The sequence below is a fragment of the Cypionkella sp. genome (assembly GCF_034376685.1).
Lineage (GTDB): Bacteria > Pseudomonadota > Alphaproteobacteria > Rhodobacterales > Rhodobacteraceae > Cypionkella.
On sequence record NZ_JAXMJJ010000016.1, the window covers coordinates 1 to 53813 of the forward strand.

Consider the following 53813-nt stretch of genomic DNA (forward strand, 5'->3'; position numbering starts at 1 on the left):
CTGACCGTGAAATTCATCCGCACCCCCGGTCTGGGCGACAGCCCGTATCCGGACGTGATGGAACCGAACCTGGACGCCGAATACAACGCGAAAAACTAAGCTCTGCCCCACGGCAGATTGGGGCCCGCCTTTATTGCGGGCCTTTTTATTTTCCACGGAGGTTCCGAAGCCCGAAAAACCCACGCTTGAATCGAAATTTGAACAGGGCCTGTTCGCCAGCCGCTGGCTGATGGCACCAATGTATCTGGGCTTGGTGATCAGCCTTGCCATGATGGTGGTGATCTTCGTCAAAGAGCTCGCCTATTATGCGCCGCAGGTTCTGACGATGACCGCCGATCAAGGCATCCTCTCGGTATTGACCCTGATCGACCTCAGCCTTGCCGCAAATCTGCTGCTGATCGTGCTGTTTTCCGGCTATGAGAACTTCGTCTCCAAGCTGGATATCACCAGCGACGACCGCCCCGACTGGATGGGCAAGGTCGATTTTTCGGGCCTGAAGATGAAGCTGATCGCTTCCATCGTGGCAATCTCGGGTATCCATTTGCTGAAAGTTTTCATGGCCTTGGGCAAAGGCGATCCGGCCTATGCGGTCAGCGAAAGCACCCTGCGCTGGATGGTGATCATCCATCTGACCTTCGTGACCTCGGGCGTCCTGCTCGCCCTGATGGATTGGCTTTCCGCCAAGACCGACAAGCATTGAGAGTATCATGACCTACCAAATCCACGCCCGCATCGACGGCCCCTTGGTGATGATCGGCTTTGGCTCGATCGGGCGCGGCACCCTGCCGCTGATCCTGCGCCACATTGATTTCGACCGCGATCAGTTCACCGTGATCGAGCCTTCGGCAGACTTCGCGCCGATGCTGGCCGAACATGGCATCAAACACCTGCAACTGGCGCTGACCGAAGCCAACTTCGCCGAAGTGCTGCGCGGCCTGTTCCCGAACGGCAAAGGCTTCATCGTCAACCTGTCGGTCGACGTGGATTCCATCGAACTTATGAAGCTCTGCCAAGAGCTTGGCGTGCAATACATCGACACCGTGGTAGAGCCTTGGCCGGGTTTCTACTTCAACTCACCCCTGCCCAACGCCGACCGCACCAACTACCCCCTGCGCGAAAAGGTTCGCGCTTTGGGCAAAACCTATCCCGGCGGCCCCACAGCGGTATCCTGCTGCGGTGCCAATCCGGGCATGGTCAGCTGGCTGCTGAAAGAAGCGCTGCTGCGCCTCGCCAAAGATACCGGCGTCAAAGCCGACCCCAAAACCCAACAAGACTGGGCCCTGCTGGCGATGACCCTTGGCGTCAACGGCGTTCACATTGCCGAGCGTGACACCCAAGTCTCTGCCCGCCCGAAGGCGCAGGGCACCTTTGTGAACTCTTGGTCCGTCGATGGCCTGTTGTCCGAAGGCTACCAACCCGCCGAACTCGGCTGGGGCACCCATGAGAAGAAACTGCCGCCCAACGGCCACAAATTCACATCCGGCCCCGGCTATGCGATCTGGATCGACCGCCCCGGTGCCGATACCCGCGTGCGAAGCTGGTGCCCCGATGTCGGCCCGCAGTTCGGCCTTGTCGTCACCCACAATGAATCCCTGTCGATCCCCGACTACTACACCGTCTGGGATGGCCCTCGCGCGCTCTATCGCCCAACCTGTCACTACGCCTACCACCCATGCCCTGATGCGATCCTGTCGCTGCATGAGACCAACGGCGCAGGCCAGTTGCCTGAAAACAAACACATCCTGACCGCAGATGAGATCACCGGCGGCGGCGATGATCTGGGCGTTTTCCTCTACGGTCACGCCAAGGGCGCGATGTGGTATGGCTCGCGCCTCTCCATCGAAGAGGCCCGCGCGCTTGCCCCCTACCAGAACGCCACCGGGATGCAGGTGACATCCGCCGTGCTGGCCGCGATGGTCTGGACAGCCGAAAACCCCCGCATGGGCTTTGTCGAAGCCGATGAGATGGACCACGCCCGCTGCCTCGACGTGCAGCGCCCCTATCTGGGCCGCATCGAGTGCCACTACACCGACTGGACCCCGCTGCAAAACCGCATCAACAGCTTTGCCGAGGATCGTGACGAAGACGACCCGTGGCAGTTCACCAACTTCCTCGCGGTCTAGCGCGTGTCAAGTTTTCAGGAAAACTCTTTCATCGAAAATCGCGTTCGAGCGTAAGCGAGAGGCAGCGATTTTCGATTCACCTAAACCTGACACCTCTAGCACTGGTTCAATCTGAGGCATTTGCGCAAGGGATAGCCCCTTGCGCACCGCCATCGGCCAAATGTTGCTGGCATTGCACCCCTCGGCTCGCTAAAACCCGCGCAACACTTGGGGAATCCGATGAACGACGCAATCCGCCCGCAGCCCGGCATCTTGGACATTGCACTTTATGAGGGTGGCAAAGCTGCCGTCTCTGGCGTGACCAATGTGCTGAAACTGTCGTCGAACGAGAATCCGTTCGGCCCGTCCGACCGCGCCAAAGACGCCTTCGCGCGTTCCGTCCACAACCTGCACCGCTACCCCAACACCGACCACGCGAGCCTGCGCCAAGCCATCGCCGAAGTGCATGGCCTTGACGCTGCCCGCGTGATTTGTGGCGTTGGTTCCGATGAGATCATCACCTTCCTGTGCCAGGCCTATGCTGGCCCGAAGGATGAAGTGGTGTTCACCGAACACGGCTTTCTGATGTATCGCATCTCTGCCCTTGCAGCGGGGGCCACCCCCGTCGAAGTGGCCGAGCGTGACCGCACCACCGATGTCGATGCCATCCTGCGCGCCTGTAACCGTCGGACAAAGCTGGTTTTTATCGCCAACCCAAACAACCCCACCGGCACGATGATTTCTGCCGCCGAGATTGAACGCCTTGCCGCTGGCCTGCCGCCGCAAGCCATTCTGGTGCTCGACGGTGCCTATGCTGAATTCGTCGAAGGCTTCGATGCAGGCCTCGCCCTGATCGAATCCCGCAGCAATGTGGTGATGACCCGCACCTTCTCGAAAATCTACGGGCTGGGCGGTCTGCGCATCGGTTGGGGCTATGGCCCGAAGCAGATCATCGACGTGCTGAACCGCGTCCGTGGCCCGTTCAACCTGTCAAACACCCAGCTTGATACCGCCGAAGCCGCCGTGCGCGACCAAGATTTCGTCAACCGCTGCCGCACAGACAACGCCCGGATGCGGACATGGCTTGCGCAGGCTTTGGCCGAGCTGGGCATCCCGTCCGATACCTCGCTTGCCAATTTCATCCTCGCCCGCTTTGCCAGCCCGGAAGAAGCCGAAGCCTGCGATCTGTTCCTGCAAAAGCAGGGTCTGATCGTGCGCCGGGTGGTCAGCTACAAACTGCCGCAATGTCTGCGCATCACCGTGGGAGATGAGGCCTCGTGTCGCCGCGTCGTTCACGCGATTGCGCAGTTCAAGGGTGTGAAATGACGCAGATCTACAAGCGGGTTGCGCTGATAGGTCTTGGCCTGATCGCCTCGTCGATGGCGCATGCGATGCGCGCGAATGGTCTAGCGGGGCAGATCGTTGGCCATGCCAAATCGGCTGAAACTCGTGCGACTGCGCTGGAACTTGGCCTCTGCGATCACGTCTACGCCACCGCAGCCGAAGCCGTGCAGGGCGCTGATCTGGTGGTGCTTGCCGTGCCAGTTGGTGCTATGGCCGCGATTGCCGAAGAGATCGGCCCGCATCTGATGCCTGGTTGCACCGTCACCGATGTAGGCTCGGTCAAGCAGGCCGTGATTGCCGCCGTTGCCCCCTATATCCCTGAAAGCGTTCAGTTTATTCCCGGTCACCCGATGGCGGGCACCGAATATTCCGGCCCGCGTTCGGGCTTTGCCACGCTGTTTCAAAACCGTTGGTGGCTGCTGACCCCGGCACCCCAGGTCGACCCCGAGGCCCTCGCGCGTTTGCAATCGCTGCTGGTCGGCATGGGGGCCAAAGTCAACCTGATGGACCCACCGCACCACGATCAGGTCTTGGCCGTGGTCAGCCACACCCCGCACCTGATCGCCTATACGATGGTCGGCGTGGCGGACCATCTCGCACAGGTGTCCAACTCGGAAGTCATCGAATATTCCGCCTCGGGGTTTCGCGATTTCACCCGCATCGCGGCCTCGGACCCGACGATGTGGCGCGACGTTTTCCTGACCAACAAAGACGCCGTGCTGGACATCTTGGGCCGCTTTGCCGAGGAATTGTTCGTGCTGCAACGCGCTATCCGCATGGGTGATGGCGATCATCTGCACGACTATTTCACCCGCACCCGCGCCATTCGTCGCGGCATTATCGAGGCCGGGCAAGACACCTCCGCCCCCGATTTCGGTCGCGCCCCTGCTGCGGCAAAGCCTGTGGGCGAGGCGTAACATGCGGGCCACTGGCCCCATCACGCTGCTTTGCGTTTTGTTGGCCGGGGTGGCACTGGCCGAAGCACCCATGTCCTCACCGCATCCTGCCCCGCGCCCGGCTGCGTCCCAAACCGAGATCCCGCCGCAGATCGCCCAAGCCCCCACCGCGACGCCACTCATCCGTCCGCGCCAACGGCCTGCGGGATTTGTGACAGAGGCCGTGCAGATTGCCGCTGTACCTGCGCCCGATATGGCGGTGCTGCCGGCCAGCAGCCCACGCCCGCTGCCTCGCCCCAAAGGGCTTGGCGCGCAAATCGAACAGGTGGCAGCAGCCCAGCCCGATCCAGACCCCGCGCCGACGCGAAAATCCAAAAAGAAAAAGGAAAGCCGCAAAGGCTCCGTCTGCGGCGATCCATCGATCCGTGGCCAAGAACTGCCCCCGGTCACCTCAAAAACCAAAGGCTGCGGCATTGCCGAACCCGTCCGGGTCACCGCCATTGACGGCATCCCGTTCAGCCAGCCCGCCACCATCGACTGCGACACCGCACTCGCGCTGAAACGCTGGATGCACGAAGGCATGCGCCCGGCTTTCGGCAACCGCGAGGTGGTGCAACTGCACATCTTCGGCAGCTACATGTGCCGCAGCCGCAACAATGTCCGTGGCGCGAAAGTCTCGGAACACGGTCGCGGTAAAGCCGTTGATATTGCAGGGTTTGTGTTCTCAGACGGCAAAGAATGGACCATTGCGCGCGACTACAACAAGCAAATCCGCCGCGCCCAGAAAGCCGCCTGTGGCATCTTTGGCACCACACTCGGCCCCGGCTCGGACGGGTATCACGAAGACCATCTGCATTTTGATACCGCCGAGCGGCGCGGCTCTGCCTACTGCCGCTAACTCACGCGCCGCCCATATCCCGCATCCGCGGCGCAGGCCCCAAAGGCAGCGGCCCCAGCACCATCCGGCCATCTTTACAGATCAACTTGATCTGCAAAACCTCCAGATCGCCGCCCTGCTGCGCCACGATCCCCAGCATCCGCTCCACCGTCGGCGCGACATCCGGCTTCACCAGCCCAAGCGCCACCAGTATCGGCGGCAAGCGTTTCCAGCCCTCGACCCGCAGGGCAATCTCACCCTCGGCCAGCCCATCCGACCCCGCCACAAGCGTGCCCTTCGCCGAAAACTTCAGCGCGCCCCAACTCACCCGCGTCTGCGAAATCTCCAAAGCGGCAAGTTGCGGCTTGGATGTCGCCGCATTCCGGTCCAACGCCGCAGTCAAAACCGCATCGGCGTCGAGAAACACCTCCTCCACCAGATCGGGCAAGTCCGTGGCCGCCAGCGCCTGCATAAAGCCCGGATCCGGCGCGATTTGCGCCACTTTCAGCCCCAACCGATAGGAATGCGCCCGCGTCGCATCCTCCAACGCCGAGGCGATCGCGCTTTCAACCCCCAGGGTCCAGCCCGCATCCGAGGTCAGCTTCACCCCATGCGCCTCACCCACCAGCTCATACAGCGCAAGCGTGGTAGAGGGATGCACCTGCACGCTGGCACGGATACTCTCTGACGCCACGGTAACCTTTTGATCCGGCAACGTAATCACCTGCCCCGATGGCAGCGCCGCAATCACATGCCACGGCTTCCACGCCATCGCGTAGACCTGCACGAACGGGCTGGAGATTTCGACACCTTGCGCCGGATTGCCGACCACAACATCTGAAACCGTCAGGTCAAACCGGTTCGGGATGCCCTGCACGTTGACGGCCGAGGCGCGCACCACACCCGGCGGCTGCTGCGCGATCCACGCCTTGACCCCACTTTCAATCTGCGACGCCCCCAGCCACCAGTAGCCCGTCCAAACCGCTGTCGCTGCCAGCACAATCCACAAAAGCGCGCGCATCCTCGCCCCTTTTCTTTGCTTTGCCCAATGCTTACACCTAAGCTGAACGAAGGGATAGCCAATGCCAGACCGCCAAGAAACAACAGAACCGCTCTGGGTCTTCGGCTATGGATCGCTGATATGGAACCCCGATTTCCCTGTCGCCGAGCGCCAGATCGCCCGCGCCACCGACTGGCACCGCAGTTTCTGCATGCGCTCGATCCACCATCGCGGCACTGAAACCGCCCCCGGCCTTGTCTTAGCACTTGATCATGCGCCGGGGGCAATCTGCGACGGCGTCGCCTTTCGCGTCATGCCGGGGGCCGAGGCGGAAACCCTGCAGGCCCTGCGCGATCGTGAGTTGATCTCATCGGCCTATCTGGAAACCTCTCTGCCGCTCACCCTCACAGATGGCCGCAGGGTCAACGCCTTGGCCTATGTAATCGACCCCGATCACGACCAATATTGCGGCAACCTTCCGCTTGTGGAACAGGCCCGGATCATCGCCCATGCCACAGGCGGGCGCGGTCCCAATCGCGAATACCTGTTCGCCACCGCCGATCACCTGGCCGAGCTTGGCATTGCCGACCCCGATCTGGCATGGCTTTCCACACAAGTTCGCCAACTCTAAGGGTTTTACTTGGCAGCCGCCCCCCGCCTGCTATGCTTTGGCCGAGCAGAACATCGGGGCGGAACCGTCTAAATGGAAATTTCCAAGGCCGAGCAGTCGACCTTCTTCAGCCAACCCATTCGCCAGATCGTCACCATGCTTCTGGCCGTGGCGCTGGTCTGCGCCGGCGCTTGGCTGATCCACGACACCGTGATTGGCATCATCGCCACCAACCCGTTGCTGAACGGTTTCATCGTGCTGGTGTTCGCCTTCGGCGTGGTCGCCTGTTTCTGGCAAGTCATCACCCTGATGCAGTCGGTCTCTTGGATCGAACGCTTTGCGCGTCATGAAACCGGATCAGAAGACGCCGCCCCGCCGCGCCTGTTGGCACCGCTGGCGCAACTGCTCCGCACCCGCGGCGCGCGGATGCAAATTTCTTCCTCGGCCTCGCGTTCAATCCTTGAATCGGTCGAAACCCGTATAGATGAGGCGCGCGACATCACGCGCTATCTGACCAACCTATTGGTTTTCCTCGGTCTTCTTGGCACCTTCTATGGCCTTGCCACCACCGTTCCCGCCATTGTCGAAACCATCCGCTCGTTGGCACCCCAGCAGGGCGAATCCGGGATGGAGGTGTTCAGCAAGCTGATGAAGGGGCTGGAAAGCCAACTCGGCGGCATGGGCACCGCGTTTTCGTCGTCGCTCTTGGGCCTCGCCGGATCGCTGGTCGTTGGCCTCTTGGAACTCTTCGCCAGCCACGGCCAAAACCGCTTCGCGCGCGAGCTGGAAGAATGGCTGTCCTCGATCACCCGCGTCGGTTTCTCCACTGGTGAAGCCGAGGGGGGCGAAGCCGGTGTCACATCCGCCGTGCTTGACCATCTGGCCGAGCAGATTGAGGTGATGCAAAGCCTGTTCGCCCAAGTCGAGGCCAACCGTTCCGGCGTGGAACACGGCCTTGAAGGGCTTGAGGCCGGGCTTGGGGATCTTCGCCAAGGCTTGGGCGATCTGACTGCCGCTGTCGCGCAGCTTGGCCAGAAGGCCGATGCAGAAACTGGCCAAACCGCAGCGCTGAACCGCATCGCCGAAGGCCAAGAGCGCCTGATCGCTGCCCTGACCGGGGCCGAAGGTGGCGCGCATTCCGATGCCGAAAGCCGGATGCGGCTGCGCTCGATCGACGTGCAACTGCTGCGCATCCTTGAAGAAATTTCGGCTGGTCGGCAAGAAAGCCTCGCCGATCTGCGCGGCGACATCTCGGCGCTGACCGCCTCCGTCCGCCAACTGGCGCGCGGCATTCCCGCGCGGGGCTAACCGATGGCGCTGCGCCGCAAACGCGATTCCGCGATGATTTGGCCCGGCTTTGTCGATGCGGTCACCACGTTGCTGATGGTGCTGATGTTCGTGTTGACCATCTTCACCGTGATGCAATCGGTGCTGCGCGACACCATCACCACGCAAACCTCAGAGTTGGACAGCCTCACCGCGCAAATCTCTGGCCTTGCCGATGCTTTAGGGCTGGAACGGCAGAAGGTCAGCGATTTGCAGGGCCAAGTCGGGAATTTGTCCAGCGAATTGACCGAGGCGCAGGCGAAGGGCGAACAGCAGTCCGCTCTGATCGCCACGCTTACCGGGCAAATCGCGATCAAAGACGGTGAAATCGCCGCCGCCCAGACCCGCATCACTAGCTTTGAGGCGCAAGTCGCCTCACTTTTGTCCGAACGCGACGCCGCGCGGGGGCAGGCCACCGCTTTGACCGCTCAAGTCAGCGATCTGCAAGCCGAAGGCGCCAAGCTTCTGACCGAGAAGCAAGCGCTGGATCTCGCCCTCGCCAAAGCCCGCAGCGAGATAGATGCCAGCGCCGAAGCAGCCCGTCTCGCCGCCGCCCGCCGTGAAGCCTTGGAAACCTTGGTGGCCGATCTGAAAGCAAAGGGCGAGGCCAGCGCCGCTGATCTCAAAGCCGCCCAGACCAAAATCACCGAGGCCGAGGCCACGCGTCTCGTCGATGCCGCTGCCCTTGCAGCCCTGCGTGACAAGCTGAAAAACGCGGATGCCGAGCTGACCGCGATGACCTTGGCGCTGGAAGATCAACGCAAAAAGGCCGAGGATACCCTGACCCTGCTCGCCGCCGCGAACACAAAGGCCGCACAATCAGCGACCAGCGGCGACAGGCAGGCAGCACTTCTGGCGACCGCCCAGCAAGCCCTGACGGCCGAGCAGGCCAAATCTCTGGATGCCGCTCGCAAAACCGAGGTGCTCAACCAGCAAATCGCCGCTTTGCGCGTTCAGCTTGGCGAGTTGCAGGGCCTGCTTGACAGCTCGGCAGCGCTGGATTCCACCAACAAGGTACAGATTGAGGCTTTGGGCAGCCAGTTGAACGCGGCTCTGGCGCAGGTGGCGTCCGAGCAGAAAAAGCGCGCGGAACTGGAAGCCGCCGAGCGGGTGCGGTTGGAGGCCGAGAACGCCGATCTTGCGAAATTCCGCAGCGAGTTCTTCGGCCAACTCTCGCAACTTCTGGCGGGACGGGAAGGCGTGCGCGTGGTGGGGGATCGGTTTGTGTTCTCGTCCGAGGTTCTGTTTAACCCCGGCTCGGCGGATCTGGCCCCCGAGGGGCAGGCGCAGATTGCCGAGGTGGTGAAGATTCTGGATGAGGTGGCCGGGAAGATCCCGCCGGGGATTGACTGGATCATCCGGGTCGATGGCCACACCGACAACGTGCCTTTGTCGGGGACGGGGGAGTTTAAGGATAACTGGCAGCTTTCTCAGGCGCGGGCTTTGTCGGTGGTGCAGTTCATGCAGGACAATCTGGGCTTTCCGCCGCAACGCCTCGCCGCGACCGGGTTTGGCGAGTATCAGCCCGTGGCTTCCGGGAACACGGCGCAGGCAAGGGCGCAGAACCGGCGGATCGAGTTGAAGCTGACCGAAAGGTAGTGTCCACGCGTGGACAAGGGCAGGATTCATAAGAAATCAAAGGGTTAGGCTGTGGCCGTTCACGGTTTCTTAACTACTGGCCCACCGTAATCTCAATCTGCTCACGCCCCAGTTCCACGCCACCCCGCTGCAAAACAGCCTCACCCTGATAGCGGCCCACAGGCCATTCCGGCGTTTTCAACTTCCGCCCCACGGCGCGAAATGCCTGCGCTTGGGTTTTCTCGAGCACAGAACGGTCGGTCAGAACGTCGCCTTCTGGCCCGGTCAGTCGAAACAAAATCGCATCGCCCGGCTGCGCGCCAAACAGAAAGGTCCAGACCACCAGGGCGGGCGCATCTTTCGGCAGATCGGGGCTGGCGAGGCCCGCTTTGACCGCAGGATAGTCGGGAATGGCGGCGCTGATGCCAATGCTGAGCAAGCCGCCGGGCTGATAGGCCAAGGGTTGATCCCACAGGCCGGGGCCGGGTGGGCCGCAACTGGTCAGACTGTCGGGCGCGAAAGGGTCAAGCTCGCCCCCGTTATGACGCACCGACAGATGCAGATGCGGAAATTCGGCCATGCCGGATTGGCCGATCTGGCCCAGCACCGTGCCCGGCGCCACTTCATCGCCAACCTTCACCCGGACAGAGCCTTGTTTCATATGGCAATATTGGGTTTCCCAGCCGCCACCATGATCGACCAGCACACCATTGCCGCATTCACGATCCGCCACCACGGGTGCAAAATCGGCAATGCCATCGCGCCCGCCCTTCACCGTGCCAGCTGCGGCGGCCAGCACATTGACGCCCGCAAACATCGCACTACGCGAGGGTAAAGCGATGTCGGTGCCGTCATGGCCTTCGTAAGACAGCGACCCACAGGTGAAATCCTGCGCTGCGGGGCCGGGATCGTGATCGACATATTGTTGGATGTAGCAGGTATCGCCCAAACTACAGTCAACCGGGAAGGATAATTCAAAGGCCCCCGCCGGGAAGGCGAGGGCCAAAGACAGTAGGGCTAGGCCCCTAATCATTCCGCCGTAAGCAGCGGTGGTTTTTGCCCGGTCAGGCGGGCTTTTTGCGGCTCTTCAAAGGTCAGAGCCAACTCGCCATCCTTGACGCCGACATGCACCGTGCCGCCTTTGGTCAGTTTGCCGAACAACAGCTCTTCGGCCAACGGCTTCTTGATGTATTCTTGGATCACCCGGCCCAGAGGCCGCGCGCCCATCTTGTCATCGTAGCCCTTGTCGCCCAGCCAAGCAGCGGCCTCTGGCGTCAGATCAATATGGACGTTGCGGTCCATCAGTTGCGCTTCAAGTTGCAGCACGAACTTGGTCACCACTTCCATGATCACCTCTTTGCCCAAGCGCGCGAAGCTGATCACCGCATCTAGACGGTTGCGGAATTCTGGCGTGAACATCCGCTCGATCGCGGCGGTATCTTCGCCGGTGCGGGCGGCACGGCCAAAGCCGATCGCCTCTTTCGACTGCTCCATAGCACCCGCGTTCGAGGTCATGATCAGGATCACGTTGCGGAAATCCACCGTCCGACCGTTGTGGTCGGTCAGCTTGCCGTGGTCCATCACCTGCAACAGGATGTTGTAGACATCCGGGTGGGCCTTTTCCATTTCGTCCAAAAGCAGCACGCAATGCGGGTCTTGATCGACACCATCGGTCAACATGCCGCCCTGATCAAAACCGACATAGCCCGGAGGCGCGCCGATCAGGCGGCTCACCGCATGTTTCTCCATGTATTCTGACATGTCGAACCGCAGCAGCTTGACGCCGAGCGACGATGCCAACTGCTTGGCGACCTCGGTTTTACCCACGCCCGTCGGCCCTGCGAACAGGTAGTTGCCGATGGGTTTTTCCGGCTCGCGCAGGCCAGCCCGCGCCAGTTTGATTGCCGAGCACAGCGCTTCAACCGCTTTGTCCTGACCGAACACCACCCGCTTCAGGGTCTTTTCCAGATCGCGCAGAGTTTCCGCATCGTCTTTCGACACCGTCTTGGCTGGAATGCGGGCGATTTTGGCGACAACCGCCTCAATTTCCTTCACGCCCAGCGATTTGCGCTTTTTCGAATCTGCCAGCAGATGCTGCGCCGCCCCGGCCTCGTCGATCACGTCAATCGCCGAATCCGGCAGTTTGCGGTCGTGGATGTAGCGCGCCGCCAGTTCCACCGCCGATTTGATCGCATCATTGGTGTAGCGCAGGTCGTGATGCTCTTCAAAATGCGGCTTCAGACCCATCAGGATCTTGATCGCATCCGGCACCGAAGGCTCGTTCACGTCGATCTTCTGGAAACGCCGGGCGAGTGCGCGGTCTTTCTCAAAATGCTGACGGAATTCCTTGTAGGTGGTCGAGCCCATGCAGCGCAGCTTGCCACCCTGCAACGCGGGTTTCAGAAGGTTCGAGGCATCCATCGCGCCGCCAGAAGTGGCCCCCGCGCCGATCACGGTATGGATTTCGTCGATGAACAGGATCGCGTCGGGGTGATCTTCCATTTCCTTGACGACCGCTTTCAGGCGTTCCTCAAAGTCACCACGATAGCGGGTGCCAGCCAGCAATGCGCCCATATCAAGGCTGTAGATCGTGGCATGGGCCAAAATCTCGGGCGTTTGTTTGTCGACGATTTTCTTGGCCAGTCCTTCGGCAATCGCAGTTTTACCGACGCCCGGATCACCCACCAGCAGCGGGTTATTTTTACGACGGCGGCAGAGCACCTGGATCGCGCGCTCTACCTCATCTTCCCGCCCGATCAAGGGATCGACATCGCCCTTCATCGCCTTGACGTTCAGATCGACGCAATATTTCGACAGCGCAGATTCCTTGGCCTCACCGGCTTCGGCTTTCGGCGTCTCATGGTGGTGTTCTTCGGCGCCCGTGACCGGACGTGCCTCGCCATAAGACGGGTCTTTGGCGACACCATGCGCGATGAAATTCACCGCATCGTAGCGGGTCATATCCTGTTCTTGCAGGAAATAGGCGGCGTTGGATTCGCGCTCGGCAAAGATCGCGACCAGCACATTGGCACCGGTGACTTCGGTGCGGCCCGAGGATTGCACATGGATCGCCGCGCGCTGAATGACGCGCTGGAAGGCGGCGGTGGGCACGGCTTCAGACCCTTCGACATCCGTCACCAGGGTGGACAGATCATCGTCGATGAAGTCGTTGAGGGTCTTGCGCAAATCATCAAGGTTGACCGAGCAAGCCTTCATGACGCGGGCAGCGTCAGGCTCGTCGATCAATGAGAGCAGCAGATGCTCCAAGGTTGCAAGTTCATGGCGGCGGGCATTGGCAAGCGCCAAAGCGCCGTGGATGGCTTGTTCCAGCGTGGTCGAAAATGATGGCACTTGGTCGTGCTCCTGTCCTGCGGGTCGGACGGGCGGGTGGCCCTAATCCAACCATGGCCTCATAAGGTAAAGGATCGGTTTTATTCAGCGATCTTCAAGCCCTAATTCGGTAAGATTTCGGTTTTTGTGGGCGCTGATGCAATTTGTGATGGGCGCGGTGCAGTTTGGACTCAGAATTTGTCCTTTTGCGCGCGGATTGCGGTGAAGACTTGAGCATCGGTTGCATCAGCCATGCCCAGACGCTGCCTGATATAGGGATCTTGTGCACGCAGAAAAGGGTTGGTCGCCAATTCTTCTGACAGGGTGACCGGAACCGTGGGCTTGCCGCCGCTGCGCGCGCGGGTGACGGCGCGGATGCGGGCCTGCAAGGCCGAGTTGTCGGGATCAATCGTGGCGGCAAAGGCCAGGTTGGCGGCGGTATATTCGTGGCCCGAACAGATTAGCGTGGTGGGCGGCAGTTGTTGGAGCTTGGCAAGGCTTTCGAACATCTGATCCGGGGTGCCTTCAAACAAGCGGCCACAGCCAGCCGCCATCAGGCTGTCGGCGGTGAAGCACAGGCCCGATACCGGAAAGTAAAACGCGATATGGCCAACGGTGTGGCCGGGCACATCAATGACATAGCCGATCTCGTCACCGACTTTCACCTGATCGGCCTCCACCAGCTCGCGGGTCAAGGGCGGCAGGCGGTGGGCGTCGGCGGCAGCGCCAAGGATGGTCGCCGAGGTGGCTTCGACAATCGGGCCGACGCCGTCGATATGGTCCCAGTGGTGATGCGTCAGCAGGATCTGATCCAGATGCCAGCCGCGCGCCTTCAGGGCAGCCAGAATCGGGCCTGCCTCGGGCGCGTCGATCAGCGTGGTCTCGCCGCTGGCCTGATCATGCAGCAGATAGGCGTAATTGTCTTTCAGGCAGGGGATGGTGACAAGTTCAAGCGTCATGCGCGGGCCTTCCAAGGTTTGGCCCAGAGTGCTGCATTCCAGCAGCGGGCTGCAATTTCTTTTGCCATAAGTGGTGGCATTTTTCCGCAACCGCAAGGGTGGGCGCGCGAAAGCATCAGCGGTGCGATCCGTCATGGCGTTGCGGCGCTATCTGGGTATGATCACCGCAGTTTTGTTTTGGGAACCGCTGGCCTTATGCATCTGGATGTCCTTGATCTGCGCAATTTCTACTACCGCACCCAGTTGGGCCGGGTGGCGCAACGGGCAATCCGCGATCAGGTGGTCAGCCTGTGGCCGCCGCTTGCCGGGCAGACCGTGGCGGGTTTTGGCTTTGCGGTGCCCTTGCTGCGGCCCTATCTGGCCGACGCGCGCCGGGTGATCGGGCTGATGCCCGGCCCGCAAGGGGTGATGCCTTGGCCTGCGGGAATGGAGAATGTCTCGGTTCTGTGTGAGGAAACCTTGTGGCCGCTGCCCACGGGGCATGTCGATCGGCTGGTGCTGATGCACGGGCTGGAAACCTCGGACAACCCGACAGCGGTGCTGGAGGAGGCCCACCGCGTGCTCGGCCCCGGTGGCCGCGCCTTGTTCGTGGTGCCAAATCGCGCGGGCCTGTGGGCGCGCCGCGATGGCACGCCGTTCGGCTTTGGCCGCCCCTATTCCGGCGGCCAGCTTGAGGCGCAACTGAAAGCCCACGGCTTCACGCCGGAACGCAGCATGACCTCGCTGTTCGCCCCGCCGTCCGAAAGCCGGTTCTGGCTTGGCACCTCGAACTTCTGGGAAGGTTTTGGCCGCCGCCTGCCGTGGCTGGCGGGCGGCGTGCTGATGGTGGAAGCCTCAAAGCAAGTCTACGCCCCGACCCGCGGCGGGCTTGGCGCTGCGGTGCGCAAACCGCTCAGGGTGCTGGAAGGCGTGGGGGCGGCGGTGCCGACCCTTAGGCAGCCCGACAACTCAAAGATGGCCGTATGAGGTTCCCGCCGCAACCGCAGCTTCATTTTCGAAAAGCTGAATTTGTGACAAATCAACATCCGTAACGCCCTGAAAGCGTAGGGTTTGCGTCACAAGGCTGCCGACATGGTTGATCGTCAGATCTGTGTAGGCTCCGCCCGGATCTTGCGTGACCGTGACCGCAATGCTGGACTGATCTGCGGCGGCAACCACGATGCCCAACGCATCGCCTTCCGCCGCGTTGAAATCGACAACCTGCGCAGTATCGGTGAAATCCTCAGACACTGGTCCATCGACATTTACTGTCATCAGATCTGCGCCAGCACCCAGCGTGATCATCGCCGCACTTGCGTATTCAGCAATCGCTATGCTGGTCAAATCGAGTATGACCGTATCGTCGCCGCTGCCTGCGTCCAGAGTGTTGCCGTTGGCCATCGACATAAAGTCATCCCCTGCGCCGCCGAAGATTTCGCCGCCGCCGTCACTCGCGTGCTGTGCTATAATGGTGTCGTTGCCATCACCGCCGTAGGCCCCGGTCAGATCGTCGCGCTCACCGCCGAAACGCTCCAAATGCAGCACATCATCACCTGTACCGCCATAAAGCGGGTTGTAGCCTGTCAGCGTGTCATTGCCCGCGTCGCCATGAAGTTCAGTAAAGCTACCGATCATCACATCATCACCATTGCCGCCATACGCGCCAACAACGTCGGTTCCGGTGGTAATGGTGTCGTTGCCATCAAGGCCGTGAATCTCGCCAAATTTCCAAGAGTCACGGCCAGATTCGTCTATGACATCAGCCCCGTTTGTGCCGACGACGTCGATCGGGAAGTAATAGCTGTCCGGCACGGCAAAGTCGCGCAGATCATCAAGTGGCACCGTCGCCCACTCGGCGCTGCCCAAAGTCTGCCGGTCGAATTCGGGATATTGCCCCGGTTCAAGCCCATTGGTGGTAAAAACCGTCAGATTCGTGGCAAGATTACTGTCGTCGCTGAACTTGTGCAGCGTGAAAGACCCGTCTTCGCCCTGCACCCAATTCAGGCCATCCAGATCAGCCGCCGTGTTTTCGCCAAACACCAGCCTGTCGTCCGGGCCAAAACCATGCACGACCACCGGGTTGTTGGCGCCGGCATCGCCGCCGCTGAATACCGCAAGCGGGTCGAGCAGAAGGGTGTCGTTGCCGGCCCCGGTATCAACCGTGATGCCATCGGGGTTGGCATCAATGCCGTGGGTGATCACGAGCAGATCATTGCCGGAGCCGCCGTTCAGCAGGTCACCTGCTGTGCTGCCCAAAAGCGTATCGTCGCCGCCATCGCCGTGCAGGGCAGGGCTGCCGTCTGCTGTGTGCGACACCAGCACATCATCGCCCCCGCCGCCATACAGCGTGCTGAAACCGTCGGCTGTCAGCTCATCCTCGCCCGCACCGCCATAGGCCGTGCTGGTGTCTTCGGCGGTCAGCGTGTCATTGCCCTGATTGCCGTGACCCTCTGCGGTGCCGCTCAGGTGCAGCGTATCATCACCGCCCAAGCCGTAGAGGATACCGTCATCGCCGCTGAGCATGTCATCGCCAGCGGTGCCCTGCTGCGGGTCTGGCGGTGTGTCGTCATCCTTGTCATCATCGCCATCAAACACCCCAGCCAAGGACAGCAAGCCGCCCGTCAGCAATACCGAGCCGAGAATCAACAGTTCCATTGGTTACCCCTCACCACTACCCGATGCAGCCTAGGTGCGGTGTGATTGCACGGTCAACGCCTGCCGCGAAAATACGGCGAAATTGCAGGCGGTTGCACGACAGTCGGGGTCTGTGCCGCCTGTTGTATCGCCTTGATCAACAAGGCAATGCCGCAAAGGTGAATGTTTTGTGAACTCCGCCATCTTGACGGCCTGACCTGCGGCAAAAAATCCTCTGCCATTATGCCGCACGCGCGCACGCGTATATTGAGTGTCCTTCCCCGTTGCGGGGTGGCCAATCGTCTGCTAGAGACGCGCCAAATCGAAGAGACGCATGCCCCAAGTATGCGCCGCAAATGGGTTGTAACCCGGATGCGGTCAACGGGAGGGGCCTATACAGCGGAAGGGTTGACGTGTCCGAACCAGCTTCAATCTCCTTGAGCATCGCCTCGCGCTACGCGCAGGCCCTGTTCGAGATTGCGAAAGAAGAAAACGGTCTCAAAGCGCTTGAGGCTGATACCGATGCGCTGGGGGCCGCCTTGGCTGCCAGCCCAGAGCTTGCCAGCATGATCGCCTCGCCGGTTGTGGCGCGCGAAGATCAAGCCAGCGCGATGGCGGCGATTGCTGCCAAGATGGGGCTTTCGACCATGATGTCGAACACCATCGCCCTGATGGCGTCCAACCGTCGCTTGTTCGTGCTGCCGCAGCTGGTCTCTGACCTGACCGCGCGCATCGCCGCCGAAAAAGGCGAAGTCACCGCAGAAGTCACGTCGGCTTCGGCACTGTCGGCGGCTCAGGCATCGGCGCTTGCCGCCAGCCTGAAAGCCAAGACCGGCAAAGATGTCAAACTGCAAACCACCGTTGATGAAAGCCTCATCGGCGGACTTATCGTCAAGCTCGGCTCGTCCATGATCGACACCTCGGTCAAGGCGAAGCTCGCGGCTCTTCAGAATGCAATGAAAGAGGTTGGGTGATGGGAATTCAGGCTGCTGAGATTTCTGCGATCCTTAAGGATCAGATCAAGAACTTTGGCAAAGACGCTGAAGTGGCCGAAGTGGGCCGCGTTCTGAGCGTTGGTGACGGCATTGCCCGTGTGCATGGGCTGGACAATGTCCAAGCCGGTGAGATGGTGGAATTCCCCGGCGGCATCCGCGGCATGGCGTTGAACCTTGAAGTCGACAACGTCGGTATCGTTATCTTCGGGTCCGACCAGGACATCAAAGAAGGCGACACGGTCAAGCGCACCAAATCCATCGTGGACGTGCCGGTTGGCAATGGCCTGCTCGGCCGCGTTGTGGATGGCCTTGGCAACCCGATCGACGGCAAAGGCCCGATCGAGTCGTCCGAGCGTCGCATCGCTGACCAAAAAGCTCCTGGCATTATCCCGCGCAAATCGGTGCATGAGCCGATGGCAACCGGCCTGAAAGCTGTGGACGCAATGATCCCGGTTGGCCGTGGCCAGCGCGAACTGATCATCGGTGACCGTCAGACCGGCAAAACTGCCGTGGCTTTGGACACCATTCTGAACCAGAAGTCCTATAACGAGGCTGCTGGCGACGACGAATACAAAAAACTGTACTGCATCTACGTGGCTATCGGTCAAAAGCGTTCGACCGTGGCACAGTTGGTGAAGAAACTGGAAGAAACCGGCGCGATCAAATACACCATCGTGGTGGCTGCGACCGCATCCGACCCGGCTCCGCTGCAGTTCCTGGCGCCCTATGCCGCGACCGCAATGGCAGAATTCTTCCGCGACAACGGCCGTCACGCTTTGATCATCTATGATGACTTGTCCAAGCAGGCCGTGGCGTATCGTCAGATGTCGCTCTTGCTGCGCCGTCCGCCGGGCCGTGAAGCCTATCCGGGCGACGTGTTCTACCTGCACAGCCGTTTGCTGGAACGCTCCTCGAAGCTGAACGAAGATTTCGGTTCGGGCTCGCTCACCGCGCTGCCGATCATTGAAACCCAAGGCGGCGACGTTTCGGCGTTCATTCCGACCAACGTGATCTCGATCACCGATGGCCAGATCTTCCTTGAGACCGAATTGTTTTATCAGGGCATCCGCCCTGCTGTGAACACCGGTCTGTCGGTTTCGCGCGTGGGCTCGTCTGCCCAAACCAACGCGATGAAATCGGTGGCTGGCAAGGTCAAACTGGAACTGGCGCAGTATCGTGAGATGGCTGCTTTCGCGCAGTTCGGTTCCGACCTTGACGCCTCGACCCAAGCCCTGCTGAACCGGGGCGCGCGTCTGACCGAGCTGATGAAACAGCCGCAATACGCTCCGCTGACCAACGCTGAGATCGTCTGCATCATCTACGCGGGCACCTCGGGCGCTTTGGACAAAGTGGCAGTCAAGGATGTGGGCCGTTTCGAAGCTGGTCTGCTGAAGCATCTGCGCACCACCGGCAAAGCCTTGTTGGCCGATATCACCACGAACGACCGCAAAGTGGCGGGCGATCTGGAGAAAGCCATCAAAGCCGAGATCGCAGCTTTCTCGAAAGACTTCGCCTGAGGGCGGGGCAGGGGAGATAACGCATGCCCAGCCTTAAGACGCTAAAAAACAAGATCGCGAGTATCAAGAATACCCGCAAGATCACCAAGGCGATGCAGATGGTTTCTGCGGCAAAACTGCGCCGCGCCCAAGAAGCCGCTGAAGCTGCCCGGCCCTATGCCGAGCGGATGAATGCGGTGATGGGCGGGCTTGCAGCCTCGGTCGGTCAATCCTCCAGCGCGCCCCGGCTGCTTGCCGGGACGGGCAGCGATCAGGTGCATCTGTTGGTCGTGATGACCTCAGAGCGCGGGCTTTGCGGCGGCTTTAACTCGACCATCGTGCGGCTTGCCCGCGCGAAGGCCAACGCGTTGCTGGCAGCTGGCAAAACCGTGCAAATCCTGACCGTTGGCAAAAAAGGCCGCGAACAGCTGCGGCGCGACTTTGCCGCCAATATGGTTGGCCATGTTGATCTGTCGGATGTGAAACGCATTGGCTATGCCAACGCGCAAAACATCGCGCGCGACGTGTTGGCACGCTTTGCAGCGGGCGAATGCGATGTAGTGACGCTGTTCTACAACCGCTTCCAGTCGGTGATCAGCCAGATCCCGACCGCACAGCAGGTCATCCCTGCGCAGTATGAAGCGGGTGCAGTGTCTGCCTTGTACGACTACGAGCCCAGCGAAGAAGCCATTCTGGCTGACCTGCTGCCGCGCGGCGTCGCCACGCAGATCTTCACGGCATTGCTGGAAAATGGCGCGTCTGAACAAGGTGCGCGTATGAGTGCGATGGACAACGCGACCCGCAACGCAGGCGAGATGATCACCAAGTACACCACGATCTACAACCGCTCGCGTCAGGCTGCGATCACCAAAGAGCTTATCGAAATCATTTCGGGCGCGGAAGCGCTGTAAGGAACCGGAGAAACAACATGGCAAAAGCACCGAAAGCAGCTGCCACGGCAGGCAAGGTCACTCAGGTGATCGGCGCCGTGGTTGACGTGCAGTTCACGGGCGAACTTCCCGCAATTCTGAACGCACTGATCACTGACAACAACGGCAAGAAACTGGTTCTCGAAGTGGCCCAGCATCTTGGCGAAAACACCGTCCGCGCCGTGGCGATGGATGCAACCGAAGGTCTGGTGCGCGGCGCTCCGGTGTCTGACACCGGCGCTCCGATTCAGGTTCCGGTTGGCAAGGCCACGCTGGGCCGCATCATGAACGTGATCGGCGAGCCGGTGGACGAACGTGGTCCGGTCAACGCGACCGAAACCCGCTCTATCCACCAGAAAGCTCCGGGCTTTGCAGAACAAGCCACCGAAAGCCAGATCCTTGTGACCGGCATCAAGGTGATCGACCTGCTGGCCCCCTACACCAAGGGCGGCAAGATCGGCCTGTTCGGCGGCGCTGGCGTGGGCAAGACCGTTTTGATCATGGAATTGATCAACAACATCGCAAAAGTGCACTCGGGCGTGTCGGTGTTTGCTGGCGTGGGCGAGCGGACGCGTGAAGGCAACGACCTTTACCACGAGATGATCGAATCCGGCGTTATCGACCTCGAAGACCTGTCGAAGTCGAAAATCGCGCTGGTGTACGGCCAGATGAACGAACCGCCGGGCGCGCGGATGCGGATCGCTCTGTCGGGTCTGACCATGGCAGAACAGTTCCGCGATGAGACCGGCACCGACGTGTTGTTCTTCGTCGACAACATCTTCCGCTTTACCCAAGCTGGTTCGGAAGTGTCGGCTCTGCTGGGTCGTATCCCGTCCGCAGTGGGCTATCAGCCGACGCTGGCGACCGACATGGGCATGATGCAGGAACGCATCACCTCGACCAAGAACGGCTCGATCACTTCGGTGCAAGCCGTCTACGTTCCTGCCGATGACTTGACCGACCCTGCACCGGCAACCTCGTTTGCGCACTTGGACGCAACCACGGTTCTGGATCGCTCGATCTCGGAAAAAGGCATCTATCCGGCTGTGGACCCGCTCGGTTCGACCTCGCGCCTGCTCGACCCGCTGATCATCGGCGAAGACCACTACAAGGTTGCAACTGACGTGCAGAAGGTGCTGCAGCGCTACAAGTCGCTGCAAGACATCATCGCGATCTTGGGCATGGACGAATTGTCGGAAGAAGACAAAACCGCCGTTGCCCGTGCGCGTAAGCTGGAGCGTTTCCTGTCGCAGCCGTTCGACGTGGCAAAAGTCTTCACCGGCTCGGATGGCGTGCAGGTTCCGCTGGATGTCACCATTGCGTCGTTCAAAGCCGTTGTGGCGGGCGAGTACGACCATTTGCCGGAAGCAGCCTTCTACATGGTTGGCGGCATCGAGGACGTGAAAGCCAAAGCACAGCGTCTTGCCGCTGCTGCGGCCTAAGGGGGCATCATGGCTGAAACGCTGCAATTTGACCTCGTCTCGCCCGAACGCCGTCTGGCGTCCGTGGCCGCGACCGAGGTGCAAATCCCCGGCGCTGAGGGCGATCTGACGGCGATGGCGGGGCATGCCCCCACCATCACCACCCTGCGCCCCGGCGTGCTGAAAGTCGTGGGACCCGAGGGTGCCAAATCCTTCGTCGTCACCGGTGGTTTTGCTGACATCAGCGCGACCCATGTTTCGGTTTTGGCCGAGCGTGCGGTTCCGGTGGAAGAGCTGACACCCGCGCTGATGGATCAACTGATCGCTGACGCATCCGAGGCCACCGCGGTTGCGGTTGACAAGGACGCTGCCGACAAGGCGATGGCCGATCTGATCGCGATGCGCACCGCCGCTGGCTTCTAGGCTGGCTGCGACAGAATGGATCAGGCCCCGCTTTGTCGGGGCCTTTTCATTTGGGCGGGTTTGCGGTTTAACTGTTGGAAGTTTCAACAAAAATCTGGCAATGGCGCTGGCCTTAACCCGGAATTAACCTAGTTTCGCCGAAATTCATTGCTACGTTGCAGTCATTGAACCCCGAGTCCGCATGAAACGCATCACCTCCAATACCATCGGCATTCAACAGGGCAGCCGCGTCCTGTTCTCAGACTTTGCCGATGGCGGGGTGATGTGGACAGGGCAGGGCGCGCGCGAAAGCCGCCATGTGGTGACGTTCAAAGAAGCCTTTACCGAGGCCCCCAGCGTGATGGCCTCGATCTCGATGTGGGACATCGACCACAAACACACCTCGCGCGCCGATATTACGGCGGAGAACATCACCGAGACCGGCTTCCATCTGGTGTTCCGCACTTGGGGCGATACGCGGGTGGCTAGGGTGCGGGCGGATTGGATCGCGATGGGCTCAGCGGCAAGCGAGGATGACTGGCAGTTGTATTGAGGGTGCCTTGCAGGATTTGTTCGAAAACAAATCGGGCCGCGCCTGCCTGCCCTCGGCAGGCGCGTTTCCGCACCAGCCCAGTCAGGCGCGCCCCGATTTCTCCTATCTCGGCTTGCTGCCCAACGCCCCTTGCTCAACGGCTTGCAGCCTTTTGAGCAACGAACCGAAAAACTCTGCCCCGCAGAGTTTTCTCTCGGTTCGGGGTCTCAGAGACAAACGTTAACAATCCCTTAATTCCATTACCCCAACCCATTGATCCAAAACAAATAAAAAAGGTCCCGAGTTGGGACCTTTCCTTTATCCGCTTTGGCTGAGATCAGCCCCGCTGATACATGCCTTCATAAATCGGCACCAAAGTATCGGTCTCAAACAGCGACGAAACGCTCGTCCCGTTCCAGATATTCAAGATCGCCTGCGCAAAAATCGGCGCGGTCGGCACGATCCGAATGTTAGGGCAGTTCTTCACCGCCTCGGTCGGTTCAATCGAATCCGTGATCACCAAGGATTTCATCACCGAATTCGTCACTCGCTCCACCGCAGGCCCCGACAGAACCCCGTGGGTGATATAGGAGTGCACCTCGGTCGCGCCATTCTCCATCAACACCTCAGCCGCCTTGCACAGCGTTCCAGCGGTGTCGCAGATATCGTCCACAATGATGCACTTCTTGCCCTCGACATTCCCGATCACGATCATCTCGGCAATCTCACCGGCTTTCTCACGCCGCTTGTCCACGATGGCCAGCGGCGCATTGATCCGCTTCGCCAATTCCCGCGCCCGCGCCACACCGCCGACGTCGGGCGAGACCACCATCAGATCCTGCATCTGATCCTTGAAGTGATGCTCGATATCCAAAGCGAACACCGGCGAGGCATAAAGGTTGTCCACCGGAATATCGAAAAACCCCTGAATCTGCGCCGCATGCAGATCCAGCGTCAACACCCGGTCCACCCCGGCCTCGGCGATCATATTGGCCACCAGCTTGGCAGTGATCGGCGTGCGGGCCTTGGCACGGCGATCTTGCCGGGCATAGCCGAAATACGGGATCACGGCGGTGATCCGATCTGCCGAAGACCGCCGCAGCGCGTCGGTCATGATCAACAGTTCCATCAGATTGTCGTTGGCCGGGTTCGAGGTCGGCTGGATGATGTACATATCCTCGCCGCGCACATTCTCGAACACCTCAACGAAAATCTCGGCATCGTTGAAACGTTCAATCCTTGCATCGACCAGATTGACCGACATGCCGCGATGCATCGACATACGGCGGGCGATGGATTTCGCGAGGGATAGATTTGCGTTGCCGGAAATCAGTTTCGGCTCAGTCATAGCGGGCATGGGGATCTCCGGGGGCCAGATTCGGATTGTTGACACCGCTTATCACCCGGCTAGGGTCTTGCAAACCTTGAAGCCTTGGGGGCGGATGAAATGCCACAGATCGACTACTACTTAGCGCCAATCTCGCCCTATTGTTACCTGGCGGGCAACAGGCTGGAGCAAATCGCAGCGCGGCACGGCGCCAGCATCCGCTATGTTCCGCTGAACGCCCCCGCGCTGTTCCCACGCATGGGCGGCCAAGTGCTGGCGGACCGCCACGACTCCCGCAAAACCTACCGCCTGCAAGAGCTGCGGCGCTGGTCGGCGCGGCTGGGGTTGAAGCTGGATTTGCAACCCGTCCATTTCCCGGTCAACCCCGCGCCTGCGTCCTATGCGATCATCGCTGCGGCCAAAGCGGGCGGCGGCGATCTTGGCGGTCTGGTGCAGGCCTTCCCCCGTGCCGTTTGGGCCGAGGGGCGCAATATTGCCGAGGATGAGGTGGTGCAAGACATCCTTGCCACCTACGGCTTTGATCCGAAAATCGCCGACAAATACATGCTGATGGCGGCGGAAACCTATACGGATAACCTTGAGGAAGCCGTCGCGCGCGGTGTATTCGGCGTGCCGTTCTATATCGTCGGCGATCAGCGGTTCTGGGGGCAGGACCGCCTTGAAGACCTTGATCTGCACCTGTCTGGAAAGCTCTGAATGCCCGAAGATCTGCACCATATCGCCCTGCCACCGCATCGCACATGGCATCGTGGCGGCGACCGCCCGGTTCTGGCGCTGCATTGCTCTCTGGCCCATGCCGGGGCGTGGTCGGGGCTGGCCGCAGGGCTTGAGGGTGTCAGCATCACTGCCACCGACGCGCCGGGGCATGGTCGGGCAGAGGATTGGCAACCCGGCACCGACATGCACAGCCTTGCCACCGCGCAGTCGATTGCGATGGCAGAAAATCTGGGGCAGGGGGCCGCGATTGACCTGATGGGCCACAGCTTTGGCGGCACAGTTGCGCTGCGCATCGCGGTGGAGCGCCCCGATCTGGTGCGCAGCCTGACGCTGGTGGAGCCGGTAATTTTCGCCGCTGGCCGTGCCGTCGATGCTGCCGCGTATGAGCGTTTCCGCACTGATCACCTTGGCTTTGCCGAACTGGTTGCGGTCGGGGATCGCGAAGCCGCAGCCGCCTTGTTCCACAGCCATTGGGGTTCGGGCGAGCGTTTGTCCGATCTGCCAGAGCGCACCCGCGCCTATATGGTGGATCGTATCCATCTGATCGTGGCGCAGAATCCGGCATTGCTTGACGATGCTGCGGGCATCTTACGCCCCGGTGGGCTGGAAGCGGTCGATGTGCCCGTTCTGCTGATCGAGGGCGCTGACAGCCCCGAGATCATGGACGCGGTACATCGCGCCCTGGCGCTACGCCTGCCGCAAGCCTCGCGGTTGGTGGTGCCAAAGGCGGGGCATATGGTGGCGATCACCCATGCCGCCAGCATTGCTGCAAGCGTTCAGGCGCATCTGGACGCCGCTTAGCCCCGCAGAACGGCCAGAAACTGATCGACTTCCGCCTCGGTGGTGTTCCATGAGGTGACCAGCCGCGCGGCCTCCATCCCCGGCTGCGCGGGCATCTGGTAATAGGCAGCACCCGCAGCCTCCAACCGCTGATGCGTGCCGATCGCCCATTCCGGGAACATCATATTGGCCTGCGCCGGGTGCTGATGCCGCGCGCCAGCCCCGGCCACGCCCTGCGCCAACCGTGCCCCCATCGCATTGGCATGGGTGGCCAGCCGCAGCCACAGATCATCCGTCAAATAGGCCTCCATCTGCGCCGAGAGGTATCGGTGCTTTGAGACCAGATGTCCCGCCCGCTTGCGGCGCAACTCAAACTCCCATGCCTTTTCGGGATCGAACATCACCACGGCTTCCACCCCGAGACAGCCGTTTTTGGTGCCGCCGAAGGAGACCACATCAATGCCCGCCTGCCATGTCATCTCTGCCGCACTCGCCCCGGTGGCGACCAGAGAATTGGCAAAGCGCGCGCCGTCAAGATGGCAGGGCAGGCCCCATTGCTTGGCCACAGCCGTCAAGGCGGCGACCTCGGAGGGGGTGTAAACCGTGCCTGCCTCGGTGACATTGGTGATCGAGACCATGCCGCGCTGCACGCCGTGCACGCCGACTTCACCAATCCGGCCAATGGTTTGCGCAAGGCTATCCGGCGTCATCTTGCCATGATCACCGGGCACGCCGATCAGCTTGGCGCCATCGGTGTAGAATTCGGGCGCACCGCATTCGTCGGTGGCGATATGGGCGTCTGAATGAGCAAACACCGCCGACCAAGGCTTGCTATAGATCGCCAAAGACAACGCATTGGCGACGGTTCCGGTGGCCACAAGGTAGACCGCAGCCTCGGGATGCTGGAACACTTCACGTACCTGCGCCGTCACCCGATCCATGATCGCATCGGCACCATAGCTGCGGGCAAAGCCGTCATTGGCGCGGGCGAGGGCGGCCAAAATCTCGGGATGCGCGCCCGAGGCGTTGTCAGAAGTGAAATACATCAGAGATCTTCCTGAATGATATAATCGTCCCAATCATCTTCCGACACCGCGGCTTCGGAAACGGTCTGGCCGCGCATCGACTGGCCGGAGGTGTGGGTCGAATCCGGGTCGCCGGTGCGCAAAGGATGCCAGTCGGGCAAAGGTTTGCCTTGCTGCAACAGCTTGTAGGCGCAGGTGGCGGGCAGCCAATAGCTGATCTTTTTCAACGTCTTGGGATTGAGGCGAATACATTCTGGCACAAACTCAAACCTGCGGGCATAGTTGCTGCAACGGCAGGTTTCATTGTCCAGCAAGCGACAGGCGACGCGGGTGTATTCGACCTCACCGGTGTCTTCATACTCGATCTTGTTCAGGCAGCATTTGCCGCAGCCATCGCAAAGCGCCTCCCATTCCGGGGTGGTCATTTTCGACAGGGGAACGGTTTCCCAGAATTTCGGGCGCAGGTTTGTCATGGCTGCAAAATGACGTGCGGGCGCGGAAAAGGGAAGGGCTAGAGTGTGGTGAGGATTTCGCGCGCGCGGGTCACATCGGCGGCCATTTGGTCCATCAGGCCGGGCAGGCCATCGAATTTCATCTCGGGGCGCAGGTAGTCAACAAGGCCGATTGAGACGTGCTGGCCGTAGAGATCACCTTTGAAATCAAAGATATATGTCTCAAGGTTCGGGGTGTTTTCGCCGAACATCGGTCGCACGCCAAGCGAGGCCGCGCCGTGATAGCTGCCAAGTTGCGGGCCCGTCAGAACATCGACCTTTACAGCATAAACGCCAAGTTTCGGCAGATGCAGGCCCTGCACCGACATATTCGCGGTCGGATAGCCCAACTCGCGCCCGCGTTTTTCGCCGTGGATCACCTCGCCATCAATGCGGTGCCAATGACCGAGCATCGACGCGGCATCGCGGGGGCGACCATCGGTCAGCGCTTGGCGGATCGCGGTGGAGGAAATCTCGCGGCCATCGGTTTTCACCAGATCGGCGATGGTGACGCCGAATCCGTATGTCTGCCCAAGCGCTTGCAGATCAGCCGCCTTGCCGCTGCGGCCTTTGCCAAAGCAGAAATCAGCCCCCACCACGACATGCGCCACACCAAGACCTTCCGCCAGCACCAGACGGGCGAAATCATCGGGCGTAAAGCTGGCCATTTCCGCATTAAAGGGCAGTTGGAACAGGTGCTTAACGTCCAGCTTGGCAAGGCGATTGCTGCGGGCCTCGGCGTTCATCAACCGGAACGGCGGGGCGGCGGGGGCGAAATATTCGCGCGGGTGGGGCTCAAAGGTGACGATGCCCAAGGGGCCATGCGGGCGGGCGAGGTCGATCACCGATTGATGGCCCAGATGCACGCCATCAAAGTTGCCCATCGCCACCGAGGCGCCGCGTGTGTCAGGGTCAAGCCCTTGCCAATGCTGGTTTATTTGCATGCTACCCCGGTGTGGGGCGGCGGACGCCCCTAGTCGAACTTGCGGCTTGGCGCCAGAACCAGCGCTTCACCTTTCAGAACCACGGTATTGCCCACCGCGCAATGGGTTTCAAGGGTCACGCGGCGACGGGAATGGTCGATACTAAGCACTTTCACCACCGCTTCAACGCAATCACCGGGGCGGACGGGGGCGAGGAATTTTAGGGATTGTCCAAGATAAACAGTGCCATGACCGGGAAGCTGTTCGCCAATCACCGCTGAAATCAGCCCGGCGGTCAGCATGCCGTGGGCGATGCGGCCCTGGAAAAATGTCTCTTGCGCATAAGCTTCATCCAGATGGACGGGGTTACGGTCGGTCGAAACCTCGGCAAAAAGTTCGATATCGCGGTCGGTTATGGTTTTTTGCAACGTGCGCACCATGCCGATTTCAAGGTCTTCGATGCAGATGGTGCCGCGCGGGTGGTTATCAAGCATGGGTCGAATCCCTTGGTTGTGCTGGTGCAGCGTAGCAGATGCTGCGCTGCGGCGCAAATCCAAAGCGAAGTATTTGTGCGCAGATGCGACCTATGTGGTAATTTTATTGCGAGGACGTCAGCGCAAATGGCCAATGCTGTAGCTGGGCGACAGCATGGCCTGCTCTAGCCAATCTTCCAGCAAGTCCTTGTCTGGATTGTTGGAATCCGCGCCAAAGCTGTCATGCGCGATGCCGCCGGTGACGAAAAGCGCATCAAGGCTTTCCCCAATCGCGCCCTGCACATCAGTATGGATACCATCGCCGATGCAGAGGATCCGGGCATCCTCTGCGCCGCCCAGGGCCTGCAAACGCCGCCGCGCCAGATCATAAATCGGCGGATGCGGTTTGCCGAAATAGAGTGCCGTGCCGCCCATGCTTTCGTATTCTTTCGCCAGCGCACCCGCGCAATACAGCAGCTTGTCACCCCAATGCACGATGATGTCAGGGTTGGCGCAAAGCATGGGCAAGCCAAGGTTTTTCGCCAGCAGCAGGGTGGCGCGGTAATCCTCGGGCGTTTCGGTCAGATCATCCACCAGACCCGTCACCACAAGACCCTCGGCGTCTTTGGTGGCCACGCGGGTGATCGGCGGATTGGCGGCGGCGATGGCTTGCAGATCTTCGGCGAAATCGGTGAAGAACACCTCGTCTTTCGGTGCACCAATGAAATGCACCTTATGCCCGACCGCCCCGGTCAGCATGGCATATTGCGCGGCATCGCCCGAGGTGACGACATCATCCCACGCATCGCGCGGCACCGTCATAGCATCCAACTGTTTGACAATGCTGGATTTCGGGCGCGGCGCATTGGTGAGAAGGATTACCTTTCCGCCTTTGGCGCGGAAGGCTTGCAAGGCGGTAACCGCTGCCGGAAAAGGGGCCACACCATTGTGCAGGCAACCCCAAAGGTCGCAGAACAACGCGTCATAGCGGGCCGAGATTTGCGACAGATTTGCGATGATCTGGGTCATGTGGCGGCCTTTTGGCAGGGACTACGGTGTCACTTATATACAAACACCAAGGGGCCGGATCGGCTCCGGCCCCTTGGGCAATGCGTTCGGCTTAAAGCTTCAGCGCCGGAATGATCTGCTTTTTGCGGCTCATCAGGCCGGGGATCACCACGGTATCGCCCGAGACGATCACGCCGAACGAGGCCTCGGCCATCTGACGCACCAGATCGTTCGGCACCAGCAGGGTGGCTTCTTCGTTCAGAATGTCGATGACAAACAGCAGCACTTGCTCTGCGCCATCCTCGGCGGCGACGCCGGGCATCGCGGCCATCAGGGCATCTTTGCGACTGAGCACCGTCGCCGGAGAGGTGGTTTCCAGCACCGAAATGCGCAACTCTTTCCCCGCAACGTTGTATTCCTTGCTGTCCATCCGCAGCAAAGCGGTTTCCGAGAACGCCGACACGTCGGATTTCGCGGCAAACATCTCGGCAGCGAATTCCGGGATCGAGACGCGCAGATCGGCGGCCAAAGCCTCGGCCACAGCGCGGTCGTGCGGGGTGGTGGTGGGGCTGCGGAATTCCATCGTATCGGACAGGATACAGGTCAACATCGCACCTTTGATCTCACGCGGGGCGCGGGCTAGATCGCTGCCTATCAGATCGTGCATGATGGTGGCGGTGCAGGCCAAGGGGCGGATGGTGATGTCGATTGGCGTGTTGGTTTTGAGGCCCCCGACCAGCATGTGATGGTCGATGATGGCTTGGATCTTTGCGGAGTTGATCGAGGGCGGCAGTTCTGCCGGGTTGTTGGTATCGACGATCACCACTTTGTCGTCGGCGGCCACATCGCTGATGATTTCGGGTTGCTCAAAACCCCAATGCTTCAGCATGAAGGCGGCTTCGGTGTTCGGCGTGCCCAGCAGAACGGCTTTTGCCGGAGTGTTGCGCACTTCGGACAGATACCATGCCCAGATCAGCGGCGATCCGGTGGAATCGGTGTCGGGGGATTTGTGGCCGAAAACGAGAGTGGTCATGGGGCAAACCTTCACGAGTGGAATTTGCCCGGCTTATAGGGGCGGGGTGGCGGATTGTCACGGGGTCGCAAGGTCGCGGCCCCGTGCAAAAGCCGGGGTGGTTACTGCCATTTCCCCGGTTGGGTGTCCGATTGGCAGCCATAGGGCGGCAGGGTTTTGTCGCCGAAATTCTCTTTCAGCTTGCCGCAGCCCCAGTCTTGCACAAAGCCGGGCATCATCTGATGCAGGTCGATGCCCACCTCATCAAACGGGTCCGGCTCGCCTGCGGTATTGTTGACCCAAGCGTAATAGCGGTAGCCACCGGCACCCAGAACGGCGAGGGCGATGACGACGACGAATGTAAGCAATCGTTTCATAACAGACCTTTACGGCGTTAGGGACAGACGGGTTATGCTATAGCCCTCATCCTGCAACAGCTTCAACACCCCTTGCTCGCCCGACAGATGCAGTGCGCCGAAAGCTGCCAGCACCGGGCCTTTCGCGGCTGCCGCTTCGATCACCGGAATCCAGGCTTGGTTGCGGTCGTTCATCATCGCCTTTTCCATCACGGCAAATTCACGCTCGACCCGTTCGGGGGTGAAACCGGGCATTTGCAGCGATTGCTGCTTGGAAAACTCCCAGATCAGGCGGCCTTCTTCGGCGAAATAGGCATCGGCAAGGGTGACGGCCATATCGGCGGATTTTTCTTCCAGCGCGAGGGCAGAGGTGATCATGTCGATCTGCTCGGACTGTGACATCCCCCCGAAGATCGAAAACAGCGTGTCATAGGCTTCCAGCGCCTCGACGGGCAGATCGCGCGCGTCGGCAGCCGCGATCAGTTGCGCATCAAGCCCCTCGGGCATGGTGGCGATATCCATGCTGCAGGGTGGCATCGCCAGCAGGACCGAAACATACCACGGGCGGAATTTCGCAATCATGAAACTGGGCACCCCACGGGCCGCGGCCGCATCGCGCAGATGTTGCCAATCGGTGGGCGACAGCAGTTCGGCAAGGGTCGGGCCATCGGTGTTGACGATCAGTGCAGGATCGTCGGCCATGCGGGCTTTCAGCGATTCCTGCTCTTTCGGCCCGGCCTCGACCAGCAGGATTTTGGCACTGTCCAGTGCGGGGGTCAGGGCTGCGAGTGTGGCAGCATGGCGCGGATCGTCGAAATGATAGGTGCCGATCAGGGTGATTTCTTCCGTGCCCTTGGTCGCCAGCCAATAATTGCCGATGGCGTAAGGCTGTTTTGCAGCCTCGATGCGCAGCGTGGTCTGGGCTTCGGGCGACAGGGCGTTGATCAGGTTTTGCCCCTGACATTCGGCCAGCGCGGGTTGCGTAAAGGCCAACAGGGCCGCAAAGAAAGCTGAAATTGGGCGCATGGGATCCTGCTTTTGCTAAGTGCCAAGGGTTACATGCCTTGCGCGCAAGGCCAAGCCCGAACGCCCGGTTTCCGGCGGAACTTGGCCGCCGATCTGATCCCTTGTCGCAAAAAATTTGCGCAAGTTGGTGTTGACTGTGAAGGGCAGAGGGCCTAACTCAAGCGTCGTTAGCACTCAGGGAATATGAGTGCTAATCTTATTCAAACCTGGAAACTCAAGGGAGTGTAACCAGATGGCATTCACACCGCTGCATGACCGCGTATTGGTCCGTCGTATCGAAGGCGAAGACAAAACCAAGGGCGGGCTGATCATCCCCGATAGCGCCAAAGAAAAACCGGCTGAGGGCGAAATCGTCTCGGCAGGTCCGGGCGCACGCAAGGACAGTGGCGAGCTGATCGCTCCGTCGGTTAAAGCTGGCGACAAGATCCTGTTCGGCAAATGGTCGGGCACCGAAGTGAAACTTGACGGCGAAGATCTGCTGATCATGAAAGAAAGCGATATCCTCGGGATCATTTCCTGAGGGGGAGGGCTCGGCTGCTGAAATGATTTGGCGCCTGAGCCCGCTTTCCAATCCAACCGATTAGAGGAGTTTGCACCATGGCTGCAAAAGACGTACGTTTTGAGTCCGATGCCCGCGACCGCATGCTGCGCGGCGTGAACATCTTGGCTGACGCTGTCAAAGTAACGCTCGGCCCGAAAGGCCGTAACGTTGTGATCGACAAATCCTTCGGCGCACCGCGCATCACCAAAGACGGTGTGACGGTTGCCAAAGAAATCGAACTGTCCGACAAGTTCGAGAACATGGGCGCGCAAATGGTGAAGGAAGTCGCTTCCCGCACCAATGATGAGGCTGGCGACGGCACCACCACCGCGACCGTTCTGGCACAAGCGATCATCAAAGAGGGCATGAAAGCTGTTGCAGCTGGCATGAACCCGATGGATCTGAAGCGCGGTATCGACATGGCGACCACCAAGGTTGTCGCTGCGATCAAAGCGGCTGCACGTCCGGTGAAAGACACCGCAGAAGTTGCGCAGGTTGGCACCATTTCCGCCAACGGCGAAGCTGAAATCGGTCGTCAAATCGCTGACGCGATGCAGAAAGTCGGCAACGAAGGCGTGATCACTGTTGAAGAAAACAAGGGTCTGGAAACCGAAACCACCGTTGTCGAAGGCATGCAGTTCGACCGTGGCTATCTGTCGCCCTACTTCGTCACCAATGCTGACAAGATGATTGTCGATCTGGAAGACGTGCTGATCCTGCTGCACGAGAAAAAACTCTCGTCGCTGCAGCCGATGGTGCCGTTGCTGGAAGCCGTGATCCAATCGCAGCGCCCGCTGCTGATCATCTCGGAAGATGTTGAAGGCGAAGCGCTTGCGACCCTCGTGGTCAACAAGCTGCGCGGCGGTCTGAAAATCGCAGCTGTGAAAGCTCCGGGCTTCGGCGATCGTCGCAAAGCCATGCTGCAAGACATCGCAGTTCTGACCGGCGGTCAGGTGATCTCGGAAGATCTGGGTATGAAGCTGGAGTCGGTCACGATCGACATGCTCGGCAAAGCCAAGAAAGTCTCGATCACCAAAGACAACACCACCATCATTGATGGCGCTGGCGTCAAGGCCGAGATCGAAGCCCGTGTTTCGCAGATCCGCACTCAGATCGAAGAAACCACTTCGGACTACGACCGCGAAAAACTGCAAGAGCGTGTGGCGAAACTGGCTGGCGGCGTTGCTGTCATCAAAGTTGGCGGCATGACCGAAATCGAAGTCAAAGAGCGCAAAGACCGCGTTGACGACGCTTTGAACGCGACCCGTGCGGCCGTGCAAGAAGGCATCGTTGTTGGCGGCGGTGTGGCGTTGATCCAAGCTGGCAAAGTGCTGGAAGGCATGGTTGGGGCGAACCCGGACCAGACCAACGGCATCAACATCGTCCGTAAGGCACTGGAGGCTCCGCTGCGTCAGATCGCACAGAACGCCGGTGTTGATGGCGCTGTTGTGGCTGGCAAAGTCCGCGAGTCGACCGACGTGACCTTCGGCTTCAACGCTCAGACCGAAGAATATGGCGACATGTTCGCATTCGGCGTGATCGATCCGGCGAAAGTCGTGCGGACCGCGCTGGAAGATGCAGCTTCGGTTGCATCGCTGCTGATCACCACCGAAGCGATGATCGCTGATCGTCCGGAACCCAAAGGCGCTGCTGGCGGCATGGGCGGCGGAATGGGCGGCATGGGCGGCATGGACGGCATGATGTAATCCAGCACTCTGGATTGAGATCGGGAAGGGCGTGGCGAAAGCCGCGCCCTTTTCTTTTGCGTTGTGAATGGGCCTTGAAGGGTGATCTGATTGCGCGGCTTACGCCGCAAGGCCCTTGAGCGCTGACGCGCGGTGGGCGCTTGCCACAGGCGGTGGGGTAAGGGGATTTTATTGGGGGCTTTGGATGAAGGCGCGGGGGCGCGGCGCGATTTTCTTTTGCCAAAAGGTTTATGTTGTGTCCAGAATTCGCCATTCCAACTCTGAAAGGTTTTGAAATGGCCGATCCTGCAAAACAGGCAAAAACCAACGCCTATGTGGTGATAGGTATGAGCATCGTGCTGCTGTTCGGTGCGTTCAATGCGATCACCATCACGGCGGATGAGTATGATCCCGAAACGCTTGTCTGGATGAATCTGGTGCTGGACGCTGCGATGACCGTGCTGCTGGGGGTTATTTTAACGCAAGTTGCCAGATTGAACGAACCCGGCGGGTTGAAGACTGCGGCGCTGGTGTTGGGGCCGCTTGGGATTATTGCCGGGCTGATCAAACTTGCCGCGCGGTTCTCCAGTGATCATGGCTGGTGGACGGGGCATTTCAATTACGCGCTGAGTTAAGGGCGCAAAGGCTTCGCCAAGCGGTGCAGGGTGTGGCCGGTATCCGCATCATGGCCTGTGACGCCTGTGGGTTTGAAACCCATGCGCTGCCAGAAGGCGCGGCCGCGAGGGTTGGCCTCTAGCACGGCGAGATACAGCGTTGGCGATTGTGCGGCGCGGGCTCGGGACTCAATCTCGGCCAGCAGGATTGGGCCAGCACCGCTTCCGCGCAGGCGGGGGGCGAGCAGCATCAGGCCGAGGTAGGCGTCGTTTGGCGCGGGGAAACCGAAGGAGAGTTCGGCTATTCCGCTGAGTTTGCCGTCGTGAAACAGCCCAAGTCGATGGGTCTGCGCCGGGTCGCAGTTCGGCGGGCAGTCGGTGAAAAATTCGGTAGCCTTTTGCGCGGGGTTGCAATGGCCATCGGCCAGCAGCCAGTAATCTTGCGCCTCGGTTTGCAGGGTGGTGAGGGCCGCGAGATCGCGGATGGGGTCTAACTCACGGATCAGCATGGCTTATTCTCAGGATTTCCAAGCTGACAGGGCCGGAAGGTTTGCGCCAGACCACCGCATCCCCTACCCGAGCGCCGATCAGCGCACGGGCGAGCGGCGATTGCGGGGCGATGCGGTGCAGTGGCGCGTCGGCCTCGTCCTCTCCGGTGATCTCATAGGTGATGTGTTGGCCGTCGTCGTCGGTGACTGTGACGGCAAGGCCGAAGGCCACTTCGGTAAGGGGCAGCGTGGTGGGATCGATCAGGATGGCTGTGCGCAGGCGGGCCTCGATATAGCGGATATCGCGTTCGGCGGCGGCTTCGGGCAGTTTATCCAGCCGCTCGGATCGGGCTTTCAGCGCGGTCAGCGTGGTTTGCAGATCGCGCAGCCGCGATTGCAGGGCGTTCAAGCCTCGGGGCGTGACGTAGTTCGGATGCGGCGACAGCGGCAGATCGGGCAGCGGATCCAGATCGCCGTCGCCTTCTTTCACAAAGGCGCGGCTCATCTGACGATGACTTCCAGCGGATCATAGAGGATGCCAGTGCCCCAGGCGGTGGCAATCAGGCTGTCAGGTTTGAAGCGGATGCGACCTGCCTCAAGATCGGCACGGCTGAAGAAGCGGCGTTGGGTGACAACACCCTCCGGGTCGCGCCAACTGGCATTGATCGCCCCCGCCGTGACGGTGCAGCGGAAAAAGATGTCAACCTGATGAAAGCCTGACACCGGATCGTGGAATTCGTTGATCAGGGCGGGGGGGCCGACGTTGACGGACAGCCCGGTTTCCTCATGCACTTCACGCGCAAGGTTGACGGGCAGCGAGGTGCCGGATTCAACCCCACCCCCCGGCGCGCACCACAGATCAGAGCGCACACCGGGATAGGCGTTGACCAAAAGCAACCGATCTTCGTGCAAGATCAGCGCGCGGGTGGCGATACGGGTCGGGCGTCTGGACATGGCCTCAGGCTGAAGCGCCCGTGCCGCAAGGTCAAGACCCTATACCGCGATGGGACGGTTTTGGCCCTGCCGTTCTGACCACAACAGATACATCGAGCCCGCAAGGATCAGGGCGACGCCCAACCAATAGGCACCTTCCGGCGCGAAGCCCAACACCAGCCAGCTGACCGCGATGTTGGAGAACAGCTTCAGATCATCAAACGGCTGCACAAACCCGGCATCGGCACTGGCATAAGCCAGCGTCAGGAAATGCTGGGCGGCATACATGATCGCCCCGCCAAGGATCAGCAGGCCAAGCACGCTTCCGGTCGGCATTTCAAACCCGGCGTGCAGCGAGAACAGCCCGTTGATCGGCGTCAGCAGCAACAACAGCCACATCGTGATGGCGGTTTGCGGCTCGGTCGCGGTCAGCCGCTTGGTGATCAGGGATGCCCCGCCCCAGCAGATTGCCGCGGCAACCGGATACAGCGTGGCAAGGCTCAAAGCCCCCTCCCACGGTCGCAGCAGGATCATCGCACCGGCAAAGCCGATCCCTGCCGCCAGCCAGCGGTTTGCGCCCACCCGTTCGCGCAAAAACACCGCCGCCCCGATCATCACGAAGAACGGCGAGGTCATCACCAAAGCCACCACATGCCACGGTGCCATGCCTGCCGCGAAAGCCTGGGTGAAGGCCTGCACGCCCAAAACCGACAGCACGATTCTGAAGCCATGCAGCCACGGGTGGCGGGTCTTCATACTTGCCACCCCCTGCCGCCAGATAAACGGCACAGAGAACAGCGTCGCGATGGCATATTGCCAGAACGCATCCGATTGCGGCTTGAAGCCCATCTTGTAGGTGACGGTCCAGGTGATCGCATTGGCCGCCGCAAAGGCCACGCCTGCCAGCACCATGAACGCAGCGCCCTTCAGTGGCGCAATATTCGTCTGATTCATGTCTGTCCTCCTTCAAGACCAACATCAATCAGGGGGACATGACACGCCAACACCCCCCGCAAAACGGGCAGGCTGCGCGCATTCTCTTTCATCCGGACTATACCGTCGGCCCCGGAGTTACACCGGATCTGCTGACCTCAACCGAAACGTCAGTTCCGCAGGAGCGCTCGCGGGCTATACCGCCGGTGGGGAGTTTCACCCCGCCCTGAGAATGCCCGAGGTTGCCCCCGGACGCCTGATTTCTACCAGCCAGATGCGCGGACACAAGCCGCAAACCCCGCTTGCCCTGCACATAAGATGCGCTTTAATGCGGCCATGAGAAAAACGATGATTTTTATCCTGTTCGCGGTGTTTGCGCAGAATGGCTCTGCTCAGGCCGATTGCGTGGTTCTGCTGCATGGGCTGGCCCGCACCGAGACCTCTCTGGTCGCGATGCAGGCCGCGTTAGAGGCCAAGGGCCACGTTGTGATCAACGAAAGCTACGCTTCCACCGAAGCGCCTATTGCCGAACTTGCCGCCGGAGTGGGCAGTCGCGTCGCGCAATGTCCCAAAGGCGCGCGGGTGGATTTTGTCACCCATTCGATGGGCGGCATTCTTGCGCGCTATTGGCTGGCCAGCCACAAGCCCGATCAGATGGGCCGCGTGGTGATGCTTGGCCCGCCCAATCACGGATCAGAGCTCGTCGATACCTTTGGCGAAAATGCCGCGTTTGAGTGGATGAACGGCCCGGCAGGGTTGCAGCTTGGCACCGACCCCGGCGCTGTGCCGCAGGAGCTGCCCGCGCCCGATTACCCGGTGGGCGTGATCGCCGGCACGCAATCGCTGAACCCGCTCACCTCGGTGGTGATTCCCGGCCCTGATGATGGCAAGGTTTCGGTCGCCAGCACCTATCTTGCGGGCATGAGCGATCAGATCGCCCTTCCGGTCACCCATACATTCATGATGCTGAACCCGGTGGTGATCGCTGAAACCATGATCTTTCTGGACAGCGGGCGCTTTGATCATAACCTCAGCTATGCCGATGCGCTGCGCATTGCATTAAACAAGGAATAACCCGATGGCAGGGACAGGATACACCGGGCTTGCAAAGGCAGTCTCGCGCTATTGCGGGCGGCCCAGCACCTTCATGCTGGCCTGCGGGGTGATTGTGGTCTGGGTCATCACCGGGCCTTTGTTCGGCTATTCAGACACTTGGCAGTTGGTGATCAACACCGGCACCACGATTGTCACCTTTCTGATGGTGTTCCTGATCCAGAACACCCAGAACCGCGACACCCAAGCCATTCAGTTGAAACTGGATGAGCTGATCCGCGCCACCAACGGCGCGCATAACGCGCTGCTGGATCTGGAAGAGCTGGACGAAAAGACCCTTGAGGCTTTCCGCGATCGTTACGAGGCTTTGGCCCGCGACGCGCGCAATCTGAAACTCAGTGGCGGCAGTGATACAGACTCGCCCGAGGCCTGAGCGCAGGACATCCAACCACGGCGGTCAGAACTGAATCCTTTCCTGAAAGGCGGTTTTCGGGTAAACTGCGGCTAATTTCGAAAAATGGGTTGTGCTGATGTTTGATCGACTCTCGCAATTTTTGCGGCTTTGCCTGTTTGGCATCTTGACGCTGGCGCTGCTGCCAGCGGCTGCGGAAGCTGCGGGTCGCAAGCTGGCGTTGGTGGTCGGCAATCAGGCCTATGCCGTCTTGCCTGGGCTGAATACGCCGGTGGAAGATGCGCAAGGCGTGTCGAATGCACTGCGCAATCTGGGGTTTGAGGTGACGTTGCTGACCGACGTTGGCCCTGCAGTGTTTCAGGCCGTGCTGGGCACCTTTGCGGCACAAGTCGATGAGGCTGACACCGTGCTGTTTTTCTACGCAGGCCATGCGTTTCAGAAAAACGGCATCAACCATCTGGTCCCGGTCAATGCACGGTTGGCTGATGCCAAGGCTCTGGATACCGAAACCTGGCGGCTGGATGACATCGCAAAAGCGTTGAAGGGCAAGACCAACCAGCTTTTGCTGTTTGTCGATGCCTGTCGTGACAATCCGCTGCCCGAAGCGGTGCGGGGTGCTGCCGAGGCGGGTGGTTTGGCGCAGTTTGACGGCGGCGCGGGGACGTTTGTCTCTTTCGCCACCGCCCCCGGTCAGGTGGCTTGGGACAAGACCGAAGGCTCGCTCAACAGCCCGTTTACCGCCGCGCTGCTGACCCATATCGCCCAGCCGGGGCAGAATATCTCGGATCTGATGATCAAGGTGCGCAACGATGTTGGGGTCGCGACCGGGGGCAAGCAAACCCCGTGGGAACAATCTTCGCTGCGCGAGCAGTTCTATTTTGTGCCCCCGGTGGCCGCAGCCCCGGTTGTAGACGCCCCGGTTGTAGACGAGGTGCTGCCAGAGTTTGAGGTGGTCGCTGATCAAAGCACCGCACTGGCACCGCCCCCCGGCGGTATTGCCGTGATCGGTCAGGGGGTTGCCGATACCCAGCTTGCCGCGCTGGACAGTGACACCCGCAGCCTGAACGCGCCATTGCCCGAGAATATGGCGCTTGGCGTGCAAACCGAACTCGACCGGATCGGCTGCTATGGCATGCGGATTGATGGCGATTGGGGCAACGGCTCGCGCCGCGCAATGGCCGCGTATTACGAGGCGAAAAAGCTCGAGCCCGGTGAGATGGAGCCGACCGAGGCGGTCTATCGCGCGCTGTTGAGTGAACCCGAAAACACCTGCGAAAAAGCCGCAGTGGCGGTGAAAGCGCCAACCAAGACCACGCCGAAGGCCACCACCAAGAAATCAACCACCAAAAAAGCTGCCGCGACCACAACCAAGAAGAAAACCGCAGCCCCAGCGCCAGCGCCAGCGAAGAAAAAGCCGACCTGTAAGTTCATGGTGATCGCAGTGGTGTGTTCGTAAGCGGGGCAAAGCTTAACAAACTGTGAATCACATACCGCTAAGTCATTGATTCTTATAAAACGGGAAACGTGTCCACACGTGGACACTAGGTCTTGCGGATCACCCGATTGACATGCCCCATCTTCCGCCCCGGCCGCGCCTCGCCCTTGCCATAGAGATGCACGGCGCAGTCATTTTCACGCAGCAGGTCGGGCAAGCGGTCCATATCCTCCCCGATCAGATTCTCCATCACCACATCCGAATGCCGCCCACCATCCCCCAGCGGAAGGCCCGCGACAGCTCGGATATGCTGCTCAAACTGATCGACAGCGCAGCCATTCTGCGTCCAATGCCCCGAGTTGTGGACCCGAGGTGCGATCTCATTCACGATCAACCCCTGTGGGGTCACAAACAACTCCACCCCCATCACGCCCACATAATCCAGCGCGTTCAGAATCCGCGCCGCCAGCAGGATCGCATCCGACCGCATCGACGGCGACAGTTTGGCAGGCAGGGTGGTGGTGGCAAGGATGCCATCCCGGTGCACGTTCTCCCCCGGATCATAGCAGGCGACCGAGCCATCCAAGCCCCGCGCCGCGATCACCGAAACCTCGTGGCTGAAGCTGATGAAGCCTTCCAGCACGCAAGCCGCCCCCGCCATGCTGGCATGAGCCTCGGCGGCATCCGAAGCGGTCTTGATCCGTGCCTGCCCCTTGCCGTCATAACCCAGCCGCGTGGTCTTCAGGATCGCAGGCGTGCCGATCTTTTCGATGGCGGCCTCCAGATCCGGCAAGCTCTGCACGGCGGCATAGGGGGCGCAGGTCAGGCCGAGGCCGGTGAGGAAGTCTTTCTCAAGGATACGATCCTGACTGATCGCCAGCGCGCGGCGATTGGGGCGGATGGGGCGCAGGGCCTCCAGCGCATCAAGGGCGGCGGTGGGAATATTCTCGAATTCATAGGTGATCACATCGACCGAAGCGGCAAAGGCCTGCAACGCGGCGATGTCATCATAGCTGGCGGTGGTGACGCTATGGGCCACATCTGCGGCGGGCGGATTGGCAGAGGGTTCGAATATATGGGTCCGATATCCCAGACGCGAGGCCGCAACCGACAGCATCCGGCCCAACTGGCCGCCACCTAGGATTCCGATGGTGGCCCCAAGCGGCAGATTATTCATCCTTCGGCTCCTCGGGGATCGAGGCTGACAGCGCATCGCGCCAGGCATCCAGACGGGCGGCGAGAGCGGGGTCTTGCAGCGCGAGAATCCCCGCCGCCAGCAAACCCGCATTGGCCGCCCCCGCAGCCCCGATGGCCATAGTGGCAACCGGGTAGCCTTTTGGCATCTGCACGATGGAATACAGGCTGTCGACGCCCGACAAAGCTTTGGTCTGCACCGGCACGCCAATCACCGGCACACGAGTTTTGCTGGCCATCATGCCGGGCAAATGCGCCGCCCCACCTGCGCCCGCAATGATCACTTGCAGACGGCCCGCTGCGGCCTTGCCGTATGCCCAAAGCCGATCCGGGGTGCGGTGGGCCGAGACGATCTTGGTCTCATAGGAAATGCCAAGCTGGTCCAGCACAAGGGCCGCTTCTTTCATCGTCGGCCAGTCTGACTGGCTTCCCATGATGATCCCGACATCAACAGACATTGGCGCCTCCGGCTGTTTCTGACCGCTTCATAGCAATGCGGGCGCGGGAGGCAAGGAAAAGCCTAAACATCAGGGGGAGGGTGCGCTTTTCACGCACCATAGGGTGCAATCAGGCGATGATATTGGGGATCAGCAGATCTTCGATCCGCACAATCTGGTCTTTCATGTGCAGCTTTTGCTTTTTCAGCCGCCGCAGTGTCAGAATATCGGGCCGACCCGAGGTTTCCAGTGCATGCACCGCCTCATCCAGATCGCGATGCTCACGGCGCAAAACCTCAAGTTTCACCCGCATCATATCGTCAAAGTTCATCTCGGAAGAGGCATTCATGGCAGGACCGAATCCAGTCTTTTTGGCTTTGCACAAGGATACAGTGATTCGTATGAATTCGGCGCGAAATTTCTGCAGGGGGCTTTAAGTTTTCTGGGGCAGAGCAACACTTGCAGGCTTGCGCCGCTGCCCCCATATTCAACGGATTGGGTGCCGCTGTTTGGGCCCGGTCTTCAGTGTCGCTTGTTGCAAAGGGCATCGGTCATGACGAAACTGACTTTTGGGTCGCACCCGTTTCTTTTGGGTTTTGAACAGCTCGAACGGCTGGTTGAGCGCACCGCCAAAACCGCCTCCGAGGGCTATCCGCCGTTCAACATCGAGGCGACCTCGGAAAACACCTATCGCATCACCCTCGCCGTCGCGGGCTTTCGCGATGAGGATCTGGCGATCACGGTAGAGGATCGCCAGTTGGTGGTGCGGGGGCGTCAAAGCGATGATCCGGGCGAGCGGGTGTTCCTGCATCGCGGCATCGCGGCGCGGGCTTTCCAACGCTCGTTCGTTCTGGCGGACGGGGTTGAAGTGGCAGGCGCTGATCTGGATCACGGGCTGCTGCATATCGACCTGCACCGCATGGTGCCCGACACCATTGTGCAGACCATTCGTATTGGCCGCAAATAAGGAGAGATGATGATGGATGTGAAATTCGAAGCATTGCCCGAGGCGGAAAACCGCATCGTTTATGTCCGCCCGATTGCGGTTGAGAGTTTGCCGGAAAAGGTACGCGCGCAGATCAACGGCATGAAAACTGTCTATGCCGTGCATGGCGAGGATGGCGAGCAACTCGCGCTGGTCGCAGACCGCGATCTGGCATTTTCGTTGGCGCGTCAGCACGACATGGCGCCGGTGAACGCGCATTAAGAGGTGACAATGGCGTGCGCAATTGGCGCGCGCCTTTCTTACCTGCCCGGCTGCCAAGGCTGAGCAGAAATGGCACGTAAACCTAAGCCTTCTGTCGGAAAAAGCACCAGATGGCTCAAGTCCGGGCGGGAGCGCGACGAATACAGCAGGCCTTGTGCGCCTGCGTCCCGTGCAGCATTCGAGAAAGCCCAAGTTGGCGCAGGTGCGCCAGCTGCACGAATGTCTTGCCAAACAACAGACAGGTCGGGATTTCCCCGCATGTCTAGAATGCGCAACGCATTAATCTGCAGCAATACTATTTCACGGGCGGGGTCGTTGGCGTGAATGTAACGCGCAATAGCCACGGAACAGCCTTCAGGGCTGAGCGATGTATAAATTGCAGTTTGGCCAGAATGATGAAACCTGCCCTCGGGGGCGAAGGCAGGTTGTTCAGGATTTTGGCCCAGATTGACGATACGCCAGACTTGTCCCGCAAAGGGGATCATTCTTGCTCGGCTTGTTCTTGCAGCCAGCGTTCGGCGTCTAGGGCTGCCATACATCCCATCCCCGCCGAGGTGACGGCTTGGCGATACACATGGTCGGTCAGATCGCCGGCAGCAAACACGCCCGGAATGGCGGTGCGGGTGGAGCCCGCTTCAACCTGGACATAGCCGCCTTCATGCAGCGGCAATTGATCCTTCACCAGTTCCGAAGCTGGCGAGTGGCCGATGGCAACAAAGAAGCCGTGGCAGGGCACGTCTTTGATCTCTCCGGTTTTCAGATTGCGGGTGCGGACGGCGGTGACGGAAGTGGGGGCGTCGGAGCCCAAGACTTCGGTGACTTCCGAGTTCCACAGCATTTCGATCTTGGCATGCTTGAACAGGCGATCTTGCATGATCTTTTCAGCGCGCAGGGTGTCGCGGCGGTGGATCAGGGTGACTTTGGTGGCGAAGTTGGTCAGGAACAGCGCTTCTTCTACGGCAGTATTGCCGCCACCGATCACCACCACCTCTTTGCCACGATAGAAAAAGCCGTCGCAGGTGGCGCAGGCCGAAACGCCGAAGCCCTTGAACTTCTCTTCCGACGGCAGGCCCAGCCATTTGGCTTGCGCACCAGTGGCGAGGATCACCGCATCTGCGGTGTAGGTGGTGCCAGAGTCGGATGTGGCAGTGAAGGGGCGGTTTTGCAGATCAAGGCTGGTGATGTAATCGCTGATCACCTCGGCCCCCATCGCCTCGGCATGACCTTGCATCCGCACCATCAGATCGGGGCCTTGCACATGGGTGTCCCCCGGCCAGTTTTCCACTTCCGTAGTGATCGTCAGCTGGCCGCCGGGTTGCAGGCCTTGCACAAGGATCGGCTCCAGCATGGCGCGGGCGGCATACACCGCTGCCGTATAGCCTGCGGGGCCGGAGCCGATGATCAGAACTTTGGTGTGGCGTGTCGTGCTCATGACTTTCCCCGGATTCGTGTGGGTTTTGATATATGCGCTGGTTGGCTGCGGGGAAAGGGCTGGCAAACGCATGGCGGAATTGTGCGAGCGGGGGGTGTTTTGCGAAAACATCTTGCGCGTTTGTGAAAGAATGTTGCGCAGGGCGGGGCGTAGGCATAGATACAAGCCAAAAAGGAGGCCCAGATGGCCGGCACAAAACTCGATCCGATTGACCGTCGTATTCTGGCTGAATTGCAGGCGGATGGTCGGATGACCAATGTGGAACTCGCCAGCCGGGTGGGGATCTCTGCACCGCCCTGCCTGCGCCGGGTGCGTACGCTTGAAGAGGCGGGCTATATCAAGGGCTATCACGCCGATATCGACGCCCGCGAGATGGGGTTTGAGGTGCAGGTCTTCGCGATGGTGCGGCTGCAAAGTCAGGCCGAGGCGGATTTGTCGACCTTTGAGGGCCGCTGCCGGGCTTGGCCATTGGTGCGCGAGTGCCATATGCTGAACGGCGAGATTGATTTCATTCTGAAATGCGTGGCCCCGGATCTGTCGAGCTTTCAGTCGTTCCTGACCGAGCAGTTGCTCAAGGCCGAGAACGTGGCGAATGTGAAAACCTCGCTGGTGATCCGCTGTGCCAAGGACGAGCCGGGGCTGCCGTTTGACGTGCTGGAAGCGCGGTTGGCGAAGCACGCATAGGCTGGCAACCGGGGGCGTTTTCTGAAGTCAGAAAACGTGCCGAATTCTGTGACAGAATTCGATCTGGTGGGCAGCGGTCTGCACAAATGTTTAGGCGGCCCCTTGATGGTGTCAGAGCACACCAGGGCCGCCTTAACTGAGCATCATCCACAATCCGGGTTTTCGCCGGACTGGTGCGCTGAGGGGGGAGCCTTTGAGGGGTCTTACCACGCCCGCCACCGCCTGTTTTCACAGAGGGACATCTGTAGGGCAAAGATGGCGGAAACGCGTCGGGCTGTCAAAGTTTATTCTTAATTGGTATGCGGTTATGACGCGATCTTGATGTAGCCCGCTTATTGTTCACGCAGGCGATGCAGTCTTGCGGTTGTATGTCTTCGAATCACAAAGGGCCGGGCGTGGTGCCCGGCCTTTTGCGAATCGAAGGGGTTTTTCAGCGTGCAGCTAGCGCGCGGGATTTGGCAGGGGCGGCTTTCATCGCCTCGGGGCGGCGGCGTTGGCCGCGTGCCCAAGGCAGAGCGACTTGCTGCTCGGCGCTAGCGGCGATTGCGGATTTCAACCAGCGGCGTTCTTTTTTCATGGCCTTGTCCCTTGCAGGTTTGTTTATGCGTTGGAGACAATCTGCCGGATATTTGCGGCAGGGTTTGGGCTGGAAACAGTATTGTTTGTGAAGAATTTGTGCAGCTTTATGGCGAATTGTGGCGGGCTGCCTTGGGATTACAGCCGGATCACCGACAGCAGGCGGCCGTAATCAGCCTCACCGGCATGGGTAGTGCGGCGGTAAGAGAAGAAACGCGACGCATCAGAAAAGGTGCAATGCCGTGTCCATTCAACGTGGCCGATACCCGCTTCGCGCAGCCGCCATAGTCCATAGCCGGGCAGGTCGAACAACATCCGATCCCCATGACCCTGCGCGAAAAAGCGGCGCGTTTCGGAAATATCGTCGGTGAAGGCCTCGAAGAACTCTGGCCCGACTTCATAGGCGGACTGGCTGATGCAGGGGCCGATCACGGCGGCGATATTGCTGCGGGATGCGCCCAAAGCCTCCATGGCCACAAGCGTCGCTTCCAGCACGCCATCTTTCGCGCCGCGCCAACCGGCATGGGCAGCACCGATCACTCCTGCCGATGCGTCGGCAAACAGCACGGGCTGGCAATCGGCGGTCAGGATCGCAAGGCCCAGACCCGGCGTGGCGGTGACCATCGCATCGGCTTGCGGACGCACACGCAACGGCGCGGTGACGGCAAGGGCGTCAGGGGAGTGCACCTGATGCACCGAAACCAGATGATCGGGGGCAAGCTCCAGCGCTTCGGCGACGCGGGCGCGGTTGATCGCTACGGCCTCGGCTTGATCGGTAGAGCCTGTGCCGCAGTTCAGCCCCGCGAAAATCCCCGAAGACGCGCCGCCTTTACGGGTGAAAAACCCGTGGCGGGGGGCAAGAGCGTCAGAGGTGATGATTTCGAGCATCAGGCTATTCCGGGGGGCTTGGGGGCGTAGCTGGGGTAGACGGCGAGGGCTTTGAACAACCTTCCCATTTCCGCGGGCGCGGTCAAGCGGTGCGTGGCGGCATTGTGCTGGGTCAGGGCGTCTCCGCTGAGGCGTTGGCCAATGCGCGCGGCACGCGGATGGATGCCGAGCGCGGTCAACAGCTGGCCTTGGGTTGTATAGGCGCAGGCCTTGCAGGGGGCGGCGAGGGCGGCAAAATCGACATGCGCGGTGAGGTCGGCCTCGCCGGGTTCTGCCAGCGGATCGGCGAACTGGTGGGCTTTCAGCGCCTGAAACGTGTCGCCGCGTGAGGTCCAATCGCCATAGTCGAGGATGAGCGCCACGCCGCCGTGCGCTTCGATCTGGCGGGCGATGCTCTCCATCAGGGCGGGGGCAGAGGGGCAGAGCTCGACGACATCGCCGGGTTTTGTGTCGGCAAGGCGGTGGTCCAGCAGCGAGATCGGGGCGGCGGCGGATTTGCCCATACTGAGGCGGTCCTGCGCGATGCCGATCAGGGTTTCGGCCCAGCCTTGTGGCTGCCTTGTGAACTGGCGGATCGGCAGGGCGTCGAAAAACTCATTGGCAAGCAGGTAGAGTGGCGTTTCGCCCTGCGGCAAATGATCCGCCCATCGCGCCGGATGGTCGCCCAAACTGGCGCGCTGGCGTTTGCGCAGAGTGGCGGAGGCCTCAACCATCAGAACGTCGGCAGCGCCATGGAAGCCGGGCACGCCTTTGGTGGCGCGCAGAACGTCTGCCATCAGGGTGCCACGACCGGGGCCAAGCTCGGCCAGGGTAAAGCGCGCGGGGGCGCCCTGATCAAGCCAAGCCTGCGCAAGGCACAGGCCGAGCAGCTCGCCGAACATCTGGCTGATCTCGGGTGCGGTGGTGAAATCTCCGGGCGCGCCGAACGGGTCGCGGGTGGCATAATAGCCGTACTGGGGGTGCAGCAGACACTCGGCCATATAGTCGGCCAGAGTGATCGGGCCATTGGCGCGTATGCGCCGCACCAGCAGATCGGCTAAGGGGGTCATGCGGGCTTGGCTTTGGCGATGAACCACAGGCCTGCGGCGATCATCGGCAGGGTCAGGACTTGGCCCATCGTCAAGCCGTAGCCAGAGGCATGGAGGGCAAGACCCAAAGGATTACCGTCCGAGATGAACTGCGCATCAGGCTGGCGGACAAATTCGACCAGAAACCGCGAGACGCCGTAGCCCGCAAAGAACAGGCCCGCGATTTTCCCCGGTGTCTTCAGCCAATCGCGCCGCCAGATCAGATAGCTGAGCAGCAGCAGCAGCAGCAGGCCCTCCAGAGCAGCCTCATAAAGCTGGCTGGGGTGGCGGGCGCAGATGGTCAGGATGCCGGGACAGTTTTGCGCGGCCTCGCCGGGGAAGGCCACGCCCCAGGGCAGATCGGTCGGGCGGCCCCAGAGCTCGGCATTGATGAAATTGGCCAGACGGCCCAGCAGCAAGCCAATTGGGGCGACGGCGGCCATCAGATCGGCCACCGGCAACATGGCGATGTTCTGACGCTTGCAGAACCAGATGCCTGCCACTGCGACGCCAAGGAAGCCGCCGTGGAAGGACATGCCGCCCTCCCAGACCCGCAGGATCTGCAGCGGGTGTTGCAGGAAATGCTCCGGTTGGTAGAAGATCACATAGCCCAGACGTCCGCCGAGGATGACGCCGAAGATCACCCAAGTCAGCAGCCGCTCGATGGCTTCTGCGGTCACCGGCGCGGGACCGGCCCACAGGCGCGGGGTGTTGATCATCCACACGATCAGCTTCCAGCCCGCCAGAAGGCCCACGATATAGGCCAGCGCATACCATCGCAGCGTCAGCGTCATCGACCCCAAGGGGATCGAGAAGATATCGGGCGACAGGTTGGGGAAGGGGATATAGGACATTTGGCTTCCTGCAATTTGTTTGCGTTGTCGGCAAGCCCGCGCGCGATGTCAACGTTACATCGCGGCAGATCGCCATCTTGTGCGCAAGCCTGTGGCGGCTCATATATGAGACAAGCGAAAGGAGGCCCCAGATGACGGCCGGAAACAAATTCTTCGACGACATGTCGAAACTGATGACCAATGCGATGGGCGTGGCGCAGGGCGCCAAGACCGAAGCCGAAACCGCAATGAAGGGCTTTGTGGACCGCTGGATGGCGGACCGCGATTTCGTCACCCGCGAGGAATTCGACGCGGTGCGCACGATGGCGCAAAAGGCGCGGGAAGAGAATGTGGCGCTTGCGGCTCGGATTGCCGCGCTAGAGGCCAAGCAAGGTTAAGACTGGCAGGGTTGCGCGCGGGGCGTGGTGCGACCCACCCCGGCCTTCCCCATGATGCAAAGCAAAAGGCCCACCGAAAGGTGGGCCGTTTTGCTTGGTGCGGGATGTTTGGTGGAGCCAGGGAGGATCGAACTCCCGACCTCTTGAATGCCATTCAAGCGCTCTCCCATCTGAGCTATGACCCCATCCTTGTCACGACGTTGGGCGCGTCGCGTCGTCTTGGTGGGCGCTGTTTAGGGGAGGGCGCGGGGGGGTGCAAGAGGAAAAATGCACCCATCCCTCGCCCAAGCCAAACAGATTAAACGTCTTCCTCGTCGCCGGGAACGTCGGTCAGATCGTCGAGCGACACGGTGTCGTCGGCGTCATCTTCTAGCAGTTCATCGTCCAGCTCGGCATCGTCAGCGACGCCTGCAACCAACAGATCATCGTCGGCTTCCAGATCGTCGACCAGAACCGCATCATCATCTTTTTCGGGCTGAACGCGTGCGATCACGGCGGCGGCCATTTTGCGGCGTGCCGATTCGATATCCACGATCTCACCCGTGTAGGGGCTGACGATCGGAGTGCGGTTCAGGTCGTAAAAGCGCTTGCCGGTGGTCGGGCACACGCGCTTGGTTCCCCATTCTGCCAATGGCATGGTTTTCCCTTTGTTCAGGCTGGCCCTTGCGGGCTGTCAATTCGGAATGCAGTCGCTTGCCACAAGGGCAGGCGACTGTCAAAGGCTTTTCTAGGCCCTCTCATATTTGTCAGCATGCCGCTTTGCAGCAGTTGCAGCTGGGGGGCAGATAGCTATGCTGCGGCCCCATGTCCAGAGATGCCATGTTTCTTCTTCCCGGCCCGCCTCCGATCGAAATCACCCTGCGTCGCAATGCCCGGGCGCGGCGGTTTTCGTTGCGGGTGTCGCAGGCGAATGGGGCGGTGACGCTGTCTTTGCCAACGCGTGCGCGTGAGGCCGAGGCGATGGCTTTTGCACGCGCGCAGGAAGGCTGGATCCGGGCTGCGGTGGCGCGGATGCCGCAGGTGGTGGGGGTGGGCATAGGCTCGGTTCTGCCGTTTGAGGGCCGGCTGTTGCGGCTGGAAAGCGGGCCGGGGCGCTCGGTGCGGGCAGAGGGGGATGCGCTGATCGTGCCGGGCGATGCGGCGCGGGCGGCGGCGCGGGTTTCGGCGTTCTTGCGGGTGCAGGCGCGCAACCGGCTGGTGGCGGCTTCGGATCATTACGCTGGCCTGATCGGACGCAAGGTGGCGCAAGTGACGCTGCGCGACACGCGGTCGCGCTGGGGGTCTTGCACCTCGGACGGGGCCTTGATGTATTCATGGCGGCTGATCATGGCCCCCCCTCGCGTGCTGGACTATGTCGCGGCGCATGAGGTCGCGCATATGCTGGAGATGAACCACTCGGATCGATTCTGGGCGGTGGTTCAAAAGCTTTTCCCCGGCTGGCAGGCAGAACGGGCGTGGCTGAAGTGGGAAGGTGGCGCCTTGCAGGCGATCCGGTTTGATGTTGAGGGGGATTGACCCCATGTGCATCCGGGTGATTGGGTAAGTCATGTCGATCCCGCCGCGCCCCTTGTCCTCCCGTTTGGCCGATCCGAATGCGGCAGCGCATGAGCGGGTGTATCGCAGCTTGCGCCAACAGGTGCTGCATGGCGAGCTGGCCCCGGGTCAGGCGATGACCCTGCGTGGCATTGCCGAACAGTTTGGCGTCTCGATGACCCCCGCGCGCGACTCGGTGCGGCGCTTGGTGGCCGAGGGGGCGTTTACCATGTCTTCCTCAGGGCGGATCTCGACACCGGAACTGACACCGGAACGGATTGAGGAACTGGCAGTTATCCGGGCGATGCTGGAGCCCGAGATGGCCTCACGCGCCTTGCCCCGTGCGCATTTCGCGCTGATTGATCGGCTTGCGGCGATTAATGCGCTGAACCAAGAGGCGGTGATGAACCAAGACGCGGTGGCCTATGTGCGCACCAATCTGGAGTTTCACCGCACGCTTTACCTGCGCGCACAGACCCCGGCGATGCTGGCCCTGTGCGAGACGGTCTGGCTGCAACTGGGGCCAACCATGCGGGCGCTTTACCAGAAGCTGCGCCGCCGCGACATGCCGCAGCATCATCGGATGATTCTGGCGGCCCTGCGGGCAGGCGACGAGCCGGGGCTGCGTCTGGCGGTGCGGATTGATGTGACGCAGGGCCTGCGACATTTGGCAAGTTGAGCCGACGGAAAGCTTCGCCTCGGGCGTTCTATGGCGGCAGATACAGGAGTTCCCATGCGCCCGCTTTCCACGCTTGACCGCCGCACCGTTCTGAAGGCGATGTCCCTTGCCCCGCTGGCGGTGCTGCCAAGCGGTGTTGCCGCCCGTGCCGAAAGTGCCGGGTTGATCTCGACCGATGTGTGCCTGTTGCAAAAGGAAGTGACCGAGGGACCGTTCTACCTTGATCCGCAATTGCTGCGTGCGGATATCACCGAAGGCAGGCCGGGCCTGCCGATGCAGTTGCGTTTGCAAGTGGTGACGGCCGACTGCACGCCCGTGGTAGGGGCGCGGGTGGATGTGTGGCATTGTGATGCGCAGGGCGTCTATTCAGGGGTGCGCAATTTGGGCGGCGGGGCCGATACAGAGGGCCAGAGCTTTCTGCGTGGCGCGCAAATGACCGATTCCACCGGCGTTGCCACGTTTCAAACCATCTTCCCCGGCTGGTATCCGGGCCGCACCACGCATGTGCATTACAAGGTGTTTCTTGACGACAAGACCGTGCTGACCAGCCAGATTTTCTTTGATGAGGCGGTCAATCAGGCGATCTACGCCGATGATGAAAGCTATGCGCGATCAAACGCGCGCGACATGATGAACGCGCAGGACAGGATTGCGGCGCAAGCGGGCGAATGGGCCTATGCGCAAGTCAAGATGACCGAGCCGGATGGCGCGATGGAGGCGGCTTTGGTGGTCGGTATCAGCCCCGATGGTGACACATCGGGGCTGTTTGACTGGCTGTGGAAGCGGGCCTAGCGGAGGATTATGCGATAAAAATCAACCGCTTGATCTTCAGGCGTGGATCGCGCCGTCACCACATGCCAGCGCCGCCTCGCGGACAGCTTCGCTATAGGTTGGGTGGGCGTGGCAGGTCATCGCCAGATCTTGTGCTGACGCGCCAAATTCCATCGCCACGCAAACCTCGTGGATCAGATCGCCCGCGCCCGGCCCGATGATATGGCAACCCAGGATGCGGTCGGTGCTGGCATCGGCGAGCATTTTCACGAAACCTTCGGCCTGAAACACCGCTTTGGCGCGCGCATTGCCCATGAAGGGGAACTTGCCGACCTTATAAGCGCGGCCCTGTTCTTTCAACTGTTCTTCAGTAGCCCCCACAGAGCCCAACTCTGGCGAGGTGTAGACCACACCGGGGATCACCGAATAGTTCACATGGCCGGCTTTGCCCGCCATGATCTCGGCCAAAGCCATGCCTTCATCTTCGGCCTTATGTGCCAGCATCGGGCCAACAATAGCGTCACCAATCGCATACAAGCCGCTGATATTGGTGGCATAATGCGCGTCGGTCTTGACCTGACCGCGCGGCAGCATCTCTACCCCCAAAGCCTCTAGCCCAAGGCCCGCGACATAGGGTTTACGCCCCGTGGCGACCAGAACCACTTCGGCTTCAAGGCTGGCTTCGGTGTCGTTCTTGCGTAGTTTGTAAGTCACCTTAGCGATGCCGTCCTTGGTTTCCACGCCTTGCACAGCGGCACCCAAGATAAACTTGAAGCCTTGTTTCGTCAGGATCCTTTGGAACGACTTCGCCACCTCAGCGTCCATACCGGGGGTGATCGCGTCCAGATATTCCACCACGGTGACTTCGGTGCCAAGCCGTGCGTACACCGAACCCATCTCCAGCCCGATCACGCCCGCGCCGATCACCACCATGCTCTTCGGGATCGACGGCAGCACCAAAGCCCCGGTCGAGGTTACCACAATCGTCTCATCCACCGTGACACCGGGCAGGCTAGACGGCTCTGACCCCGTTGCAATCACGATGTTTTTTGCCTCATGCACCTCATCACCGATCTGCACTTTGCCCGGCGCGGGGATGCTCGCCCAGCCTTTCAACCAGGTCACCTTGTTCTTCTTGAACAGAAACTCGATACCCTTGGTATTGCCGTTCACAACATCGGTCTTATAGGACTGCATTTTCAGCCAATCGACCGTCGGCGCACCTCCCATCAGGCCCATTTTCTCAAAGTTCTCATGGACTTCGTGCAGCGAGTGCGTGGCATGCAGCAGCGCCTTTGACGGGATGCAGCCGATGTTCAGGCAGGTGCCACCCAGCGTCTCGCGGCCCTCGACCACGGCCACGTTTAGGCCCAGTTGTGCGGCCCGGATGGCGCAAACATAGCCGCCGGGGCCTGCGCCGATGATGATTGCGTCAAAGCTTGCCATGTGAGTTCCTTCGTATGTTTGGCGCATGCTGCCTTTGCAGGCGCGCCGATGTCAGATCAAAGCTGCCACGATCATGGTGAGCGTGGCGAAAAAGCCCACGGCCCAGATTGCCGAACGCCACGGCCGAAGGCCGAAAGCATAGGCAGGGACGTAAAGCACGCGGGCGGCGAGGTAGATATAGGCGGCGTATTGGGTGACCGTGCTGGATTGGTTGCCCAATGTCACCACCACGACGGCGAGGGTGAACAGGATCAGCCCCTCGAAATGATTGATCATCGCGCGTTGCAACCGACCCGCTTGCACCGACAGCTGCCGTGATGGCGGGCGGTCGCGCGGGCTAGAGGTGTATCCAGTGCCGAGTTGCAGGTTGGCGGGGATGGCGAACAGCGCGAATTGCACGGCTTGTAGCAGGCCTGCAAGGGCAAGGGCGGTGAGTTCGGCTGTCATAGCGGCGCCTCCTTCTTCGGACGTTTGCGGCGCTGATCCCACAGCTTGCGGTTCTCAGGCGTCAGGTAAGTGTCGCGCTGATCGGCCAGCCAAGCCAGCGCAGTTTTGTGCAAACCCTGCAACTGCGGATCGGCGTCATAGGCGGCCAGGCGCGCGGCGACGTTTGGCAGATGCCGCTGGATCGAGCGGTCTTCTCCGGTGGCACGTTCGGCAATGGTCCACATCTTTGAGCCGAGCACATGGTTGGCATGTTGCTTCGCCATGCCATCGCCGCGGATGTTTTTCAGCAGGAACACATCTTCGGATCGCACGAAATAATGGTGAATATCGGCATTCACCCATGTCAGATCCTGATCCTTGATGCCGCGATAGTTGGCGGCGGTCGGGTGCGACAACCCGCGATTGGGGATTTTCGCGCCCAAGCTGTTGCGCACCACAACCTCGGGGTCGAAGGGATCCTTCGGCATATGGTCAATAGCGCGGGCAAAGCGATTGGGGCGGAACAGGGATTTGTGGAACACCAGTTGTTCCTCGATCTGTGCCGAGCACTGGGTTTGC

At 60.7% G+C, this 53813-nt stretch carries 61 protein-coding genes, 1 tRNA gene and 1 riboswitch (1 of these 63 running past the window's edge); of the genes, 30 read left to right on the forward strand and 32 right to left on the reverse strand.

Features of this window, described 5'->3' with window-relative positions; translation table 11 throughout:
• Positions 1 to 133: 133 nt before the first annotated feature.
• The 5 genes from U1A24_RS03765 to U1A24_RS03785 all read left to right on the forward strand — a co-directional run bounded on the left by U1A24_RS03765 (position 134) and on the right by U1A24_RS03785 (position 5240).
• Positions 134 to 700, forward strand: a complete 567-nt coding sequence (locus tag U1A24_RS03765; protein ID WP_322320651.1) for a TIGR00645 family protein — start codon at positions 134 to 136, stop codon at positions 698 to 700.
• Between the two features lie 7 nt (positions 701 to 707).
• On the forward strand, positions 708 to 2123 hold the full coding sequence (locus U1A24_RS03770; RefSeq protein ID WP_322320652.1) for a homospermidine synthase: 1416 nt from the start codon (positions 708 to 710) through the stop codon (positions 2121 to 2123).
• A gap of 219 nt (positions 2124 to 2342) precedes the next feature.
• The gene (hisC, locus tag U1A24_RS03775) at positions 2343 to 3428 is read left to right on the forward strand and encodes a histidinol-phosphate transaminase (RefSeq protein ID WP_322320653.1); all 1086 of its coding nucleotides are present in this window, start codon (positions 2343 to 2345) and stop codon (positions 3426 to 3428) included.
• Positions 3425 to 4363, forward strand: coding sequence for a prephenate/arogenate dehydrogenase family protein (locus U1A24_RS03780; protein ID WP_322320654.1), 939 nt, complete (start codon positions 3425 to 3427; stop codon positions 4361 to 4363). The genes hisC and U1A24_RS03780 overlap by 4 nt, the downstream gene beginning before the upstream one ends.
• 1 nt (position 4364) lies before the next feature.
• Positions 4365 to 5240 carry an extensin family protein gene (locus U1A24_RS03785; protein ID WP_322320655.1) on the forward strand — a complete coding sequence of 292 codons (876 nt, stop codon included), beginning with the start codon at positions 4365 to 4367 and terminating at the stop codon, positions 5238 to 5240.
• A 1-nt stretch (position 5241) separates the two neighbouring features.
• Here the strand turns inward: U1A24_RS03785 and U1A24_RS03790 are convergent, their stop codons facing one another.
• The gene (locus U1A24_RS03790) at positions 5242 to 6240 is read right to left on the reverse strand and encodes a DUF2125 domain-containing protein (RefSeq protein WP_322320656.1); all 999 of its coding nucleotides are present in this window, start codon (positions 6238 to 6240) and stop codon (positions 5242 to 5244) included.
• 61 nt (positions 6241 to 6301) lie between these two features.
• Here U1A24_RS03790 and U1A24_RS03795 point away from each other — a divergent pair, with 61 nt between their 5' ends.
• The 3 genes from U1A24_RS03795 (at position 6302) to U1A24_RS03805 (ending at position 9754) form a co-directional block, all read left to right on the forward strand.
• Positions 6302 to 6850 (forward strand): gamma-glutamylcyclotransferase, encoded by a 549-nt coding sequence (locus U1A24_RS03795; RefSeq protein WP_322320657.1) that lies wholly within the window; start codon positions 6302 to 6304, stop codon positions 6848 to 6850.
• Positions 6851 to 6922: 72 nt separating this feature from the next.
• On the forward strand, positions 6923 to 8137 hold the full coding sequence (locus tag U1A24_RS03800) for a biopolymer transporter ExbB (RefSeq protein WP_322320658.1): 1215 nt from the start codon (positions 6923 to 6925) through the stop codon (positions 8135 to 8137).
• A gap of 3 nt (positions 8138 to 8140) precedes the next feature.
• Entirely contained in the window at positions 8141 to 9754 is a 1614-nt protein-coding gene (locus U1A24_RS03805) for a peptidoglycan -binding protein (protein ID WP_322320659.1), read from the forward strand.
• Between the two features lie 73 nt (positions 9755 to 9827).
• On the opposite strand, the gene U1A24_RS03810 is transcribed toward U1A24_RS03805, so the two are convergent.
• The 3 genes from U1A24_RS03810 to gloB form a co-directional block, all read right to left on the reverse strand.
• On the reverse strand, positions 9828 to 10766 hold the full coding sequence (locus tag U1A24_RS03810) for a M23 family metallopeptidase (protein ID WP_322320660.1): 939 nt from the start codon (positions 10764 to 10766) through the stop codon (positions 9828 to 9830).
• Entirely contained in the window at positions 10763 to 13084 is a 2322-nt protein-coding gene (clpA, locus tag U1A24_RS03815; protein WP_322320661.1) for an ATP-dependent Clp protease ATP-binding subunit ClpA, read from the reverse strand. The genes U1A24_RS03810 and clpA overlap by 4 nt, the downstream gene beginning before the upstream one ends.
• Before the next feature lie 170 nt (positions 13085 to 13254).
• A complete protein-coding gene (gloB, locus tag U1A24_RS03820; RefSeq protein WP_322320733.1) occupies positions 13255 to 14022 on the reverse strand; it encodes a hydroxyacylglutathione hydrolase in 768 nt (255 codons plus the stop codon).
• Between the two features lie 195 nt (positions 14023 to 14217).
• Here gloB and U1A24_RS03825 point away from each other — a divergent pair, with 195 nt between their 5' ends.
• Positions 14218 to 14988 carry a class I SAM-dependent methyltransferase gene (locus U1A24_RS03825; protein ID WP_322320662.1) on the forward strand — a complete coding sequence of 257 codons (771 nt, stop codon included), beginning with the start codon at positions 14218 to 14220 and terminating at the stop codon, positions 14986 to 14988.
• Here the strand turns inward: U1A24_RS03825 and U1A24_RS03830 are convergent.
• Complete coding sequence (locus tag U1A24_RS03830; protein WP_322320663.1) at positions 14971 to 16656, reverse strand: hypothetical protein; 1686 nt, start codon at positions 16654 to 16656, stop codon at positions 14971 to 14973. The genes U1A24_RS03825 and U1A24_RS03830 overlap by 18 nt on opposite strands.
• Before the next feature lie 392 nt (positions 16657 to 17048).
• On the opposite strand from U1A24_RS03830, the gene U1A24_RS03835 reads away from it, so the two are divergent.
• The 6 genes from U1A24_RS03835 to U1A24_RS03860 all read left to right on the forward strand — a co-directional run bounded on the left by U1A24_RS03835 (position 17049) and on the right by U1A24_RS03860 (position 22431).
• Positions 17049 to 17609 carry a F0F1 ATP synthase subunit delta gene (locus U1A24_RS03835; protein WP_322320664.1) on the forward strand — a complete coding sequence of 187 codons (561 nt, stop codon included), beginning with the start codon at positions 17049 to 17051 and terminating at the stop codon, positions 17607 to 17609.
• Positions 17609 to 19147, forward strand: coding sequence for a F0F1 ATP synthase subunit alpha (gene atpA / locus U1A24_RS03840; protein WP_322320665.1), 1539 nt, complete (start codon positions 17609 to 17611; stop codon positions 19145 to 19147). Before U1A24_RS03835 ends, atpA begins: the two co-directional genes overlap by 1 nt.
• 23 nt (positions 19148 to 19170) lie before the next feature.
• Entirely contained in the window at positions 19171 to 20037 is an 867-nt protein-coding gene (locus U1A24_RS03845) for a F0F1 ATP synthase subunit gamma (RefSeq protein ID WP_322320666.1), read from the forward strand.
• A gap of 17 nt (positions 20038 to 20054) precedes the next feature.
• Positions 20055 to 21497: a F0F1 ATP synthase subunit beta gene (gene atpD / locus U1A24_RS03850; RefSeq protein ID WP_322320667.1), complete on the forward strand. Its 1443-nt coding sequence runs from the start codon at positions 20055 to 20057 to the stop codon at positions 21495 to 21497.
• Between the two features lie 9 nt (positions 21498 to 21506).
• The gene (locus tag U1A24_RS03855; protein ID WP_322320668.1) at positions 21507 to 21899 is read left to right on the forward strand and encodes a F0F1 ATP synthase subunit epsilon; all 393 of its coding nucleotides are present in this window, start codon (positions 21507 to 21509) and stop codon (positions 21897 to 21899) included.
• 181 nt (positions 21900 to 22080) lie between these two features.
• On the forward strand, positions 22081 to 22431 hold the full coding sequence (locus U1A24_RS03860) for an H-type lectin domain-containing protein (protein WP_322320669.1): 351 nt from the start codon (positions 22081 to 22083) through the stop codon (positions 22429 to 22431).
• 316 nt (positions 22432 to 22747) lie between these two features.
• On the opposite strand, the gene U1A24_RS03865 is transcribed toward U1A24_RS03860, so the two are convergent.
• A complete protein-coding gene (locus U1A24_RS03865) occupies positions 22748 to 23767 on the reverse strand; it encodes a ribose-phosphate pyrophosphokinase (protein WP_322320670.1) in 1020 nt (339 codons plus the stop codon).
• A 90-nt stretch (positions 23768 to 23857) separates the two neighbouring features.
• Here U1A24_RS03865 and U1A24_RS03870 point away from each other — a divergent pair, with 90 nt between their 5' ends.
• Together U1A24_RS03870 and U1A24_RS03875 are read left to right on the forward strand one after the other, a co-directional pair.
• Positions 23858 to 24454 (forward strand): 2-hydroxychromene-2-carboxylate isomerase, encoded by a 597-nt coding sequence (locus tag U1A24_RS03870; protein ID WP_322320671.1) that lies wholly within the window; start codon positions 23858 to 23860, stop codon positions 24452 to 24454.
• Positions 24455 to 25276: an alpha/beta fold hydrolase gene (locus U1A24_RS03875; RefSeq protein WP_322320672.1), complete on the forward strand. Its 822-nt coding sequence runs from the start codon at positions 24455 to 24457 to the stop codon at positions 25274 to 25276. It begins immediately after the preceding gene.
• Here the strand turns inward: U1A24_RS03875 and U1A24_RS03880 are convergent.
• The 8 genes from U1A24_RS03880 to U1A24_RS03915 all read right to left on the reverse strand — a co-directional run bounded on the left by U1A24_RS03880 (position 25273) and on the right by U1A24_RS03915 (position 31569).
• A complete protein-coding gene (locus U1A24_RS03880) occupies positions 25273 to 26301 on the reverse strand; it encodes a low specificity L-threonine aldolase (RefSeq protein WP_322320673.1) in 1029 nt (342 codons plus the stop codon). The two genes, U1A24_RS03875 and U1A24_RS03880, sit on opposite strands and share 4 nt — an antisense overlap.
• Positions 26301 to 26753: a YcgN family cysteine cluster protein gene (locus U1A24_RS03885; protein WP_322320674.1), complete on the reverse strand. Its 453-nt coding sequence runs from the start codon at positions 26751 to 26753 to the stop codon at positions 26301 to 26303. The genes U1A24_RS03880 and U1A24_RS03885 overlap by 1 nt, the downstream gene beginning before the upstream one ends.
• Before the next feature lie 38 nt (positions 26754 to 26791).
• On the reverse strand, positions 26792 to 27715 hold the full coding sequence (locus U1A24_RS03890; protein WP_322320675.1) for a bifunctional riboflavin kinase/FAD synthetase: 924 nt from the start codon (positions 27713 to 27715) through the stop codon (positions 26792 to 26794).
• A gap of 29 nt (positions 27716 to 27744) precedes the next feature.
• Positions 27745 to 28188, reverse strand: coding sequence for a MaoC family dehydratase (locus U1A24_RS03895; RefSeq protein WP_322320676.1), 444 nt, complete (start codon positions 28186 to 28188; stop codon positions 27745 to 27747).
• Positions 28189 to 28305: 117 nt separating this feature from the next.
• Positions 28306 to 29196: a TIGR01459 family HAD-type hydrolase gene (locus U1A24_RS03900; protein WP_322320677.1), complete on the reverse strand. Its 891-nt coding sequence runs from the start codon at positions 29194 to 29196 to the stop codon at positions 28306 to 28308.
• A gap of 91 nt (positions 29197 to 29287) precedes the next feature.
• Positions 29288 to 30208, reverse strand: a complete 921-nt coding sequence (locus U1A24_RS03905; protein WP_322320678.1) for a manganese-dependent inorganic pyrophosphatase — start codon at positions 30206 to 30208, stop codon at positions 29288 to 29290.
• A 101-nt stretch (positions 30209 to 30309) separates the two neighbouring features.
• Positions 30310 to 30564 carry a hypothetical protein gene (locus tag U1A24_RS03910; RefSeq protein WP_322320679.1) on the reverse strand — a complete coding sequence of 85 codons (255 nt, stop codon included), beginning with the start codon at positions 30562 to 30564 and terminating at the stop codon, positions 30310 to 30312.
• A 9-nt stretch (positions 30565 to 30573) separates the two neighbouring features.
• Complete coding sequence (locus U1A24_RS03915) at positions 30574 to 31569, reverse strand: TraB/GumN family protein (protein WP_322320680.1); 996 nt, start codon at positions 31567 to 31569, stop codon at positions 30574 to 30576.
• A gap of 232 nt (positions 31570 to 31801) precedes the next feature.
• Here U1A24_RS03915 and U1A24_RS03920 point away from each other — a divergent pair, with 232 nt between their 5' ends.
• The 3 genes from U1A24_RS03920 (at position 31802) to U1A24_RS03930 (ending at position 34430) form a co-directional block, all read left to right on the forward strand.
• Positions 31802 to 32089 (forward strand): co-chaperone GroES, encoded by a 288-nt coding sequence (locus U1A24_RS03920; protein WP_054006994.1) that lies wholly within the window; start codon positions 31802 to 31804, stop codon positions 32087 to 32089.
• Positions 32090 to 32166: 77 nt separating this feature from the next.
• Positions 32167 to 33816: a chaperonin GroEL gene (gene groL / locus U1A24_RS03925; protein WP_322320681.1), complete on the forward strand. Its 1650-nt coding sequence runs from the start codon at positions 32167 to 32169 to the stop codon at positions 33814 to 33816.
• Between the two features lie 275 nt (positions 33817 to 34091).
• Positions 34092 to 34430: a hypothetical protein gene (locus U1A24_RS03930; RefSeq protein ID WP_322320682.1), complete on the forward strand. Its 339-nt coding sequence runs from the start codon at positions 34092 to 34094 to the stop codon at positions 34428 to 34430.
• Here the strand turns inward: U1A24_RS03930 and U1A24_RS03935 are convergent.
• Genes U1A24_RS03935 through U1A24_RS03950 form a run of 4 tightly spaced genes read right to left on the reverse strand, consistent with a single transcriptional unit; the run spans position 34427 to position 36784 of the window.
• Positions 34427 to 34918, reverse strand: a complete 492-nt coding sequence (locus tag U1A24_RS03935) for a GNAT family N-acetyltransferase (RefSeq protein WP_322320683.1) — start codon at positions 34916 to 34918, stop codon at positions 34427 to 34429. The genes U1A24_RS03930 and U1A24_RS03935 overlap by 4 nt on opposite strands.
• Positions 34905 to 35402, reverse strand: coding sequence for a GreA/GreB family elongation factor (locus U1A24_RS03940; RefSeq protein ID WP_322320684.1), 498 nt, complete (start codon positions 35400 to 35402; stop codon positions 34905 to 34907). Before U1A24_RS03940 ends, U1A24_RS03935 begins: the two co-directional genes overlap by 14 nt.
• Positions 35399 to 35851 carry an NUDIX domain-containing protein gene (locus U1A24_RS03945; protein ID WP_322320685.1) on the reverse strand — a complete coding sequence of 151 codons (453 nt, stop codon included), beginning with the start codon at positions 35849 to 35851 and terminating at the stop codon, positions 35399 to 35401. Before U1A24_RS03945 ends, U1A24_RS03940 begins: the two co-directional genes overlap by 4 nt.
• A gap of 39 nt (positions 35852 to 35890) precedes the next feature.
• Complete coding sequence (locus U1A24_RS03950; protein ID WP_322320686.1) at positions 35891 to 36784, reverse strand: DMT family transporter; 894 nt, start codon at positions 36782 to 36784, stop codon at positions 35891 to 35893.
• Positions 36785 to 36860: 76 nt separating this feature from the next.
• A riboswitch (FMN riboswitch) is annotated at positions 36861 to 37001 on the reverse strand.
• 98 nt (positions 37002 to 37099) lie between these two features.
• On the opposite strand from U1A24_RS03950, the gene U1A24_RS03955 reads away from it, so the two are divergent.
• From U1A24_RS03955 to U1A24_RS03965, 3 genes are all read left to right on the forward strand, one after another.
• The gene (locus tag U1A24_RS03955) at positions 37100 to 37837 is read left to right on the forward strand and encodes an alpha/beta hydrolase (RefSeq protein ID WP_322320687.1); all 738 of its coding nucleotides are present in this window, start codon (positions 37100 to 37102) and stop codon (positions 37835 to 37837) included.
• A 4-nt stretch (positions 37838 to 37841) separates the two neighbouring features.
• Positions 37842 to 38249, forward strand: a complete 408-nt coding sequence (locus U1A24_RS03960; protein WP_322320688.1) for a low affinity iron permease family protein — start codon at positions 37842 to 37844, stop codon at positions 38247 to 38249.
• Between the two features lie 97 nt (positions 38250 to 38346).
• The gene (locus tag U1A24_RS03965; protein WP_322320689.1) at positions 38347 to 39684 is read left to right on the forward strand and encodes a caspase family protein; all 1338 of its coding nucleotides are present in this window, start codon (positions 38347 to 38349) and stop codon (positions 39682 to 39684) included.
• 85 nt (positions 39685 to 39769) lie between these two features.
• On the opposite strand, the gene U1A24_RS03970 is transcribed toward U1A24_RS03965, so the two are convergent.
• From U1A24_RS03970 to U1A24_RS03980, 3 genes are all read right to left on the reverse strand, one after another.
• A complete protein-coding gene (locus U1A24_RS03970) occupies positions 39770 to 40840 on the reverse strand; it encodes a 5-(carboxyamino)imidazole ribonucleotide synthase (protein WP_322320690.1) in 1071 nt (356 codons plus the stop codon).
• Entirely contained in the window at positions 40833 to 41315 is a 483-nt protein-coding gene (purE, locus tag U1A24_RS03975) for a 5-(carboxyamino)imidazole ribonucleotide mutase (RefSeq protein ID WP_322320691.1), read from the reverse strand. The genes U1A24_RS03970 and purE overlap by 8 nt, the downstream gene beginning before the upstream one ends.
• A 109-nt stretch (positions 41316 to 41424) precedes the next feature.
• The gene (locus U1A24_RS03980; protein WP_322320692.1) at positions 41425 to 41643 is read right to left on the reverse strand and encodes a YdcH family protein; all 219 of its coding nucleotides are present in this window, start codon (positions 41641 to 41643) and stop codon (positions 41425 to 41427) included.
• A gap of 204 nt (positions 41644 to 41847) precedes the next feature.
• Between U1A24_RS03980 and U1A24_RS03985 the strand changes: the two genes are divergently transcribed.
• Positions 41848 to 42261 carry an Hsp20 family protein gene (locus tag U1A24_RS03985; RefSeq protein ID WP_322320693.1) on the forward strand — a complete coding sequence of 138 codons (414 nt, stop codon included), beginning with the start codon at positions 41848 to 41850 and terminating at the stop codon, positions 42259 to 42261.
• 12 nt (positions 42262 to 42273) lie between these two features.
• Complete coding sequence (locus U1A24_RS03990; protein WP_322320694.1) at positions 42274 to 42501, forward strand: DUF1150 family protein; 228 nt, start codon at positions 42274 to 42276, stop codon at positions 42499 to 42501.
• A gap of 38 nt (positions 42502 to 42539) precedes the next feature.
• Here U1A24_RS03990 and U1A24_RS03995 read toward each other — a convergent pair whose 3' ends face one another.
• Both U1A24_RS03995 and trxB read right to left on the reverse strand, forming a co-directional pair.
• The gene (locus U1A24_RS03995; RefSeq protein ID WP_322320695.1) at positions 42540 to 42986 is read right to left on the reverse strand and encodes an RES family NAD+ phosphorylase; all 447 of its coding nucleotides are present in this window, start codon (positions 42984 to 42986) and stop codon (positions 42540 to 42542) included.
• The gene (trxB, locus tag U1A24_RS04000) at positions 42983 to 43933 is read right to left on the reverse strand and encodes a thioredoxin-disulfide reductase (RefSeq protein WP_322320696.1); all 951 of its coding nucleotides are present in this window, start codon (positions 43931 to 43933) and stop codon (positions 42983 to 42985) included. The genes U1A24_RS03995 and trxB overlap by 4 nt, the downstream gene beginning before the upstream one ends.
• Positions 43934 to 44116: 183 nt before the next feature.
• Here trxB and U1A24_RS04005 point away from each other — a divergent pair, with 183 nt between their 5' ends.
• Positions 44117 to 44617, forward strand: a complete 501-nt coding sequence (locus tag U1A24_RS04005) for an Lrp/AsnC family transcriptional regulator (RefSeq protein ID WP_322320697.1) — start codon at positions 44117 to 44119, stop codon at positions 44615 to 44617.
• A 430-nt stretch (positions 44618 to 45047) separates the two neighbouring features.
• Here the strand turns inward: U1A24_RS04005 and U1A24_RS04010 are convergent, their stop codons facing one another.
• The 4 genes from U1A24_RS04010 to lgt all read right to left on the reverse strand — a co-directional run bounded on the left by U1A24_RS04010 (position 45048) and on the right by lgt (position 48002).
• Positions 45048 to 45194: a hypothetical protein gene (locus U1A24_RS04010; RefSeq protein ID WP_322320698.1), complete on the reverse strand. Its 147-nt coding sequence runs from the start codon at positions 45192 to 45194 to the stop codon at positions 45048 to 45050.
• Positions 45195 to 45331: 137 nt separating this feature from the next.
• Positions 45332 to 46081 (reverse strand): peptidoglycan editing factor PgeF, encoded by a 750-nt coding sequence (gene pgeF, locus U1A24_RS04015; protein WP_322320699.1) that lies wholly within the window; start codon positions 46079 to 46081, stop codon positions 45332 to 45334.
• Positions 46081 to 47130 carry a class I SAM-dependent methyltransferase gene (locus tag U1A24_RS04020; RefSeq protein ID WP_322320700.1) on the reverse strand — a complete coding sequence of 350 codons (1050 nt, stop codon included), beginning with the start codon at positions 47128 to 47130 and terminating at the stop codon, positions 46081 to 46083. Before U1A24_RS04020 ends, pgeF begins: the two co-directional genes overlap by 1 nt.
• The gene (gene lgt, locus U1A24_RS04025) at positions 47127 to 48002 is read right to left on the reverse strand and encodes a prolipoprotein diacylglyceryl transferase (protein WP_322320701.1); all 876 of its coding nucleotides are present in this window, start codon (positions 48000 to 48002) and stop codon (positions 47127 to 47129) included. Before lgt ends, U1A24_RS04020 begins: the two co-directional genes overlap by 4 nt.
• Before the next feature lie 131 nt (positions 48003 to 48133).
• Here lgt and U1A24_RS04030 point away from each other — a divergent pair, with 131 nt between their 5' ends.
• Positions 48134 to 48379: an accessory factor UbiK family protein gene (locus U1A24_RS04030; protein ID WP_322320702.1), complete on the forward strand. Its 246-nt coding sequence runs from the start codon at positions 48134 to 48136 to the stop codon at positions 48377 to 48379.
• A 109-nt stretch (positions 48380 to 48488) separates the two neighbouring features.
• Here the strand turns inward: U1A24_RS04030 and U1A24_RS04035 are convergent.
• Together U1A24_RS04035 and U1A24_RS04040 are read right to left on the reverse strand one after the other, a co-directional pair.
• A tRNA-Ala gene (locus U1A24_RS04035) sits at positions 48489 to 48564 on the reverse strand.
• Positions 48565 to 48677: 113 nt separating this feature from the next.
• Positions 48678 to 49016 carry a TIGR02300 family protein gene (locus tag U1A24_RS04040; RefSeq protein ID WP_322320703.1) on the reverse strand — a complete coding sequence of 113 codons (339 nt, stop codon included), beginning with the start codon at positions 49014 to 49016 and terminating at the stop codon, positions 48678 to 48680.
• A 182-nt stretch (positions 49017 to 49198) separates the two neighbouring features.
• Here U1A24_RS04040 and U1A24_RS04045 point away from each other — a divergent pair, with 182 nt between their 5' ends.
• From U1A24_RS04045 to U1A24_RS04055, 3 genes are read left to right on the forward strand one after another with little or no spacing between them, the layout of a single operon-like run.
• The gene (locus U1A24_RS04045; protein ID WP_322320704.1) at positions 49199 to 49894 is read left to right on the forward strand and encodes a SprT family zinc-dependent metalloprotease; all 696 of its coding nucleotides are present in this window, start codon (positions 49199 to 49201) and stop codon (positions 49892 to 49894) included.
• Between the two features lie 31 nt (positions 49895 to 49925).
• Positions 49926 to 50591 (forward strand): GntR family transcriptional regulator, encoded by a 666-nt coding sequence (locus U1A24_RS04050; protein WP_322320705.1) that lies wholly within the window; start codon positions 49926 to 49928, stop codon positions 50589 to 50591.
• Between the two features lie 54 nt (positions 50592 to 50645).
• Entirely contained in the window at positions 50646 to 51383 is a 738-nt protein-coding gene (locus U1A24_RS04055; RefSeq protein WP_322320706.1) for an intradiol ring-cleavage dioxygenase, read from the forward strand.
• Between the two features lie 36 nt (positions 51384 to 51419).
• Here U1A24_RS04055 and lpdA read toward each other — a convergent pair whose 3' ends face one another.
• The 3 genes in view from lpdA to U1A24_RS04070 are tightly spaced (at most 51 nt apart) and all read right to left on the reverse strand, a layout consistent with a single transcriptional unit that may run on beyond the window.
• A complete protein-coding gene (gene lpdA, locus U1A24_RS04060) occupies positions 51420 to 52808 on the reverse strand; it encodes a dihydrolipoyl dehydrogenase (RefSeq protein ID WP_322320707.1) in 1389 nt (462 codons plus the stop codon).
• 51 nt (positions 52809 to 52859) lie between these two features.
• Positions 52860 to 53255 (reverse strand): MAPEG family protein, encoded by a 396-nt coding sequence (locus U1A24_RS04065; RefSeq protein WP_322320708.1) that lies wholly within the window; start codon positions 53253 to 53255, stop codon positions 52860 to 52862.
• Positions 53252 to 53813: the 3' portion of a glycosyltransferase family 2 protein gene (locus U1A24_RS04070; protein ID WP_322320709.1), read on the reverse strand. Its footprint extends 473 nt past the window's final position; the window shows 562 of its 1035 coding nt (coding positions 474–1035); its start codon lies beyond the right edge, outside the window; its stop codon occupies positions 53252 to 53254. Before U1A24_RS04070 ends, U1A24_RS04065 begins: the two co-directional genes overlap by 4 nt.

Bases quoted from the DNA above. Each gene is read 5' to 3' on its own strand.
- U1A24_RS04020 (WP_322320700.1), bottom strand. From the start codon at position 47,130: ATGACCCCCTTAGCCGATCTGCTGGTGCGGCGCATACGCGCCAATGGC.
- U1A24_RS03800 (WP_322320658.1), top strand. From the start codon at position 6,923: ATGGAAATTTCCAAGGCCGAGCAGTCGACCTTCTTCAGCCAACCCATT.
- U1A24_RS04065 (WP_322320708.1), bottom strand. From the start codon at position 53,255: ATGACAGCCGAACTCACCGCCCTTGCCCTTGCAGGCCTGCTACAAGCC.
- U1A24_RS03790 (WP_322320656.1), bottom strand. From the start codon at position 6,240: ATGCGCGCGCTTTTGTGGATTGTGCTGGCAGCGACAGCGGTTTGGACG.
- lgt (WP_322320701.1), bottom strand. From the start codon at position 48,002: ATGTCCTATATCCCCTTCCCCAACCTGTCGCCCGATATCTTCTCGATC.
- U1A24_RS03885 (WP_322320674.1), bottom strand. From the start codon at position 26,753: ATGACAAACCTGCGCCCGAAATTCTGGGAAACCGTTCCCCTGTCGAAA.
- U1A24_RS04055 (WP_322320706.1), top strand. From the start codon at position 50,646: ATGCGCCCGCTTTCCACGCTTGACCGCCGCACCGTTCTGAAGGCGATG.
- U1A24_RS04050 (WP_322320705.1), top strand. From the start codon at position 49,926: ATGTCGATCCCGCCGCGCCCCTTGTCCTCCCGTTTGGCCGATCCGAAT.
- U1A24_RS03875 (WP_322320672.1), top strand. From the start codon at position 24,455: ATGCCCGAAGATCTGCACCATATCGCCCTGCCACCGCATCGCACATGG.
- U1A24_RS03945 (WP_322320685.1), bottom strand. From the start codon at position 35,851: ATGTCCAGACGCCCGACCCGTATCGCCACCCGCGCGCTGATCTTGCAC.
- atpA (WP_322320665.1), top strand. From the start codon at position 17,609: ATGGGAATTCAGGCTGCTGAGATTTCTGCGATCCTTAAGGATCAGATC.
- U1A24_RS03870 (WP_322320671.1), top strand. From the start codon at position 23,858: ATGCCACAGATCGACTACTACTTAGCGCCAATCTCGCCCTATTGTTAC.
- U1A24_RS03980 (WP_322320692.1), bottom strand. From the start codon at position 41,643: ATGAATGCCTCTTCCGAGATGAACTTTGACGATATGATGCGGGTGAAA.
- U1A24_RS03965 (WP_322320689.1), top strand. From the start codon at position 38,347: ATGTTTGATCGACTCTCGCAATTTTTGCGGCTTTGCCTGTTTGGCATC.
- U1A24_RS03960 (WP_322320688.1), top strand. From the start codon at position 37,842: ATGGCAGGGACAGGATACACCGGGCTTGCAAAGGCAGTCTCGCGCTAT.
- U1A24_RS03990 (WP_322320694.1), top strand. From the start codon at position 42,274: ATGGATGTGAAATTCGAAGCATTGCCCGAGGCGGAAAACCGCATCGTT.
- U1A24_RS04005 (WP_322320697.1), top strand. From the start codon at position 44,117: ATGGCCGGCACAAAACTCGATCCGATTGACCGTCGTATTCTGGCTGAA.
- U1A24_RS03995 (WP_322320695.1), bottom strand. From the start codon at position 42,986: ATGATCCCCTTTGCGGGACAAGTCTGGCGTATCGTCAATCTGGGCCAA.
- U1A24_RS03785 (WP_322320655.1), top strand. From the start codon at position 4,365: ATGCGGGCCACTGGCCCCATCACGCTGCTTTGCGTTTTGTTGGCCGGG.
- U1A24_RS03890 (WP_322320675.1), bottom strand. From the start codon at position 27,715: ATGCAAATAAACCAGCATTGGCAAGGGCTTGACCCTGACACACGCGGC.
- U1A24_RS03905 (WP_322320678.1), bottom strand. From the start codon at position 30,208: ATGACCACTCTCGTTTTCGGCCACAAATCCCCCGACACCGATTCCACC.
- U1A24_RS03845 (WP_322320666.1), top strand. From the start codon at position 19,171: ATGCCCAGCCTTAAGACGCTAAAAAACAAGATCGCGAGTATCAAGAAT.
- U1A24_RS03940 (WP_322320684.1), bottom strand. From the start codon at position 35,402: ATGAGCCGCGCCTTTGTGAAAGAAGGCGACGGCGATCTGGATCCGCTG.
- U1A24_RS04045 (WP_322320704.1), top strand. From the start codon at position 49,199: ATGTTTCTTCTTCCCGGCCCGCCTCCGATCGAAATCACCCTGCGTCGC.
- U1A24_RS03865 (WP_322320670.1), bottom strand. From the start codon at position 23,767: ATGCCCGCTATGACTGAGCCGAAACTGATTTCCGGCAACGCAAATCTA.
- U1A24_RS03825 (WP_322320662.1), top strand. From the start codon at position 14,218: ATGCATCTGGATGTCCTTGATCTGCGCAATTTCTACTACCGCACCCAG.
- U1A24_RS04010 (WP_322320698.1), bottom strand. From the start codon at position 45,194: ATGAAAAAAGAACGCCGCTGGTTGAAATCCGCAATCGCCGCTAGCGCC.
- U1A24_RS03810 (WP_322320660.1), bottom strand. From the start codon at position 10,766: ATGATTAGGGGCCTAGCCCTACTGTCTTTGGCCCTCGCCTTCCCGGCG.
- gloB (WP_322320733.1), bottom strand. From the start codon at position 14,022: ATGACGCTTGAACTTGTCACCATCCCCTGCCTGAAAGACAATTACGCC.
- U1A24_RS03920 (WP_054006994.1), top strand. From the start codon at position 31,802: ATGGCATTCACACCGCTGCATGACCGCGTATTGGTCCGTCGTATCGAA.
- groL (WP_322320681.1), top strand. From the start codon at position 32,167: ATGGCTGCAAAAGACGTACGTTTTGAGTCCGATGCCCGCGACCGCATG.
- U1A24_RS03880 (WP_322320673.1), bottom strand. From the start codon at position 26,301: ATGTATTTCACTTCTGACAACGCCTCGGGCGCGCATCCCGAGATTTTG.
- U1A24_RS03830 (WP_322320663.1), bottom strand. From the start codon at position 16,656: ATGGAACTGTTGATTCTCGGCTCGGTATTGCTGACGGGCGGCTTGCTG.
- U1A24_RS03895 (WP_322320676.1), bottom strand. From the start codon at position 28,188: ATGCTTGATAACCACCCGCGCGGCACCATCTGCATCGAAGACCTTGAA.
- U1A24_RS03950 (WP_322320686.1), bottom strand. From the start codon at position 36,784: ATGAATCAGACGAATATTGCGCCACTGAAGGGCGCTGCGTTCATGGTG.
- U1A24_RS03795 (WP_322320657.1), top strand. From the start codon at position 6,302: ATGCCAGACCGCCAAGAAACAACAGAACCGCTCTGGGTCTTCGGCTAT.
- hisC (WP_322320653.1), top strand. From the start codon at position 2,343: ATGAACGACGCAATCCGCCCGCAGCCCGGCATCTTGGACATTGCACTT.
- lpdA (WP_322320707.1), bottom strand. From the start codon at position 52,808: ATGGCAAGCTTTGACGCAATCATCATCGGCGCAGGCCCCGGCGGCTAT.
- trxB (WP_322320696.1), bottom strand. From the start codon at position 43,933: ATGAGCACGACACGCCACACCAAAGTTCTGATCATCGGCTCCGGCCCC.
- U1A24_RS03805 (WP_322320659.1), top strand. From the start codon at position 8,141: ATGGCGCTGCGCCGCAAACGCGATTCCGCGATGATTTGGCCCGGCTTT.
- U1A24_RS04040 (WP_322320703.1), bottom strand. From the start codon at position 49,016: ATGCCATTGGCAGAATGGGGAACCAAGCGCGTGTGCCCGACCACCGGC.
- U1A24_RS03970 (WP_322320690.1), bottom strand. From the start codon at position 40,840: ATGAATAATCTGCCGCTTGGGGCCACCATCGGAATCCTAGGTGGCGGC.
- U1A24_RS03985 (WP_322320693.1), top strand. From the start codon at position 41,848: ATGACGAAACTGACTTTTGGGTCGCACCCGTTTCTTTTGGGTTTTGAA.
- purE (WP_322320691.1), bottom strand. From the start codon at position 41,315: ATGTCTGTTGATGTCGGGATCATCATGGGAAGCCAGTCAGACTGGCCG.
- U1A24_RS03930 (WP_322320682.1), top strand. From the start codon at position 34,092: ATGGCCGATCCTGCAAAACAGGCAAAAACCAACGCCTATGTGGTGATA.
- pgeF (WP_322320699.1), bottom strand. From the start codon at position 46,081: ATGCTCGAAATCATCACCTCTGACGCTCTTGCCCCCCGCCACGGGTTT.
- U1A24_RS03900 (WP_322320677.1), bottom strand. From the start codon at position 29,196: ATGACCCAGATCATCGCAAATCTGTCGCAAATCTCGGCCCGCTATGAC.
- U1A24_RS03955 (WP_322320687.1), top strand. From the start codon at position 37,100: ATGAGAAAAACGATGATTTTTATCCTGTTCGCGGTGTTTGCGCAGAAT.
- U1A24_RS03915 (WP_322320680.1), bottom strand. From the start codon at position 31,569: ATGCGCCCAATTTCAGCTTTCTTTGCGGCCCTGTTGGCCTTTACGCAA.
- U1A24_RS03780 (WP_322320654.1), top strand. From the start codon at position 3,425: ATGACGCAGATCTACAAGCGGGTTGCGCTGATAGGTCTTGGCCTGATC.
- U1A24_RS03855 (WP_322320668.1), top strand. From the start codon at position 21,507: ATGGCTGAAACGCTGCAATTTGACCTCGTCTCGCCCGAACGCCGTCTG.
- U1A24_RS03860 (WP_322320669.1), top strand. From the start codon at position 22,081: ATGAAACGCATCACCTCCAATACCATCGGCATTCAACAGGGCAGCCGC.
- U1A24_RS03935 (WP_322320683.1), bottom strand. From the start codon at position 34,918: ATGCTGATCCGTGAGTTAGACCCCATCCGCGATCTCGCGGCCCTCACC.
- U1A24_RS04030 (WP_322320702.1), top strand. From the start codon at position 48,134: ATGACGGCCGGAAACAAATTCTTCGACGACATGTCGAAACTGATGACC.
- atpD (WP_322320667.1), top strand. From the start codon at position 20,055: ATGGCAAAAGCACCGAAAGCAGCTGCCACGGCAGGCAAGGTCACTCAG.
- U1A24_RS03910 (WP_322320679.1), bottom strand. From the start codon at position 30,564: ATGAAACGATTGCTTACATTCGTCGTCGTCATCGCCCTCGCCGTTCTG.
- U1A24_RS03770 (WP_322320652.1), top strand. From the start codon at position 708: ATGACCTACCAAATCCACGCCCGCATCGACGGCCCCTTGGTGATGATC.